The 56056-nt window shown below is 67.7% G+C and carries 57 protein-coding genes and 1 tRNA gene (1 of these 58 cut by a window edge); 22 read left to right on the forward strand and 36 right to left on the reverse strand.

The window, feature by feature from the left end:
- From RMO01_RS03215 to RMO01_RS03230, 4 genes are all read right to left on the reverse strand, one after another.
- Positions 1-547: glycosyltransferase N-terminal domain-containing protein (locus tag RMO01_RS03215; RefSeq protein ID WP_309627607.1), on the reverse strand; the 547-nt coding region annotated here is incomplete at its 3' end.
- Positions 544-1230, reverse strand: a complete 687-nt coding sequence (locus RMO01_RS03220) for a lysophospholipid acyltransferase family protein (RefSeq protein WP_309627608.1) — start codon at positions 1228-1230, stop codon at positions 544-546. The genes RMO01_RS03220 and RMO01_RS03215, both read right to left, overlap by 4 nt.
- 1 nt (position 1231) lies before the next feature.
- Positions 1232-3061 (reverse strand): ABC transporter ATP-binding protein, encoded by a 1830-nt coding sequence (locus RMO01_RS03225; protein WP_309627609.1) that lies wholly within the window; start codon positions 3059-3061, stop codon positions 1232-1234.
- A 54-nt stretch (positions 3062-3115) separates the two neighbouring features.
- A complete protein-coding gene (locus tag RMO01_RS03230; protein WP_309627610.1) occupies positions 3116-3679 on the reverse strand; it encodes a hypothetical protein in 564 nt (187 codons plus the stop codon).
- An 85-nt stretch (positions 3680-3764) separates the two neighbouring features.
- On the opposite strand from RMO01_RS03230, the gene RMO01_RS03235 reads away from it, so the two are divergent.
- Positions 3765-4430: a fused DSP-PTPase phosphatase/NAD kinase-like protein gene (locus RMO01_RS03235; RefSeq protein ID WP_309627666.1), complete on the forward strand. Its 666-nt coding sequence runs from the start codon at positions 3765-3767 to the stop codon at positions 4428-4430.
- Between the two features lie 3 nt (positions 4431-4433).
- On the opposite strand, the gene RMO01_RS03240 is transcribed toward RMO01_RS03235, so the two are convergent.
- From RMO01_RS03240 to RMO01_RS03285, 10 genes are all read right to left on the reverse strand, one after another.
- Positions 4434-4646: a hypothetical protein gene (locus RMO01_RS03240; protein ID WP_309627611.1), complete on the reverse strand. Its 213-nt coding sequence runs from the start codon at positions 4644-4646 to the stop codon at positions 4434-4436.
- Positions 4643-4891: a hypothetical protein gene (locus tag RMO01_RS03245; protein WP_309627612.1), complete on the reverse strand. Its 249-nt coding sequence runs from the start codon at positions 4889-4891 to the stop codon at positions 4643-4645. The genes RMO01_RS03240 and RMO01_RS03245 overlap by 4 nt, the downstream gene beginning before the upstream one ends.
- A 75-nt stretch (positions 4892-4966) precedes the next feature.
- Positions 4967-5212: a DUF4170 domain-containing protein gene (locus RMO01_RS03250; protein WP_309627613.1), complete on the reverse strand. Its 246-nt coding sequence runs from the start codon at positions 5210-5212 to the stop codon at positions 4967-4969.
- Positions 5213-5235: 23 nt separating this feature from the next.
- Positions 5236-6030 (reverse strand): 3'(2'),5'-bisphosphate nucleotidase CysQ, encoded by a 795-nt coding sequence (locus tag RMO01_RS03255; protein ID WP_309627614.1) that lies wholly within the window; start codon positions 6028-6030, stop codon positions 5236-5238.
- Positions 6027-7373, reverse strand: coding sequence for a TldD/PmbA family protein (locus tag RMO01_RS03260; protein WP_309627615.1), 1347 nt, complete (start codon positions 7371-7373; stop codon positions 6027-6029). The genes RMO01_RS03255 and RMO01_RS03260 overlap by 4 nt, the downstream gene beginning before the upstream one ends.
- Before the next feature lie 39 nt (positions 7374-7412).
- Positions 7413-7835, reverse strand: coding sequence for an MAPEG family protein (locus RMO01_RS03265; protein ID WP_309627616.1), 423 nt, complete (start codon positions 7833-7835; stop codon positions 7413-7415).
- Between the two features lie 2 nt (positions 7836-7837).
- Entirely contained in the window at positions 7838-9676 is a 1839-nt protein-coding gene (locus tag RMO01_RS03270; RefSeq protein ID WP_409013037.1) for a M14 family metallopeptidase, read from the reverse strand.
- 39 nt (positions 9677-9715) lie between these two features.
- The gene (locus RMO01_RS03275) at positions 9716-10336 is read right to left on the reverse strand and encodes a hypothetical protein (protein ID WP_309627617.1); all 621 of its coding nucleotides are present in this window, start codon (positions 10334-10336) and stop codon (positions 9716-9718) included.
- A gap of 69 nt (positions 10337-10405) precedes the next feature.
- Positions 10406-10741 carry a hypothetical protein gene (locus RMO01_RS03280; RefSeq protein WP_309627618.1) on the reverse strand — a complete coding sequence of 112 codons (336 nt, stop codon included), beginning with the start codon at positions 10739-10741 and terminating at the stop codon, positions 10406-10408.
- Positions 10742-10898: 157 nt separating this feature from the next.
- The gene (locus tag RMO01_RS03285) at positions 10899-11378 is read right to left on the reverse strand and encodes a DUF1579 domain-containing protein (RefSeq protein WP_309627619.1); all 480 of its coding nucleotides are present in this window, start codon (positions 11376-11378) and stop codon (positions 10899-10901) included.
- Positions 11379-11479: 101 nt separating this feature from the next.
- Here RMO01_RS03285 and RMO01_RS03290 point away from each other — a divergent pair, with 101 nt between their 5' ends.
- Positions 11480-12436: a WYL domain-containing protein gene (locus tag RMO01_RS03290; protein ID WP_309627620.1), complete on the forward strand. Its 957-nt coding sequence runs from the start codon at positions 11480-11482 to the stop codon at positions 12434-12436.
- A 4-nt stretch (positions 12437-12440) separates the two neighbouring features.
- Here RMO01_RS03290 and RMO01_RS03295 read toward each other — a convergent pair whose 3' ends face one another.
- From RMO01_RS03295 to folE, 10 genes are all read right to left on the reverse strand, one after another.
- Positions 12441-12992 carry a hypothetical protein gene (locus RMO01_RS03295; protein ID WP_309627621.1) on the reverse strand — a complete coding sequence of 184 codons (552 nt, stop codon included), beginning with the start codon at positions 12990-12992 and terminating at the stop codon, positions 12441-12443.
- Positions 12993-13022: 30 nt separating this feature from the next.
- Positions 13023-14549, reverse strand: coding sequence for a UbiD family decarboxylase (locus RMO01_RS03300; protein ID WP_309627622.1), 1527 nt, complete (start codon positions 14547-14549; stop codon positions 13023-13025).
- Positions 14550-14599: 50 nt separating this feature from the next.
- Positions 14600-15289 (reverse strand): helix-turn-helix domain-containing protein, encoded by a 690-nt coding sequence (locus RMO01_RS03305; RefSeq protein WP_309627623.1) that lies wholly within the window; start codon positions 15287-15289, stop codon positions 14600-14602.
- Positions 15290-15643: 354 nt separating this feature from the next.
- Complete coding sequence (locus RMO01_RS03310; RefSeq protein ID WP_309627624.1) at positions 15644-16297, reverse strand: Pr6Pr family membrane protein; 654 nt, start codon at positions 16295-16297, stop codon at positions 15644-15646.
- Between the two features lie 11 nt (positions 16298-16308).
- Positions 16309-16557, reverse strand: a complete 249-nt coding sequence (locus RMO01_RS03315) for a helix-turn-helix domain-containing protein (RefSeq protein WP_309627625.1) — start codon at positions 16555-16557, stop codon at positions 16309-16311.
- Positions 16558-16595: 38 nt separating this feature from the next.
- Complete coding sequence (locus tag RMO01_RS03320; RefSeq protein WP_309627626.1) at positions 16596-17441, reverse strand: aldo/keto reductase; 846 nt, start codon at positions 17439-17441, stop codon at positions 16596-16598.
- 62 nt (positions 17442-17503) lie between these two features.
- On the reverse strand, positions 17504-18370 hold the full coding sequence (locus tag RMO01_RS03325; protein WP_309627627.1) for a serine aminopeptidase domain-containing protein: 867 nt from the start codon (positions 18368-18370) through the stop codon (positions 17504-17506).
- A 52-nt stretch (positions 18371-18422) separates the two neighbouring features.
- Positions 18423-18764, reverse strand: a complete 342-nt coding sequence (locus tag RMO01_RS03330) for an MmcQ/YjbR family DNA-binding protein (protein ID WP_309627628.1) — start codon at positions 18762-18764, stop codon at positions 18423-18425.
- Between the two features lie 88 nt (positions 18765-18852).
- Positions 18853-19293 carry a biopolymer transporter ExbD gene (locus RMO01_RS03335; RefSeq protein WP_309627629.1) on the reverse strand — a complete coding sequence of 147 codons (441 nt, stop codon included), beginning with the start codon at positions 19291-19293 and terminating at the stop codon, positions 18853-18855.
- A gap of 184 nt (positions 19294-19477) precedes the next feature.
- The gene (gene folE, locus RMO01_RS03340) at positions 19478-20092 is read right to left on the reverse strand and encodes a GTP cyclohydrolase I FolE (protein ID WP_309627630.1); all 615 of its coding nucleotides are present in this window, start codon (positions 20090-20092) and stop codon (positions 19478-19480) included.
- A gap of 155 nt (positions 20093-20247) precedes the next feature.
- Between folE and cysS the strand changes: the two genes are divergently transcribed.
- Positions 20248-21657: a cysteine--tRNA ligase gene (cysS, locus tag RMO01_RS03345; RefSeq protein ID WP_309627631.1), complete on the forward strand. Its 1410-nt coding sequence runs from the start codon at positions 20248-20250 to the stop codon at positions 21655-21657.
- An 8-nt stretch (positions 21658-21665) separates the two neighbouring features.
- Here the strand turns inward: cysS and RMO01_RS03350 are convergent, their stop codons facing one another.
- From RMO01_RS03350 to RMO01_RS03360, 3 genes are all read right to left on the reverse strand, one after another.
- A complete protein-coding gene (locus RMO01_RS03350; RefSeq protein ID WP_309627632.1) occupies positions 21666-22754 on the reverse strand; it encodes a sn-glycerol-3-phosphate ABC transporter ATP-binding protein UgpC in 1089 nt (362 codons plus the stop codon).
- A gap of 79 nt (positions 22755-22833) precedes the next feature.
- A complete protein-coding gene (locus RMO01_RS03355; RefSeq protein ID WP_309627633.1) occupies positions 22834-23535 on the reverse strand; it encodes a class I SAM-dependent methyltransferase in 702 nt (233 codons plus the stop codon).
- Between the two features lie 53 nt (positions 23536-23588).
- Positions 23589-25724 (reverse strand): DEAD/DEAH box helicase, encoded by a 2136-nt coding sequence (locus tag RMO01_RS03360; RefSeq protein WP_309627634.1) that lies wholly within the window; start codon positions 25722-25724, stop codon positions 23589-23591.
- Between the two features lie 219 nt (positions 25725-25943).
- Between RMO01_RS03360 and RMO01_RS03365 the strand changes: the two genes are divergently transcribed.
- From RMO01_RS03365 to RMO01_RS03375, 3 genes are read left to right on the forward strand one after another with little or no spacing between them, the layout of a single operon-like run.
- The gene (locus tag RMO01_RS03365) at positions 25944-28346 is read left to right on the forward strand and encodes a pre-peptidase C-terminal domain-containing protein (protein WP_309627635.1); all 2403 of its coding nucleotides are present in this window, start codon (positions 25944-25946) and stop codon (positions 28344-28346) included.
- 30 nt (positions 28347-28376) lie between these two features.
- A complete protein-coding gene (locus tag RMO01_RS03370; protein WP_309627636.1) occupies positions 28377-28757 on the forward strand; it encodes a hypothetical protein in 381 nt (126 codons plus the stop codon).
- A gap of 46 nt (positions 28758-28803) precedes the next feature.
- Positions 28804-30348 (forward strand): class I SAM-dependent methyltransferase, encoded by a 1545-nt coding sequence (locus tag RMO01_RS03375; protein WP_309627637.1) that lies wholly within the window; start codon positions 28804-28806, stop codon positions 30346-30348.
- An 88-nt stretch (positions 30349-30436) separates the two neighbouring features.
- Here RMO01_RS03375 and RMO01_RS03380 read toward each other — a convergent pair whose 3' ends face one another.
- Both RMO01_RS03380 and RMO01_RS03385 read right to left on the reverse strand, forming a co-directional pair.
- Positions 30437-31810, reverse strand: a complete 1374-nt coding sequence (locus tag RMO01_RS03380; RefSeq protein WP_309627638.1) for an FAD-containing oxidoreductase — start codon at positions 31808-31810, stop codon at positions 30437-30439.
- Positions 31810-32271, reverse strand: a complete 462-nt coding sequence (locus RMO01_RS03385; RefSeq protein ID WP_309627639.1) for a DUF4126 domain-containing protein — start codon at positions 32269-32271, stop codon at positions 31810-31812. Before RMO01_RS03385 ends, RMO01_RS03380 begins: the two co-directional genes overlap by 1 nt.
- 133 nt (positions 32272-32404) lie before the next feature.
- Here RMO01_RS03385 and RMO01_RS03390 point away from each other — a divergent pair, with 133 nt between their 5' ends.
- Complete coding sequence (locus RMO01_RS03390) at positions 32405-34042, forward strand: M28 family peptidase (RefSeq protein WP_309627640.1); 1638 nt, start codon at positions 32405-32407, stop codon at positions 34040-34042.
- Between the two features lie 8 nt (positions 34043-34050).
- On the opposite strand, the gene RMO01_RS03395 is transcribed toward RMO01_RS03390, so the two are convergent.
- The 4 genes from RMO01_RS03395 to RMO01_RS03410 all read right to left on the reverse strand — a co-directional run bounded on the left by RMO01_RS03395 (position 34051) and on the right by RMO01_RS03410 (position 37649).
- Positions 34051-34125, reverse strand: a tRNA-Val gene (locus RMO01_RS03395).
- Between the two features lie 74 nt (positions 34126-34199).
- Positions 34200-35489, reverse strand: a complete 1290-nt coding sequence (locus tag RMO01_RS03400; RefSeq protein ID WP_309627641.1) for a dicarboxylate/amino acid:cation symporter — start codon at positions 35487-35489, stop codon at positions 34200-34202.
- A gap of 472 nt (positions 35490-35961) precedes the next feature.
- Positions 35962-36678 carry an HAD-IA family hydrolase gene (locus tag RMO01_RS03405; protein ID WP_309627642.1) on the reverse strand — a complete coding sequence of 239 codons (717 nt, stop codon included), beginning with the start codon at positions 36676-36678 and terminating at the stop codon, positions 35962-35964.
- Positions 36675-37649, reverse strand: a complete 975-nt coding sequence (locus RMO01_RS03410) for an alpha/beta fold hydrolase (RefSeq protein WP_309627643.1) — start codon at positions 37647-37649, stop codon at positions 36675-36677. Before RMO01_RS03410 ends, RMO01_RS03405 begins: the two co-directional genes overlap by 4 nt.
- A gap of 88 nt (positions 37650-37737) precedes the next feature.
- Here RMO01_RS03410 and glmU point away from each other — a divergent pair, with 88 nt between their 5' ends.
- Entirely contained in the window at positions 37738-39090 is a 1353-nt protein-coding gene (gene glmU, locus RMO01_RS03415; protein WP_309627644.1) for a bifunctional UDP-N-acetylglucosamine diphosphorylase/glucosamine-1-phosphate N-acetyltransferase GlmU, read from the forward strand.
- Positions 39087-39770 carry a ribose-5-phosphate isomerase RpiA gene (rpiA, locus tag RMO01_RS03420; protein ID WP_309627645.1) on the forward strand — a complete coding sequence of 228 codons (684 nt, stop codon included), beginning with the start codon at positions 39087-39089 and terminating at the stop codon, positions 39768-39770. Before glmU ends, rpiA begins: the two co-directional genes overlap by 4 nt.
- A 24-nt stretch (positions 39771-39794) precedes the next feature.
- Here the strand turns inward: rpiA and RMO01_RS03425 are convergent, their stop codons facing one another.
- Entirely contained in the window at positions 39795-40751 is a 957-nt protein-coding gene (locus tag RMO01_RS03425; protein ID WP_309627646.1) for a hypothetical protein, read from the reverse strand.
- A gap of 338 nt (positions 40752-41089) precedes the next feature.
- Here RMO01_RS03425 and gor point away from each other — a divergent pair, with 338 nt between their 5' ends.
- From gor to RMO01_RS03445, 4 genes are all read left to right on the forward strand, one after another.
- Complete coding sequence (gene gor / locus RMO01_RS03430; RefSeq protein WP_309627668.1) at positions 41090-42469, forward strand: glutathione-disulfide reductase; 1380 nt, start codon at positions 41090-41092, stop codon at positions 42467-42469.
- A 40-nt stretch (positions 42470-42509) separates the two neighbouring features.
- Positions 42510-43880 carry a class II 3-deoxy-7-phosphoheptulonate synthase gene (locus RMO01_RS03435; protein WP_309627647.1) on the forward strand — a complete coding sequence of 457 codons (1371 nt, stop codon included), beginning with the start codon at positions 42510-42512 and terminating at the stop codon, positions 43878-43880.
- The gene (locus tag RMO01_RS03440) at positions 43877-44464 is read left to right on the forward strand and encodes a prephenate dehydratase domain-containing protein (protein WP_309627648.1); all 588 of its coding nucleotides are present in this window, start codon (positions 43877-43879) and stop codon (positions 44462-44464) included. The genes RMO01_RS03435 and RMO01_RS03440 overlap by 4 nt, the downstream gene beginning before the upstream one ends.
- Before the next feature lie 282 nt (positions 44465-44746).
- Positions 44747-45517, forward strand: a complete 771-nt coding sequence (locus RMO01_RS03445) for a chorismate mutase (RefSeq protein ID WP_309627649.1) — start codon at positions 44747-44749, stop codon at positions 45515-45517.
- A 1-nt stretch (position 45518) separates the two neighbouring features.
- On the opposite strand, the gene RMO01_RS03450 is transcribed toward RMO01_RS03445, so the two are convergent.
- A complete protein-coding gene (locus RMO01_RS03450) occupies positions 45519-46028 on the reverse strand; it encodes a cytochrome C (RefSeq protein WP_309627650.1) in 510 nt (169 codons plus the stop codon).
- Between the two features lie 69 nt (positions 46029-46097).
- Complete coding sequence (gene panC / locus RMO01_RS03455) at positions 46098-46961, reverse strand: pantoate--beta-alanine ligase (protein ID WP_309627651.1); 864 nt, start codon at positions 46959-46961, stop codon at positions 46098-46100.
- A gap of 90 nt (positions 46962-47051) precedes the next feature.
- Here panC and RMO01_RS03460 point away from each other — a divergent pair, with 90 nt between their 5' ends.
- The 9 genes from RMO01_RS03460 to RMO01_RS03500 all read left to right on the forward strand — a co-directional run.
- Positions 47052-47723 (forward strand): SPOR domain-containing protein, encoded by a 672-nt coding sequence (locus RMO01_RS03460; protein WP_309627652.1) that lies wholly within the window; start codon positions 47052-47054, stop codon positions 47721-47723.
- 226 nt (positions 47724-47949) lie between these two features.
- Positions 47950-48783 (forward strand): division plane positioning ATPase MipZ, encoded by an 834-nt coding sequence (locus RMO01_RS03465; protein ID WP_309627653.1) that lies wholly within the window; start codon positions 47950-47952, stop codon positions 48781-48783.
- A 13-nt stretch (positions 48784-48796) separates the two neighbouring features.
- Entirely contained in the window at positions 48797-49216 is a 420-nt protein-coding gene (locus RMO01_RS03470) for a molecular chaperone DnaJ (protein WP_309627654.1), read from the forward strand.
- Between the two features lie 66 nt (positions 49217-49282).
- A complete protein-coding gene (locus tag RMO01_RS03475) occupies positions 49283-50875 on the forward strand; it encodes a carboxyl transferase domain-containing protein (RefSeq protein ID WP_309627655.1) in 1593 nt (530 codons plus the stop codon).
- A 14-nt stretch (positions 50876-50889) separates the two neighbouring features.
- Positions 50890-51789: an enoyl-CoA hydratase-related protein gene (locus tag RMO01_RS03480; RefSeq protein WP_309627656.1), complete on the forward strand. Its 900-nt coding sequence runs from the start codon at positions 50890-50892 to the stop codon at positions 51787-51789.
- 22 nt (positions 51790-51811) lie between these two features.
- Positions 51812-52708 carry a DUF3667 domain-containing protein gene (locus tag RMO01_RS03485; RefSeq protein WP_309627657.1) on the forward strand — a complete coding sequence of 299 codons (897 nt, stop codon included), beginning with the start codon at positions 51812-51814 and terminating at the stop codon, positions 52706-52708.
- 8 nt (positions 52709-52716) lie between these two features.
- Positions 52717-54615: an acetyl/propionyl/methylcrotonyl-CoA carboxylase subunit alpha gene (locus RMO01_RS03490; protein WP_309627658.1), complete on the forward strand. Its 1899-nt coding sequence runs from the start codon at positions 52717-52719 to the stop codon at positions 54613-54615.
- A gap of 7 nt (positions 54616-54622) precedes the next feature.
- Positions 54623-55021, forward strand: a complete 399-nt coding sequence (locus RMO01_RS03495; protein ID WP_309627659.1) for a DUF1489 domain-containing protein — start codon at positions 54623-54625, stop codon at positions 55019-55021.
- 117 nt (positions 55022-55138) lie between these two features.
- Positions 55139-56056, forward strand: partial view of an MATE family efflux transporter gene (locus RMO01_RS03500; RefSeq protein WP_309627660.1) — the 5' portion only. 426 nt of this gene lie beyond the right edge of the window; only the first 918 of its 1344 coding nucleotides appear in the window; the start codon lies at positions 55139-55141; the stop codon falls past the right edge of the window.

Raw genomic sequence — 56056 nt, forward strand, 5'->3', positions numbered from 1 at the left:
CCAGGTCGAAGGCCGCGAGGAGGGCGCGGGCGGAGGCAGGGAGGCGCGCCCAGCCACGGGCGCTCTCCTCGGTCATGCGCGCCGAGACCAGGGCCATGCGCGCCCCGCGCTCGTTGGCGCCCAGCACCAGGTTCGGCCAGATCTCGCTTTCGGCGAAGATCGCCAGGTCCGGCCGCCAGTGGTCGAGGAAGCCACGCACGGCCCCCGGCGCGTCCACCGGCGCGAACTGGTGGATCACGCCGTCCGGCAGGCGGGCGGCGAGCAGCTCCGCCGAAGTGACCGTGCCGGACGTGACCAGGACCCCGAGATCGGGCCGCCGCGAGCGCAGGGCCGAGACCAGCGGCAGCAGCGAGGTCGTCTCGCCGACGCTGACGCCGTGCAGCCAGATCAGATCGCTGTCCGGGCGGGCGACGCCTGCGACGCCGAGGCGTTCATCGACGCGGACTGGATCCTCCTTGCCCTGTTTGACGCGGGCGTCCAGCAGACGCGGAGTCAGGGGCTCGATCGCGCGCGTGATCAGACGGTAGGCGAGGAGGGGGAGGGTCACAGGCGTTCCAGCCCGGTGATCGCATCGGCGCGCGCTTCCACGGCGGTGAGCCTGTCCGCCCAGAGGTCAGCGACCTCTGCCAGTTCCGGGCCCTCGGGATAGCGAACCAGGTCATACACCACCGCACCGCGGCCGAAGGGCAGGGGCAGGATGGCCCTGTCCCAGCTGTTGAGGCGGATGGCCGGATTGCAGCTCATGCCGATGATCAGGACCGGGGCGTCGGACATCCGGGCCATCAGCGGCAGGCCTTCGCCCATGACGCGCGCCGGCCCACGCGGGCCGTCAGGGGTGATGGCCAGACCGCCGATCTTCAGCTGTTTGAGACCGTCCCTGAGCGCCCGCGATCCGCCCTTGGCGGCGTCGGCCTTGTCCTTGTTGGCCGAGGAACCCCGCACGGCGGGGAAGCCGATAAGGGCCAGGGCGCGGGCGATGAATTGACCATCGGTGCTGAGCGAAACCAATGCCTTGGTCGGCTGACCTCGTTTCAGATCCCAACACGCTGGGCACAGGGCGATGCGAGAATGCCAGAAGGTGCAGATGACCCCGCCTCCATCGTCCCACACCTGTTCGACGTGTTCGCGCCCTTCGTAGGTCCAGCGGCTGGTGGCCACGCAGAACTGCATCCAGCCTGCGAGCACATGCGACAGGACGGTCTGAACCAGCGGATTGCGGAGCGGCCGCACGTCAGGCGACCGTGGCGACGGCGGGCGTTCCGTCCAGCGACTGCTGCTTCGCCAGCCGGCTGTAGAGTCCGCCCTTGCGGACCAGCTGCGCGTGACTGCCGCTCTCGACGATGCATCCGGCCTCCAGCACCACGATGCGCGTCGCATGCCGGACGGTGGACAACCTGTGGGCGATCATCAACGTTGATCGCCCGGCCATCAAACGCTCCAGCGCGGCCTGAACCATGGCTTCGCTCTCGGTATCGAGGGCCGAGGTGGCCTCGTCGAGCAGCAGGATGGGCGCGTCCTTCAGGAAGGCTCGGGCGATGGCGATGCGCTGACGCTGGCCGCCCGACAGACGCATGCCGCCCTCGCCGGCGCGGGTCTGATAGCCTTCGGGCAGGGCGGTGATGAAGTCGTGGGCGGCGGCCGACCGGGCGGCCTCGGCGATCTGCTCCGGAGTGGCGCCCGGGCGGGCGTAGGCGATGTTGGCGGCGATCGTGTCGTCGAACAGGAACGGCTCCTGGGTCACCAGGGCGATGCGGGCGCGCAGGTCCGACAGGCTGAGCTCGCGCAGGTCGACGCCGTTGATGGTCACCTTGCCCGAGGTCACGTCATAGAAGCGCGGCAGGAGGCTGAGCAGGGTCGACTTGCCGCCGCCTGACGGGCCGACGAGGGCCACAGTCTCTCCGGGCGCAACGGTCAGGGAGACGTCCGAGATGGTGGGGGCCGCTGCGCCATAGGCGAACGACACGTTATCGAAAACGATCGTGGCCGGGCCGGCCCGGAGGGCCTGTGGCGCGGCCGTCTCGCGGATCTCCGGTGCGATATCGAGCGCGCCGAACAGGCGGCGGGCGGCGGTCAGGCCCTCGGCCATCGTCGTCTGCAGATTGGTGACCTGACGCAGCGACTGGCCCGCCGACATCAGCAGGGCGACATAGGCGGTGAAGGCGCCGATGGTCATCTGGTCGTTGCGCGCCTGCCAGCCGGCATAGGCCATGACGGCCGCGACGATCAGCATGGCGACGAGATTGGAGAAGGGCCCGGCGAAGGCTCTGGAGTCGGCGGACTTGATGACGTGACGCTGGCGGCGGCCAATGACCTCGGCGACGCGCGCCTGCTCGGCCGCCTCGCGGTTCTCGATCTTGATCAGGCGGACGCCGTCGAGGTTTTCCATCAGGGCGGTGGAGAGGTTTTCGGTCTCGACCATAGCCCCGGTCGTGGCCTTTCTCATCCGTTTGCCGAAACGGCGGATGACGAAGGCGATGATCGGCGCGCCGAGCAGGACGATCATGGTCAGCCGCCAGTCCGACCACGCCATGTAGAGGATGACCGCGATCAGGGTCAGGCCATGCTGGGTGTAGCCGACGAGGCCGTTAGTGAAGGCCTCGCGCACGAGGTTGGCGTCGAACAGGACGCTGGAGACAAAGGCGCCGGAATGCTGGCTGCGCAGGCGGGCGAGGTCGGCGCGGATCATGGCGCCGAACAGCCGCACCTGGATGTCGCCGACGATGCCGTGGCCGATCCGGTTGACCAGGGCAGCCTGTCCCAGCGCCGCGATAGTCCAGATCAGGCCGACGCCGACGATGACGGCGGGAATGGTGACCAGAGCCTGCTCCGGTGGAACGAGGAACAGGCCCGTGAGCTTGACGGGCTTGCCGAGGAACATGCCGTCGACGGCCGCCTGGAGCAGTTGCAGTATGGTGGCGTTGCTGATGCCGGCGACAGCCGCGCACACCAGCGACACGATAAGGGCCGCCTTCCTGTGGGACAGGTAGTCGCGCCAGATGCGGCCGACCAAGGGGCGCGAGGCTGCGTCCTCCTGCGAGGCTGGCGGGGCGGGCGAAGTCATCCGCCCGAGGTCGGACGCTCCGCCCCGCAAGTCAAGGGATCACTCGGCCAACCTTCACTCGGAGGGGGGCGGGATGTCGGCGTCGGTGATCACCACGGATCCCTCGGCCCCGACCAGCGGCTCGTCGGACGGGAAGCGGGGATAGGTCGTGCCGTCGAACGAGACCCTGGCCTCATAGGCGGGCGGTCCGCCGCCGCCCGAGACGGTCACGCCGATGTCGGGAAGCCCGTTGGTCGAGGTGGTCAGAAGCCGCACGGGATTGCTGACGCGCGAGACATTGCCGACCTGTTCCCAGCCGGCCGGGCCGGGCCGGAGGATCAGCAGGTTGCAGCCGCCAGACCCGCACCAGTTCATACCCACCAGATAGACGAGGGCGATGCGGCCCGGGCCTTCGCCGACGATGCGGACGACGCTGCGGGTGTTTTCGGCGTCATCGCCGAGGACTGTCGCAATGGCGGTTCCGAGGGCCGGATCGCTGGTCTGGGCGGCCGGGACCGCCGGCGCCGCAGGAGCGACAGAAGCCGCGACCTCGGCCGGGGCTGAGGCCGGCTCCTCGGCCGCGGAACAGGCCGCCATGGCGAGGGGAGCGAGGACCAGGGCGAGAGGGATCAGGCGCATCAGGAGACTCCACAATGACACAGCATCGGTCGCTGCGATCCTGCACGGGATGACGGCGGCTGGCGACCCCACTATGTCTGACGTGATGGCGCGATTTGATGTGAGCACGGAGGCCGGTCGCAAGGCGGCGGAACGGGACTTCTTCTGGAAAGACCACGCCTTCCTGCGTCTGGCGTTCTCGAACGCCCACTGGCTGGGCCCGGATCTCGTGCGGACCAACCAGCCGTCGCCGCGTCAGCTCGACGGCTGGGCGAAGCGGGGCATCAAGACCGTCATCAACCTGCGCGGCGAGCGGGACGAGGGCTATTACTGGCTGGAAAAGGCGGCGTGCGAGCGACTGGGCCTGACGTTGATCGACGCCCCGCTCGATTCGCGCGATCCGCCGGGCAAGGACCGGGTGCGCCGCGCGCGGGACCTGTTCCAGTCGATCGAATATCCTGTGCTGATCCACTGCAAGTCGGGGGCGGACCGGGCCGGGCTGATGGCGGTCTTCTACCGCCACTTCCATCTCGGCGAGCCGATCTCGAAGGCGATGAGCGAGTTGTCGAAGAAATACCTGCACAGCCGCGAGGGGCTCACGGGGGTCCTCGACCACTTCCTCGAGACCTATGTCAACGAGGTTGAGCCGACAGGAGTTGGGTTCATGCAGTGGGTCGAGTCGGACGCCTACGATCCGCAAGCGATGCGCAAGGAGTTTCGCGCCAACTGGTGGGGGACCCTGCTGACCGAGAAGCTGCTGAAGCGGGAGTAGGCTTCAGCCCCAGGGACCGGTCGGGTCGCGTTTCTGTTCCGGGGTGACGCCGGTCTCGGCCTCGAGGCGCGCCTTGCGATCGGCCTCCCATTGCCGGAACCATTTCGCATAGCCGCGCTCGCGACCCAGAACGATCAGCCACAGGGCGAGCGTGGCCAGCAGGCCGACGAGACCTGCGATCTGGGCGCCGTCGAGGGTTGTGCCGAACAGGTTCACGATGGGCGCTCCACAGGAATGGCGTCGGTCGGGATCGGATCGATGCTCACCGCTGGCGTCAGCACCGGGGCATTGGCGAAGGGATCGGCCTCGACCGGGGCGGTGTTGGCCGGGGTGACCGGGTCGTTCCAGGCGGTGTCCTGGTCGACGACAACGTCCTGTCGGGTCTCGGTACGACGGGTGGCGAAGGCGACGATACCGACACCCAGCGCCAGCAGGCCCAGAACGATCAGGGTCGGGATCATGTGAGCGCTCCTCAGTTGACGACAGACTAGACTGATAGAGCGCCTGCGTCGCGGCCGGGGTTCCGCGTGCGACGATCAGGCCTCGCCGCGCGGATCGATCATGCGGTGGGCGTGAAGGATGAAGAAGCGCATGTGGGCGTTGTCGACGGTGGCCTGGGCGCGAGCCTTCCAGGCGGCCTTGGCCTCGGCATAGTTGGGGAAGGCGCCGACGAACTCGACCTTGGACAGGTCGCGGAAGACCGGGGCGTCGAGATGGCGCAGCTCACCGCCGATCACGAGGTGAAGCAACTGGGGATCGGAGGCGTTCGGGGCGTCGGTCATGGAGCGGGTCCGCAGATGGGGGATCAGGTCGCCAGCGGGATAGGCGCTGTACGCCTCAGGATCAACGGGTGCAGCGCGGGGGCCGAGCAGACGAGGCTGGCCTGACGCGGGTCCGGGCGGTTGAACAGCCAGGGATGGCCATGGTGATCGGAAACCTTCGCCCCGGCCTCGCCGGCGATCAGGGCCCCGGCGCAGACGTCCCAATCCCACTTCGGCATCAGGGCTATGGCCGCATCGAAGGCCCCCGAAGCGACGAGGGCCATGCGATAGGCGAGGGCGTTGCGCTTCTCGTAGCGCATCGACGGCCAAGGCTCTGGCCAGTGCGGTCCCTCCATCAGCCGGGCGTCGGCCAGGACGGCGGCGTCGTCGAGCGTATCGACGTCGGAGGCCGTGATGCGACGGCCATTCAGCCGGGCGCCGCCGCCCGGCGTCGCCTCATAGGTCTCTCCGGTGGCCGGGACGTGGATGACGGCGGCGACGGGCCTGCCGTCCTCGACCACGGCGATGGGCACGCACCACCACGGCTGGTTCTTCAGGAAGGCGACGGTGCCGTCGATGGGATCGACGACGAACAGGCGACGGCGCGACAGGCGGTCGGTCGTGTCGACCGTCTCCTCGGACAGCCAGCCGTAGTCCGGGCGCGCGGCCAGAAGCCGGTCTTTCAGCATGTTGTCGACAGCGATGTCGGCATTGGTGACGGGCGAACCGCCGTCCTTGTGGGTGATCTTCAGGCCGCGATCCCGCTCGGCCTCGGCCAGCGCGCCGCCCGCCAGGGCCGCGTCCCTGATCAGGGCGAGGTCGGCGGCGAGGTCGATCATTTGCCGGCGATGGCCACGCCATCGAACAGCAGTGACGGGCTGTTGAACCCGCCCCGGAATTCCAGGTCCGAGCCAGGCACGAGGCGCATCCACAGGTCGGCGAGGTTCCCGGCGACAGTGATCTCGCTGACCGGATACGCCCGCTCGCCGTTCTCGAACCAGTAGCCGGAGACCCCGGCGGACCAGTCGCCGGTGTTGGCGTTCAGCGAGGGGCCGAACATGGAGGTGATCACCAGGCCGGTCCCCGCCTGGGCCATCAGGCCGTTCAGGTCGGCCTCGCCGGGTGTCAGGTGCAGGTTATGGGTCGAGACGCTGGAGGGCCCGACGAGCCCGCGCGAGGCGTGGCCGGTCGTTTTCAGCCCCAGCTGGGCGGCGGCCGACAAGTTGAGCAACCAGGTGGTCAGGACGCCGTCATCGACCAGATTGCGGCGCTCGACCGGCGAGCCTTCATCGTCGAACGGGGTGGAGGCCATGCCCCGGACACGAAACGGATCGTCGATCAGGCAGAGGCCCTTGGGCAGGACCTGCTGGCCCATCCTGTTCTTCAAGAAGGACTGGCCGCGCGCGATCGACGGGCCGGCGATGGCCCCAAGCAGCGGCGACAGGACCTGGGCCGCGACGCGGCGCTCGAAGATCACCGGGGCCGTGGTCGAGGCGATCTTGCGGGGGCCGAGCTTCTCTACGGCGCGACGGCCGGCCTCGGCGCCGATGCTGTCGGGGCCGGGCAGGTCGGCGAGCCAGCGGGTCGAACGGCTCTCGCCGCCACGCTCCATGGCGCCGTCCTTTTCAGCGATGACGCCGACGCCGAGCGAGAAGCCAGTGGAGGTATAGGCGCCGTCGAACCCTTCGGAAGTAACCAGACGCCACCGGCTGGAGGCCGTGCTGGCGTGGCCGCCTTCGGACCTGGCGACGCCGGGCACGGCGAGGGCGTGGCCTTCCGCCTCGCGGGCGACCTCTTCCAGCTCTGCGGCGCTGCGCTCGGCCGTGTCGGACAGCTGCAGGTCGGGGAAGGGGCCGCGCGCCAGCTCGCCGGCGGGGACCAGCGCGGCGTAGGGATCTTCGGGGGCCAGCCGGGCCATGGCGACGGCGCGTTCGATCAACCGCTCCCGAGTGGCGGCCGAGAGGTCCGAGGCGGACACGGTGGCCTGACGCCGTCCTATGAAGACCCGCAGGCCGAGGTCACGGCTCTCCTCGCGCTCGACGTCTTCCAGGGCGCCGTTGCGGACGCCGACGGACAGGGAGGCGCGTTCGGCGGTGGCGGTCTCTGCGGCGTCGGCTCCGGCCCGGAGGGCGGCGGCGACAATATCGTTCAGAAGGTCGGAAGCGGGGAGGCTGTCAGGCATGGCCCGATATGGCGGACCCGGACCTCCCCCGCAACGCCCCTAACCGTGCGGGGTGCCGACGAAGGCGTGGACGATCAACATGGCCGCGGCCGCGGCCAGGGGCGTCCAGGTCAGGACCATGCCGAAGACCCGTCCGGCGGTGACCTTCTTGTTGCTAAGACCGAAGCCGTGAATCAGGCGGCCGAGAAACAGCAGGCCGCCGAGGACGTGCAGGACATAGGCCGGCATCCCCAGCAGGCTCAGGACGGCCAGGGCGCCGATCGCGATGGGCGTATATTCGGCGGCGTTGCCGAAGACGCGGCTGGCCAGCAGGACCGTCGGATTGGAGCCGTCGCCGAGCAGGACCTTGTTGCTGCGCCGGGCCAGGGCGACCTGTATGCCCAGATACACGAGCCACAGGATCATCAGGCCGCTCCAGAGAGCCGTCGCCTGTGCGGAAGTCATCTCGGTGAGCATGTTCATTTCTAGTCCTCCCGTCCGACCGGATAGAGTCGGTAGCGGTCATCATAGAACGGGGTTCGCTCGTAGAACCATGCCAGTCGCGCGTCGCCGTCGGCTGCGAAAGCCGGCTCTGCGGCCAGTTTCGCCTCGAACTCGGCCTTTAGGGTGGGGTCCGCGGCCATCATGGCCTCGGCCAGGGGCGCGATGGCGTAGCCCTCGATATACTCGACCCGGCTGAGGACCTCGGAGAACAGGCCCCAGGCGAAGAAACTCTCCGACGATTGCGGCTCCAGCAGGAGGACGGCGATGTCGCCGAGCGGTTGGTCCGTCGGCACGCGCACCGAGCCCAGAGCGTAAGTCCAGTCGCGACGCTCGGGCGTGACCTCGGTGACGCTCGCCTGGACATGACCCTCATTGGGCCGGGACGCGAGGGTCGGGTTGCCGAGACGGAGCATCTCGACCGAAACAGTGCGGGGCTGGTCGAGCGTCTCCATCGTCAGGCCGTGGATACGCAGGCGCTCGATCAGGTCGGTGCGATAGCCGGGGACCCAGTAGGCCGTCGGGCGCCGCAGACGGAGGCCAGCGCGCGAACCGTAATAGGGAAGCTGCCACAGTTCGGGATCGGGGCGACCCAGCCAGCGGATCTCTCGACGACCCGAAGCGGGGCTGTCATACGCTTCGTAAAGCACGCCCTTGAAGGCGCGGGTCTGGTGCGGAACCGGATCGGACCCGAAGTTGGCGAGCACCTCGGCAGGGCGCAGGGCGCGGTCGGCGGCGATGGCGGCGCGGAGAGGGGCTGCATTTTCGGCCAGGATCCGCAGCGACGCCTCAAGGAAGACGTAGGTCCCCAACACCCGCTGCTCGTAAGGCTTCAGGCTGTGGTTCTCGATCAGGATGGTCGGCACGTGGGCGGCGTCGCCCCAGCCGTTGGAGAAGCGTTCGCCGAGGCCGCCGTCGTTCAGCCCGGCGCGCGGATTCTGGTCGTCGATGCCGAACACGAGCGGGCCGGGAATGTGGCCCTCGGCTTCCAGCGCCTGGTTCATCGCAGGCTTGAAGACTGTATCGAGCCAGCGCGCGCTGGACGGCGAGCGGCTGAAGGCGTCGAACTCGCCATTGAAGCCGAAGGTTACGTCGTACTGGTAGTCCATCCCGTCGGTGACGTGGATGTCGAGGTAGAGGTCCGGTTTCAGGCCGTTGATGAAGGTGCGCAGGGCGCGCATCTCCGGCTGGTCCAGCTTCAGGAAGTCGCGGTTCAGATTCTGGTTGGTGCCGGTGTTGCGCCAGCCCTGGATGCGGGGGCCGCGCTGGTTCGGACGGCTGTAGGCTGAGGCGCGTTCGTGGCCGTCGACCGACAGAATGGGGATCAGGACCAGATTGGCGTGGTCCAGCAGGTCTCCCTTGTCGCCGAACGCCACGTCCCGCAGCAGCATCATGCCGGCGTCCTTGCCGTCGATCTCGCCGGGGTGGATGCCGGCCTGGGCCAGGAGGACGGGCTTCGTCGGATCCAGCGCCGCGCCGTCCTTCGACGCGATCACGGCGTAGATCGGACGACCTTCGGGAGAGACGCCGAACGGTTCGATGCGGATCAGGTCTGACGCCGCGTCCAGCCGGTCGAACCACGCCCGGGTGGCGGCGTAATCTGGGCTGAAGTCATGCGCCGGATCGCGCTCGAAATCGGTGATCCAGGGGTTGGACGCGTCGGCGAGCAGGGCGCGGCTGGCGCCGTTCCACTCCAGCGCCGGCGGCAGGAAAGGCTGATCCCAGGGGGCGGTGTTGGGGACGGCCCGTACTTCAGAATTTTGGGACATGGCGGGACTCGACGCGAGGACCGTGAGGACGGTCAGGATGAGGGCGGTGCGCATAGGCCGTTCATCCGCTCTGGGCCCGCCGCTGGCAAGCCGTCATCCGGTCGGTAGCGACCATCCGCCCGCCGCGAACAGCACGGCCGCCGACCGCGCGACATTGAAGATGCTGTAGGCGATCAGCACGATCAGGGCGCCGACAGCGACCCGCCGCCACGGCGCGAAGGCTGCGACCGCCGTACCCAGGCTGAACACTGCGAACCCGATCCATAGTCGTGGTGACGACAGGCTGGCGAATCCTGCGTCCGCCAGCATCAGGCCGATGAAGATCGATACGACGATCAGGTTGGCGGCGAGAATGCAGGTGAAGATCAGCCGCCGGTGGGCCCAGAAATGGTCGTCGAGGTCGATCTTCTGTTCCACGCCTTCCGCTGTCACGCGCGGGAAGGTGACGCTGGCGGCGACATAGAAGGTGGCGGCGACCACAAGGCCGACGAACAGCAGGGCGAGGTTGAACGGCGCGCCTCGGAAGATGGTCCAGGCCTGGCTCCAGAAGGTCGCCACGTCCATGGCCACGAACAGGGCCAGGAGCGGCGTGAGCCAGCCGAACCGCACCCTCTGGCGCTCGTGGAGCACGCGCGAGAAGCCGCCGACCAGCTCGGCGACCGAGAGACCGAGCAAGAGGCCATAGAAGCTGAAGAAGAACTCGAACGCGCTCACCGGGTCCCTCGACCTTTGCTCGAGCAGAGGCTGGCGAAGGCGCCGGGGGCGGTCACCCCGGTTCGACGATCAGCCGCGACGGTTGCGCTTGCGCGTCAGCCGGTCGACGGTGCCCTGTTCGTCCTCGAGCCGCTCGCGCAGATCTTCCAGGCTGGCGATCTGTTCCGGGGTCGGCGCGGCCACTTCCTCAAGCGTTTCGATCTGGGCCTGCAGTTCGAAGACGGCTTCCTCGGCCGCGAACAGACGGTCTTCCTCGCGGGGGGTCAGGGCCGCGCGGGGGGCCTCGCGCAGGCGGCGGGTGTCGCCCCCACGGCCGGCCAGAACCTGAGCCTCGGCCGTCGCGGGAAAGGAAGCGGCCACTGGCGCGGCGAGGACGATGGCGAGGGCGACGACGGCGAACTTCATGACGCTGCTCCAGAAGAGAAGTCCGGACGCTATCCGCAAGATTACGGCCCTGTCATGCGAAAATCGCAATCCAGACACATTTTGTGTGCGGCGCAGCAATCAGGTCGTCCCTGCGGCCGGGGCGGGTGTGCTGGCGAAGTTCGATAGGCGGCGTGGCTCATTGGGCCGCCCTCGTGAAGTCCATGATCCAGTTGGCTTCCCAGGTCGCGCCCTCGTCGTAGGAAAAGGCTTGGGTCCAGCGCGCGGTCCGGGGCTCGATGTCGGACCAGATGTAGCGGGCCAGGATCGGGCGGTCGCCGTCCAAGTCGGGACCTTCCAGCACGCAGCCGCCGTCCCGGAATCGCCCGCTTACCGGCGGTTGAAGCTGGCCATTGAGGCTGCTGATCCACCAGATCGACCAGACGCCGCGCTCCAGATCGAAGCTGCGCAACGACATGCCGGTCCAGCCGCGCTCGGGGCAGGCGATCTGTTCGACATTGGCGAGACCATCGAGGCGCGGCTCGCAGAATGCGGTGGAGGCGAAGACGTCCCAGTCCGCGGCGCTGACGCCCCGTGTCTTCAGCCGCCGGTTGGCGATGGTCCAGTGACCGTGGATGAAATCGAAGTCGTGAACCTCGGGCGGATAGGCGACGGTCATTGAAAGGCTCCTGCGGCGATGGCACAGGGATAGGCGGGGTAACCTGTCACTGGATGTCAGGATTTATTCGCTAGGCTCAAAAAATGCGCCAGAGCCGGTTGTTGTCCATCCTGCTGATCCTCCAGACCCGGGGGCGAACCACGGCGAGCGCCCTGGCCGCCGAATTCGAGGTCTCGGTGCGGACCATCTATCGCGACATAGACCAGCTCAGCGCCGCCGGCGCGCCCGTCTATGCCGACCGGGGGCGCGAGGGCGGGTTCCAGTTGCTGGACGGCTATCGCACCCGGTTGACGGGCCTGACTGATGCGGAGGCCGAGACGCTGTTCATGGGCGGACTGGCGGGCCCTGCGGCGGCCATGGGTCTCTCCGAGGCCCTGATGACGATGCAGCTGAAGCTGCTGGCTGCCTTGCCGCCCGAGCGTCAGGCGGCGGCCGAACGGATGGCCGCCCGGTTCCACCTCGATCCGTCAGGCTGGTACCAGGGCGAGACAGGCGGCGAACGCCTGCCGGAACTGGCCCAGGCTGTCTGGGGTCGGCGCCGAATCGCCGTGCGCTACGAGCGCTGGAGCGGACCGGTCGAGCGGACGCTGGAGCCGCTGGGCCTGATCCTGAAGGGCGGCGTCTGGTATCTGGCCGCGCTGCCGGCGGGCGAGGCGAAAGCAGCGCCCCGGACCTATCGCGTGTCGAACATCCTGACGCTGGACGTCGGCGATGAAGGTTTCGACCGGCCGGAGGGTTTCGATCTCGCAAGCTGGTGGGCGGCGACCTCGGCGCGGTTCGAGGCCGAACTGTTCACCGGCGAGGCGCAGCTGAGGCTGACGGCCGAGGGGCTGCGGCGGCTGCGACGGCTGGGCGCGGCCTATGCGGCGATCGTGGCGGCGACCGAGACGCCAGCCGCAGACGCATGGGTCGAGGTGACCATCCCGATCGAATCCATCGCCCACGCCGCCGTCGACTTCCTGCGACTGGGAGCCGAGGCCGAGGTGCTGGCTCCGTCTGAGCTGAGGTCGGCGATGCGCGGCACTATCCAACAGTTGGCGGCGCTCTATCCGGATTGACGGCTCACGAGGGGCTCCAGAGGGCGACGCGCCAAAGGGTGTGCGCCGCCAGCAGGGCAAGACCGATCTGGTGGGCTCGCAGGTTCCGCCAGAAGAACAGCACGATGAGGACCGCCCACTGGGGACCCAGGCTCGTCGTGAGGTCAAACAGGTCGGGCCGGTCGCCGTAGGAGAGATTCATCAGCAACGCCGTCAGCCGACTGACCATCACCGCGCCGATCAGCGAGCGGCAATGGGAGATGTAGTGCGCATCAAGCCGGCCCCCGCTCGCATCCCGCGGGAACATGGCCACGCTGATGAAGACGTAGGGCAGGGCGACGCCGAGGGCGGCGAACAGCTCGACCTGGTTGATGACCTGCGTTTCTGCCCCGCTCCAGGCGGCCAGCCAGACTCCGACGGCGCTGAACAGGATCAGCGCGCTGAGCAGGGGCACGCACCATCCGATCCGCAGATCGTGCCGGTCGCGCCACATGGCCCCGAACCCGCCGGCGGCGTTGGCTACGGCCAGACCCATGATCAGGCCGTAGAAGGTGAAGAAAAACTCGAACGCGTTCATCCGCCCCCCGGCGATCGGTGAGCGGCCAACCTATTTCCAGATCGGCGTTCCGTCACCCGGCAATCCGAGCGTGTCCCACATCGCTGACACCCGCTCGACGACCCCGGCGTCCATGCGGATTTCCTCGCCCCATTCGCGCTTCGTCTCGGGCGGCCATTTGTCGGTGGCGTCGAGGCCGATCTTGGAGCCCAGGCCGCTCTCCGGCGAGGCGAAGTCCAGATAGTCGATCGGGGTGTTCTCGATCAGGGTGATGTCACGGGCCGGGTCCATCTTGGTGGCCATGGCCCACATGACCTGTTTCCAGTCGCGGGCGTCGATGTCGTCATCCACGACGATGACCCATTTGGTGTACATGAACTGGCGCAGATAGCTCCACACGCCCAGCATCACCCGCTTGGCGTGGCCGGGATAGGCCTTCTTCATCGACACCACGGCGATGCGGTAGCTGCACCCCTCCGGCGGCAGCCAGAAGTCGGTGATCTCCGGGAACTGGGCCCGCAACAGCGGAATGAAGACCTCGTTCAGCGCCTCGCCCAGCACCGACGGTTCGTCCGGCGGGCGGCCGGTGAAGGTGGTCAGATAGACGGGGTCACGGCGCATGGTGATGGCGCTGACCTGAAACACCGGGAAGGTCTCGACCGAGTTGTAATAGCCGGTGTGGTCGCCGTAGGGGCCCTCGGGCGCGTGCTCGTCCAGCAGGACGTGGCCTTCGAGGACGATCTCGGCCTGGGCCGGGACCATCAGGGGCACGGTCTTGCAGGCGACCAGCTCGGCCTTCGCTCCGCGCATCAGGCCGGCGAATTGGTATTCGCTGAGGGTGTCGGGGACGGGCGTGACGGCGGCGAGGATGGTGCCGGGGTCGGCCCCCAGGACGACGGCGCAGGGCAGGGGCCCGGTCTTCTTCTTTTTGTGGCGGGCATAGTGCTGGGCCCCGCCGCGGTGGGCCAGCCAGCGCATGATGGCGCGGTCCTTGCCCAGCACCTGCATGCGGTAGATGCCGAGGTTGAAGTCGTCCTCGCGATCGTCGGACGGGCCCTTTGTGACCACGAGGCCCCAGGTGATCAGGGGCGCGGGCTCGCCGGGCCAGCAGGTCTGGATCGGCAGTTTGCCGAGGTCGATCTGGTCGCCCTTGAGCACGACCTCCTGGACCGGTGCGGACTTGACCACCTTCGGCCGCATGGCGAGCACCGACTGGGCCAGCGGCAGCATGTCCATGGCGTCGGACAGGCCGCGCGGCGGGGTGGGGTTCTTGAGGAAGGCCAGCAGCTCGCCGACCTCGCGCAGCTCGGCGGCGGTGGTGCGCGACTTTTTATCGAGGGTCACGCCCATGGCGACGCGTTTGACCGTGCCGAACAGGTTGGCGAGGGCCGGGATCGGGCTGATCGAGCCGTCGGGCATGACGGGCTTTTCGAACAGGACGGCCGGGCCGCCGTTCCTCAGCAGCCGGGTCTGTATCTCGGTCATCTCCAGCACGGTGGAGACGGGCTCCGACACGCGCACCAGTTCGCCCGAGGCCTCCAGTTGGGCCATGAAGTCGCGCAGGGATTTGTAGGCCATCGGTCGCTCCGGTCTGGGCGACGCCTAGAGCAGATTCCGCTGGTTGAACATCACCGGCCGGTCGATACGAGCGACAGGGTTTTGGGCTCCGTGCCCTTGTGTTCGCGCTTCATGGCGGCGGTCGGGCGATAGGGAACGTCAGCGGCGCCGTGGACCCCGACCTGGGTGATGGTCGCGCAGGCCGAAACGGCCGCGTCGTAGACCTCGGCTTCCGTGCTCTTCCGCTCCGCATAGGCCACGAGCAGCCCGCAGAGTTCGAACACCGGCTCCATCAGGTCCTTCCACTGGGGCAGGTCCCGTCGCGCCTCGACCTCGGCGACGACGTGAGCGCCGAATCGATTCAGCCGCTTGGCCGGAAACTCGTTGGGGCTCAGCGATGACGAGGGCGCGTCGCCGGGATTCGCCCCACGCGCGACATCAATGGCGCGTTGTGCATTGCGCCACCGAGGGTCCGGATCGGACGCCTTGCGGTCGTGCTGTTCGACCAGGGCTTCCAGCGTCTCCAGCAAAAGCGGGGCGGCGCGGGTGAGCGCGCTGTCGACCGGAGGTGGTGTTCCCATCGCGGCGCGCCAGAGGCTTTCCTTGTCAGGGAAGTGGGCGAATACGAGGCCCGTGCTTCGACCCATGGACTCTGCAATGCTTCTTATGGTTGTCGATTCATAGGGAACCGATTCGAACAACGCACGTGCCGCCGCCACCAGTTGCTCACGCGATTTTAGTTTAGCCTGCGAGCGCTGCACCGCACAAATCTTTCATATCGATGGTATTCGCAATCCAGACTGCTCAAATCGCGATCTGGATATTCAGGATCAATTGCACCAGAATAAAAGGCAGTGCACGGAAAAGCCACCGTTGCTGAACCGAGAACTTTTGAGTGAGCGATTCAAAGTTGAACAACCAATGGTTTGGAAGGCCGCGGCTGTTCGGATTGCTGCTCGCCATCGGATTTTCGGCGCTCGTCTGGTGCCTGGTCTACCTGGCCGTCAGCGGCCAGCGGGCAGTCCCGGAGGCGCCGGGCGCGTCAAGCCAGTATGGGGTCAAGCCTCAACCGCAGGACGCCGACGAACGGGCCCCAAGGCCGGCGCCCGACGCTATCAGGAGGGAATAAGAGAGCTGTCGCCCTTGCCAAAAGCGGCCAGGCCGCGATCCAGGGCCACGACGATCAGACCGAGCACCAGGAAGACGGCGAGCAGGGCCGCAAAGTTCATTGCCGTTCGACCCCAGCCGAGCTCGTCGATGTCGATGAACCAGTAGGGATACCAGTCGATCAGCTGGCCGTGGATCACGGTCCAGACGCCGTAGAGCAGAGGCCAGGCCAGCCACTTCCCCGGATCGATCCAGCGGAGCAGACCCTTGGGCACGAACAGCAGCCAGTCCAGCACGAAGGCGATCGGCATGACGGTGTGCAGGACCTGATTGACGTAGAACAGCAGTCCCTGCGGGTTCCAGGTCGCATCCAGCAGCGTGTGATAGATCAAGCCGACGACCGCGATATACATGGCCACGGCGGCGCGGACGCCTTCGCTGGCGGTCCAGCGGCCGAGACGGCTGTCGGGAAACAGGGCCGGGGCGGTCAGGGCCAGGACGACGAGCACATTGGTCAGCACCGTGAAATAGCTGAAGAAGATCACCGTCGAGCCGAAGACGGACCTCGTGCCCGCTTCGAGCGACAGGGCGTACTGGGCGATCAGGCCGAGCCAGCCGACAATGGCGAACAGGATGCGCCAGCCGCGCGCGGCGCCGTGCATCCTCCGGATCATCAGTAGACCGGGCTGTCGGAGACCAGCGCCCACACCGGCAGGCGCAGGCGGTTGGTGGCCGCGGCGATCTGGAGCGTGGTCAGGTGGGCGCGGCCGGCCTCGGCGCGGCGTTCTTCTTCCGGGGTGATCTTCAGTGCGGCGGCGACGTCGTCGACATCGACCCCGCGCTGTTCCCGCCGGCGCTTCAAGCGGGCGCCGATGGCCGCGTCCTGCGGATCGATGCTCGGGAAACCGAGAACTGAACCCATGCGAAACCTCCGTGCGCGGCTTTCATGCCGCGTCTGGGTCAATCCTGGTCCCAGGTGAAGTCCTTGTCGAGCCAGTCGCCGAGGCGGCCGTCAGGACGGGCCAGGGCGTGGATGCGGGCCATCTCCTCGTCCGAGAGCTGGAAGTCCTGGATGTCGAAATTCTCGGCCGCACGTTCGACCTTCACTGTGCGAGGGATGGCGATGACGCCCTGCTGCAACAGCCAGCGCAGGGTGACCTGGCCGTTGGACTTGCCGTGGGCGCGGGCGATCTCGCCGATCGCGGCTTCGTCGGCGATCTTGCCTTGGGCGAGCGGCGACCAGGCGGTGATCGAGGAGCCGAGGTCGGCAGCTGTAGCGCGCAGTGTCTTCAGCGACAGATAGGGATGATATTCGACCTGGTTGGTGATCAGGCGCGCGGGAGACAGGCGCTGCGCCTCACGGAACTGACCGGAGGGGAAGTTCGACAGACCGATGGAACGGGTCAGGCCCCGGTCCTTGGCCTCGTTCAGGGCGCCGAGGGTCTCGGCGAAGGTCGGGGTCGCCTTGGGCCAATGCAGCAACAGGAGGTCGGGGGTGAACCCCAGGTTGGTCGCCGATTCCCCGGCCTGACGAAGCAGGGCGTCATGCTCGAAATGGGCGACCCAGATCTTGGTCGTCAGCCAGATGTCTTCGCGGGCGACCACCCCCGCCTCGATGGCGTCGCGGATGCCGTCGCCCACGGCGGCCTCGTTCTTGTAGATCCAGGCCGTGTCGATGTGCCGGTAGCCGATCCGCAGGGCCTCGGCGACCATCCGCCGCGCATCGGCCGGCTCCAGCTGCCAGGTGCCGAACCCGAGCTGGGGAATCGTCAGGCCGTCGACGGTCAGGGACAGTTGTTCGGACATAGGGCGGCTCCGGCCAGGGTTCGGGGGAGGCCGGATATGGGGGAGGAACGCGGCGGCGCCAGCTATCGGCCTCTCAGCGAGTCGGAAATCTCGTTCCAGAGCGGTTCCAGTCCGCGCCTGAACGCTCCCTCGTGCCCGATGCGGGGCACGCCATAGTCTGCCGGTTCGCGAACGACAAGTTCGTGGGGGGCGTTCGGATAGACTTCCAGCATTCGCGGCGCGGTTTTGCGATTGGCGATCGGGTCGTCGCTGAAAATCCACGACCGGATCGGCGCCGTGACTTCGGCGAAATGATTCGGCTTGAGTTCCGTGTCGAGCCGATCCGCGAAATAGCGCGGGTCGTGGCACCAGCGTCGCCAGGGCAGGAAGACGCCGCGCGGCAGATCGGCGCCGCGCCACAGGCCGCCGCCCTTGACGTAGCCGTGGCGGGCCAGGCTCCACGGACCGTAGATCCACCAGAAGAAGATCTCGGCCGGATTGTAGCTGCGGAAATGGTCGCCCCAGTAACCTGAGCCGACGGCGATGAAGGCGTGGCGTGTGATCCTGGCGTGGTTCGGCATGAAGCCGGCGAAATGTCCGCCGACACTATGGCCGACGTGGGAGACAGCAAGGTCCGGAAAGGCGGCGACCAGCGCCTCCAGAGCGGCGGGCATGTCGAGCCGGCCCCAGTCCTCGTAGGTCATCTGCATGGCGGCCAGATCGTCCGGCCGCGACGCGCCGATACCGCGCATGTCGTGAAGCAGGACTGCGGCGCCGCTCGCGGCAAGATGGCGGGCGAATCGTTCGTAGAACCCCATAGGAAAGCCGGTGCCCGAGGTGACGAGCACTGCGTGGGACGGCTTCACCGGAGCGATCAGCCGTAGCGTCAGCCGATAGCCGTCCGCAGCCTCGGTCGTCAGATCACGGGTGATGAATTCCGGGGTATCCAAGGCCAGTCCGTCCTGTTTGGAAACGAACGTGACAGGGTGACGTCGCGTCAGGTCAAGTGAGGGGTGTGTAGCCCTTCGATACCTTCTTCGGAACGATCTTCAGCCAGCGCCTTTCCAGGGTCTTACGGAGCCACGCCGGATCCACCGAGGCCAGACGGGCCAGGACGATCGGATAGCCGCGATAATGGTCGGTGATGTGGAAGGTCGCGGGTTCCGCGTCCAACAGCATGTCCCGATGGTCGAGGCTGTCGACATAGACGACGACACTGTCGTCCTCGGCACGGATGCGGGTGAAGAATTTCCCGTCCGCCTTGAAGGAGGGCTTTCCATAGGACATCCCGGCTTCCGTTGCCGGGAAGGTCAGGACGAGGGCGTGAAGGTCGGCGGGTGTCATGGCTCCGACCCTAGGCCCGGATGATTCAAATGAAAAAGGCCGCGTCCCTTGCGAGACGCGGCCCTGATCGTTGCGAAAGGCGGAAAGCCTATTCGATGTCTTCGTTCAGCAGGCCGACCTTGTAGAAGCCGTTCTTCTGCAGGTCGTTCATGACTTCCATGAAGGCGTTGTAGCGGACTTCCGGCTGGGCGCGGACAAAGACGCGCTCTTCCTGGCAGGCCGGCGAACCGCCGCCCAGGGCGGCGCAGACGTCCACGGCCAGGGTTTCGATCGTGGTCTGCTGCTCGGCGATGAAGATAGAGCCCGTGTCCTGGATGGTGATGTACACCGGCTCCTTCGGCTCTTCGCCGGTCGGTGGGGTGGCCGGCGGCAGGTCGAGGCGGATGGAGACGGTGGCCAGCGGCGCCGCGACCATGAAGATGATCAGCAGCACCAGCATGATGTCGACGAACGGCGTGACGTTGATGTCCGCGTTCTGGGCGATGGTCTTGCCACCCTGGCCGGCGGGACCTGCGAGCTTGGAGCCCATGCGTTGATTCTCCATGGAGGCTCGGCCAGCGGGGCGCGAGCGACGCGTTACGGTTCGGACGGTTTCTTGGCGTTTGCCGCGAGGCTTGTAAAGCGGTCTCGCAAGGAAGTCGGTTCCCCGGGTGCGGTTTTCGCCCGAACGGGGAGAATTCCTCCTCCGCCACCGGCGAAGGAGGATTTATCGATCAGCCCTTGGCCAGCTTCAGGAAGCGTTCGATCAGCGCCGGGTCCGACTTGAAGGCCCCGGTGAAACGGGTCGTGATGGTTGAGACATGACGGTGGTGCACGCCCCTGGTCGTCATGCACTGGTGCTCGGCGTCGATCAGGACGGCGACGCCGGCCGGGTTGAGATTGTCCTCCAGCGCCTTGGCGATTTCCTGGGTGAGGGTCTCCTGCGTCTGCAGACGCTTGGAGAAGATCTCGACCACGCGGGCGATCTTGGAGATGCCGACGACCTTCTCGGTCGGCAGATAGGCGACATAGGCCTTGCCGAGGAAGGGGGCCATGTGGTGTTCGCAGTGACTTTCGACCTCGATGTCGCGCAGCAGCACCATGTCGTCATAGCCCTGCACGTCCTCGAACGTGCGGCTCAGTTCCTTGGCTGGATCGGCCGCATAGCCTTCGAACCATTCGCCGTAGGCGTCGACGACCCGTTTGGGCGTGTCCAGAAGGCCTTCGCGATCCGGATTGTCACCCGACCATGCGATCAGGGTGCGAACGGCGGCCAGGGCCTCTTCGCGGGTCGGACGGGACAGATGATCGTTGCCGACGAGCGTCGGTCTGGAGGCGTTGGCGTCCATGAAGTGTTTTCTAAGCGACTAGTAGCGCCGGAACGAAGGTCCCGGATTGACGCGCGCCGCTCTCCCTTTTCGTCGCCACGGCTGGTCGCCGGGCCAGCACGGCTATATGGGACGCATCGCCCGTCCCGCAAGAAAACTGACTGCACCGCTTCCAAATGACGCTTTTTATTCACGACACCCTGCGCCGCGAGAAGCGCGCCTTCGTCCCCCGGGACCCGGAACGGGTGACGCTCTATGTCTGCGGTCCGACGGTCTATGACTATGCTCACATCGGCAATGCGCGCCCGCCGGTGGTGTTCGATGTGCTCGTCCGGCTGCTCCGCCGCGAGTACGGCGCCGAGAGCGTCATCTACGCCCGCAACGTCACGGACGTAGACGACAAGATCAATGCGAAGGCGCATCGGGAAGGCGTGCCGATCGGCGAGGTCACGGCCCGCTACGAGGCCGCCTATCTCGCCGACATGGGGCTGCTGAACGTGTCGCCGCCGGACATCGCGCCCCACGTCACCGACCATATGGACGCGATCATCCGGCAGATCGGCGAGATCGTGGACCAGGGCTGCGCCTACGCCGCCGAGGGCCATGTCCTGTTCGACGTCTCCTCCTATCCGTCCTACGGCGCGCTGTCGGGCCGGAACCTGGACGACATGATCGCGGGCGCCCGCGTCGAGGTCGCGCCCTACAAGAAGAACCCGCACGACTTCGTCCTGTGGAAGCCGTCAAAGGCGGACGAGCCTTCGTGGCCCTCGCCGTGGGGCGACGGCCGGCCCGGTTGGCATATCGAATGCTCGGCCATGATCGAGAAGACCCTGGGCCTGCCGATCGACATCCACGGCGGCGGCATCGACCTGGTGTTCCCGCACCATGAGAACGAGATCGCCCAGGGCGTCTGCGCTCACGGCCATGCGCACGGCGAGGCCTCGCACGACGAATACAGCCGCTACTGGATGCACAACGGCTTCCTGACCGTCGATGCGGAGAAGATGTCCAAGTCGATCGGCAACGTCCTGTTGCTGCACGATCTGGTTCAGGCGATCCCGGGCGAGGTGGTGCGCTGGGCGCTTCTGTCGGCCCACTATCGCCAGCCGCTGGACTGGAACCAGTCGCTGCTGGACCAGTCGCGCAAGAATCTGGACCGTCTGTATGGCGCCCTGCGTCGCGCGGACGATGTCGAGCCGCTGGGCGACATGCCGTCGCCGGAGTTCCTGGAAGCCATCTCGGACGACCTGAACACCCCGGGAGCCATGGCGACGATGTTCGCCCTGTCCAGCGAGATCGAGCGGGCGATGACGGCCGGCGATCACAAGGCGGTGGGCATCGCCAAGGCGGAGCTGATCGCCTGCGGCAAGATCATGGGCGTGCTGTTGTCCAGCCCGGACCAGTGGTTCGAGGGCGGCGCCGACGACGCCCTGAAGGCCGAGGTCGAGACCCTGCTGGCCCAACGCGTCACGGCGCGGGCGGAGAAGAACTGGCCAGAGGCGGACCGCATCCGCGACCGGCTGACGGCGCTGAACGTTGTGGTGATGGACGGCCCGACAGGCGCGACCTGGCGGCTGAAGGAGTAGGTGCGCCCTCAGAGCCGCCTGAACGCGGCTCCGTCAGCGTCGAACAGGTGCGCCCGGGCCGGGTCGATGTGCAGGGTCAGGGCCTCGCCGACTGTCGGACGTATGTCGCCGGCCAGTTGCACGGTCAGGGTCTCGGTCGAGCCGTCCTGCGCGACATAGGCATAGGTCGCGTTGCCCAGGGTCTCGACGAAGGCCGCCTTCACCCGGATCGCGTCGCCGGGGCCCGTGAGTGTCAGGTGCTCGGGGCGGACGCCCAGCATCACCGACTGGCCCGCCCTGGCCGCGGCGGCGTCGACGCCGACATGCACTGTCTCTGCAGCCGCCGTTCGGACCACGGCGCCGGTCGCGGAGGCCTCGACGACCTCGGCCGGGATCAGGTTCATCTTCGGGCTGCCGATGAATTCGGCGACGAAGCGGGTCCGGGGGTGTTCGTAGAGCTCCATCGGCGCCCCGACCTGTTCGACTACCCCGCCGTTCAAGACCACGATCCGGTCGGCCAGGGTCATGGCCTCGACCTGGTCGTGGGTGACGTAGACCATGGTCGTCTTCAGCCGTTCGTGCAGCGAGGCGAACTCGTAGCGCATGCGCACGCGCAGCGCGGCGTCGAGGTTCGACAGCGGCTCGTCGAACAGGAAGACCTCGGGCTCGCGCACGATGGCGCGGCCGATGGCGACGCGTTGCCGCTGGCCGCCCGACAGGGCCTTGGGCTTGCGATCGAGCAGATCGACGATGTTCAGGGTTTCGGCGGCCGCCATGACGCGGCGCTCGATCTCGGCCTTGTCGGTCTTCGCCAGGGTCAGGCCGAAGGCCATGTTCTGGCGCACGCTCATGTGCGGGTAGAGGGCGTAGGACTGGAACACCATGGCGATGCCCCGGTCGGACGGCGACAGGGCGTTCACGACGCGGCCTCCGATCGAGACCTCGCCCGTATCGGCCTCTTCCAGACCGGCGATGACCCGCAACAGGGTGGACTTGCCGCAGCCGGACGGTCCCACGAACACCACGAACTCGCCGTCGGCGATGGTCAGATCGACACCCTTCAGAACCTCGGTCGCGCCGAAGCTCTTGCGAATGCCGCTGAGTGCGACGTCGGCCATCCTGTCTCCTGTCCCTGAACGCGTGTTCTTTTGCACGCGTTGTAAGCGGTTACGAGGAGGGGGAGAAGGTGTTTCGCGATCATCCCCTTGTCGCGTGCCAACCCCGGATCATGAAGGCCTGGAAGAAGGGGACGGGCAGGGCGAAACCTGCTTTGCGCCACAGGGCTTCTGTTTCCGCGGCCGGCAAGACGCCGAGAACGTCGCGCAGGCCGTCTTCCAGCTTCGCCAGCGAGTCCGGCGTCGCGCCCATGAGAGTCTGGACCTGTTTCCAGTCCGCCAGCATGGCCGGGAACTCCTGCGCGTCGAGGTCGCCGCTGATCTCGGCGCTGACGAACCGGCCTCCGGCTTTCAGCCGATCGGCGATGGCGGCATAGAAGGCGGGACGGGCCTCGCGCCGGATGAAGTGGGCGACGAGCAGGCTGACCACGACGTCGAAGCCGGTCTCGACCACGTCCTCGACATAGCCCTCGATCAGGTCGCACCGGTCCATCACCCCGGCCTCCGTCAGTCGATGCGCGCCGACGCCCAGCATCTCTGCCGAGGGATCGACGCCGACAAAGGTCCAGCGCGGAAAGGCCTCGGCCAAGGACAGGATCTCGGCCCCGGTGCCGACGCCGACACACAGGACGCGGGCCTCGGCGGGCAGGTCGGCGAGCACCAGCCGCATGAGGAAATGCAGGCTGTCGGAGATGGGCTTGAGCCCGCTGTTCCGCCGATCATAGGCGTCGGCGATCTCTTGATTGAAGAAGCCGGAGGTGCTGAAGGCGGCGTGCTGGGTCATTGTTATACTATAACAATGAAGCCGCCGTCCGTCGATGGGCGTCTACGGTCAGCCTAGCCGTTCGGCTTCTTCTTGCCCTTGAAGGGCTTCTTCTCGCCGGCCGGCTTGCCGTGGGCGTCCTTGGCGGCCCAGGGCCGGTCGCCGCCCTTGGGCTTGCCCTTCCAGGGCTTTTCGCCGGCTGCGGCCGGGGCGGCGTCGGAAGCGGGCGCCCAGGGCTTCTTCTCGGTGAAGGGCTTCTTGACCCAGGGCTTCTTGCCTTCGGGCGTGGGGGCGTCGGAGGTGCGCTTGACCCATTTGGGCCGTTCGCCGTCGGCGGCGGCGGCCGGAGCCGTCTCGCGCTTGACCCACGGCTTCTTCTCACCTGCGGGCTTGTCCTCGCGCGGCTTCCAGGCGGGCTTGTCGCCGTCCTCGCGCGGCTTCCACGCCGGCTTGTCGGCGCGAGGCGCGCGGTCGCCTTCGGTCTTGTTCGCCCAAGGCTTGCGCTCCGGACGATCCCCGCCGTCGCCTGCGGGCTTCTTGTCCCAGCGGCTGGCGGGGCGTTCCTTCGGTCCCGGGGCCACGGCGTCGTTGACGGTCACGCCGTCCTCGGTCCCGGCCGCGATGGCGGCGCGGAATTTGGCTTCGGCGGCCGTGGTGATCTCAAACTTGGTCTCGCGGTCGAAGATCTTGATCGAGCCGATGTCGCCCTTGGTGACATGGCCGAGGCGGCACAGCGTCGGCAGCAGCCATTTCGGGTCGGCGTTCTTGTCGCGGCCGATGTTGATGCGGAACCACACCATGTCGCCGCCACGGGCGAAGTCGCGCAGCGGGCCGTCGGCCTGACCGCGGTCGTTCACGCCGCTGACCTGGGCGCGTTTCATCCGCTCGTCGTCATAGACCTCTTCCGGGGCCGGCAGCTTCTGGCGATACAGGCGAATCAGGGAGGCGGCGACCTGTTCGGGCGTGGTCCGCTCCAGCAGCAGGCGGCCCAGCTCCAGGGCCTCCTCGTCCTCGACCAGGGCGGTCAGGGCGGGATCGGCCAGCAGGCGCTCGCGGTCCTTCTCAAGGATCATTTCGGCGCTGGGAGGTCCCGACCATTCGGCGGTGATCGAGGCCGATTGCAGCATCAGCTCGACCTTGCGGCGGCGGGTGTAGGAGACCAGCAGGACGGAGACGCCCTTCTTGCCCGCGCGGCCGGTCCGGCCCGAACGGTGCAGAAGACCGGCCTTGTTGACCGGGATCTCTGCGTGAATGACCAGCCCGAGGTCAGGCAGGTCGAGGCCGCGCGCAGCGACGTCGGTGGCGACGCAGACGCGGGCGTGGCCGTCGCGCAGGGCCTGCAGGGCCTCGGAGCGCTGGCTCTGGGTCAGTTCGCCCGACAGGCCGACGACGGAGAAGCCGCGCTCGCGCAGCGACGACGTCAGGTGCTTCACCCGCTCGCGGGTGTTGGCGAACACAAGGGCGCCTGGGGCCTCGAAATAGCGCAGCACATTGACGACGCCGAGTTCGATCTCGTTCGGGGCGACGCGGATGGCCTTGTACTCGATGTCGGCGTGCGACTTGTTGCCGGCGACCGTGTCGATGCGGACGGCGTCGCGCTGATAGGTCTTGGCCAGCTGGACGATGTCGCGGGCCAGGGTGGCCGAGAACAGCAGGGTCCGGCGCTCGGGCGGGGCGGCGTCGAGGATGAAGGTCAGGTCTTCCTGAAAGCCCATGTCCAGCATCTCGTCGGCTTCGTCGAGCACGACGGCGCGGGCTTCGGACAGGTCCAGCGCGCCGCGCTCCAGGTGGTCGCGCAGACGGCCTGGGGTGCCGACGACGATGTGAGCGCCGCGCTCCAGCGCCCGGCGCTCGACCTTCGGGTCCATGCCGCCGACGCAGGAGACGATTCGCGCCCCCGTCTGGGCGTAGAGCCACTGCAGCTCGTTCGAGACCTGCTGGGCCAACTCGCGGGTCGGGGCGATGACGAGGGCCAGCGGATTGCCAAAGTCAGTAAACTTCTCGGCGTCGCCCAGCAGCGTGGGGGCCAGGGCCAGGCCGAAGGCGACCGTCTTGCCCGATCCGGTCTGGGCCGAGACCAGCAGGTCGCGCCCGGTTCCGTCTTCGGCCTGGGACGCCTCCAGAACGGCCGCCTGGACGGGGGTAGGTTCGGCATAGCCGCGTTCGGACAGGGCGCGGTCGAGCGCGGGATGACTGGCGGGGAAGGGCATGGCGGTTCCGTAGGGCGCCGGGCCCGAATTGGCGAGCGGCGCGGGGCGTTCGTTGGGGGAGGTCGCGCGATTTCGCGGGGCCGGGCTTTTGCTCCGGGATCAAGGCCGAATGAGGGTGATGCGGCGGGATCGTGTCGGAATCTGACCCTCGTTCCGCGAACTCGTGACAACAGGCTGGACTGTAGGCAATGTCCGGCCGTGTTTCGGGGGAAGAGTCGTATGCGCAAGATCCTGTTTTCAACGGCGCTTTCATTGTCGCTGGCGTCCGCGCCGCTGCTGACGGGGCCTGCGATCGCGCAAGCGCGGCTGCAGCCCGGCGGATCGGTCCAGGGCGACCTGTCGCGTGGCGACAGTCAACTGGATTCGGGCGAGTTCATCGACGTCTACGAGGTTCAGGGCCGCGCGGGCCAGCCGCTCTCGGTGGTCATGCGCTCGGACGACTTCGACGCCTATCTCATGATCCGGGGGCCGGGCGACTTCGAGGAAGACAACGACGACTCGGGCGACGACGGCACCAACGCCGGCCTCGATGTGCGCCTGCCCGCCGACGGGACCTATCGCATCACAGCCACCAGCTATGAGCCCGGCGAAAGCGGTCGCTACAGCCTGTCGATGAGTGGCGGCGCCGGCGCGGGTCGTGGGGGCGCCGGGGCCTATGCCCAGGCGTCAGGCGCCGGACGCGGACCGCAGAACGGCGGCGGCGGCACGTTGCAGCCCGGTCGTTCGGCCTCGGGCGCCCTCGCCCAGGGCGACCGAACGCTGGCCGCCGGAGAGTTCGTCGACGACTGGGAACTGCAGGTCCGGCGCGGCCAGACCTATACGGTCAGCCTCGATGCCAGCGACTTCGATGCCTATCTGATGGTGCGCGGTCCGGGCGGCCTCAGCGAGGACAACGACGATGATCCGGGCCAGCGCGGCGGCCGCAACAGCCGCCTGACCTTCACCGCCGCCACCGACGGCGTCGTGACCGTCGCGGCGACCAGCTTCGGCTCGAACGAGACCGGCCGCTACCAGATCCTGGCCGAGCAGGGCGGTCGCGCGCCCTACGCCGGCAACGGCCGTCCGCCGCAACAGGCCTATCAGCGGCCGCCGCGCCAGGCCGAAGGCTCGATCCAGGTTGGTCAGACCGTCAATGGCGCCCTGGGGGATGGCGACCGCCAGCTGGACAGCGGCGAATACATCAATACCTACACCCTGCGCGGGCGTCGCGGTCAGCAACTGGACCTTCGCCTGTCGTCCTCAGCGTTCGACCCCTATGTCGCCATCCAGGGCCCCGGATTGTCGGAGTTCAACGATGACGATCCCGACGGCGACGGCGCCCTGGACAGCCGGCTGTTCGTCACCCTGCCGCAGGACGGCGACTACCAGATCACAGCCACCAGCTATGCGTCGGGTGAGGCCGGAGCCTATCGCCTCGGCGTCTTCCCGGCCGACGGTCGCGCCTCCCAGGGCCGGCCGCGGCAGGACTCCTATGTCGAGGAGCGCGGTCAGCGTCAGGATGTGCGTGGCGGAAGCATCTCGATCGGCGACACCGTCGGCGGCGCGCTGCAGTCTGGCGACGAGCAGCTCGATAGCGGCGAATACGTCGACACCTTCACCTTCACCGGTCGACGCGGCGAGCGGGTGGCGGCGGAGCTGACCTCATCCGCCTTCGACGCCTATATCATCCTGACCACCCCCTCGGGCGAACAGCTCGACAACGACGACGGCGAGGATGGCACCAACAGCCGCCTGGACACCGTTCTCCAGGAGGAGGGCGAGTATCAGGTCATGGTCACGTCCTACGCCGCCGGCGAGACGGGGTCCTACCGCTTCTCGGTCGTTCCCAGTCAGGGTTCTCAGCGTCAGGCGTCGGTCCAGGGCGGTCCGCGCGTCTTCGCCATCATGGTCGGCATCTCGGAGTATGGCGATGTCGCCAGCGACCTTCCGTATACGGACGAAGACGCGGAGAAGCTGGCCGAAACCCTCCAGCGCGGCGGAGTCCTTAACCCTTCCAGCGTTGTCCTGACCAATGCCGAGGCCACAGTCGGCGGCGTGCGTCGCGCCTTCGAGCAGGTGTCGCGCCAGGCCGGGCCGGACGACATGTTCCTGTTCTTCTTCTCCGGTCACGGCAGCCAGGAAGATGCCCAGACCAGCGCCCAGGAGCCCGACGGCCGCACGGAGTCCATCGTCCTGCGCGACGGAGAAATCACCGACCAGGAGATGGCCCGGCTGTTCAACGGCCTGAACACCCGCCTGTCCCTGCTGGTGCTCGACAGCTGCTTCTCCGGCGGCTTCGCGCGCAACGTCGTGGATCGCCCGGGCGTCATGGGCCTGTTCTCGTCCGAAGAAGATCTAACCAGCGCCGTGGCCGACAAGTTCGAGGCCGGCGGCTACCTGTCCCACTTCTTGCGGGCAGGCCTGGCCGGGGCGGGCGACGTCGACGGCGATGGTATGGTCACCGCAGGCGAACTGGCCACCTATCTGCGTCGCCAGTTCGTGGCCGAGGTCGAGAACGTCGAGGCCGAAACCCAGGAAGGCCAACGCAACTACCAGAACCTGGTCATCGACCGGGGCGGGGTGCAGGTCGATGACGTGGTATTGCGTCTGGCGTCCAGAGGTTCGAACGCCGGCTCGCACTGAGCCAGTCCTGTATCCGGTAGGAGTAGAGTTATGACCATCCTTCGCACGACGGCTTTCGCCGCCGCCGTCCTTGCGCTCGCCGCCTGCCAGCAGAAGGCCGAAGCCCCCGCCGACCCGGCCACGCCCGTCGCCGAGGTGGTCAGCGGCGCAACCGGCGTCGATCAGGCGGTCGCCTGCATGGCCTATCTGGCGCTGAAGCAGACGGCGCTGGAGGCGCAGACGCCTCCCGGCGACGTCACCGCCGTCCGCGCGGCGATGAACGACTGGGAAGGCCTCGCGCTGCAATCCATGACCCCGGACGAAGTGAACCAGTACTACGCCAGCTCGCTCGCGGTTGAGGACGACGCTTCGCCCTCGAAGATGGACGTCACCTCGGCCTGGTGCCTGGCCAACAAGCCCGCCGCCTCCTGACGAAGGGGCCTCGCCTCCCGGGGCCCGATTGGTGCATGAGGTCGGGATGAGCGCGCCCACGGCACAACAGCCCCGCCACTACGCCGAGCTGGAATACACGGCCGGCTACTACCACGAGCTCGGCCCGGCCCACCTGCGGTTCTGCGGCCTGATCGCGGGCGTCGATGTCGCCGTGCCCGAGGCGCCGACCTATCTCGAACTCGGCATGGGGCAGGGGGTGTCGGTGGCGGTCCATGCGGCCGCCAACGACGGCGACTTTTGGGGAGTCGACATCAACCCGGCCCATGTCGAGAACGCCACCTCGCTGGCGGCCTCGTTCGACAGCGCGCTCCACCTCGACGCCCAGGGCTTCGAGACGTTCGCAGCGCGAGACGACCTGCCCCTGTTCGACGCCATCACCCTGCACGGGGTGTGGAGCTGGGTCTCGGACGCCAGCCGGCGGACCATCGTCGATCTGATCCGGCACCGGCTGAAACCGGGCGGCGTGGTCTATCTTAGCTACAACTGCCAGCCCGGCTGGGCCTCGCGTTCGCCGGTTCGCCACCTGCTGAAACTCGGCCATGACGCGCGACCGGGACAGGACGCCGAGGCCCGGATCGAGGCGGCGCTGGAGTTCATGGAGGATGTCGCCGCCGCCGACGGCCGCTTCTTCGCAGAGAACCGCCCCGCCGCCAGCCACGCGGCCTCCCTGCGCAAGGTCGGGGCTCAGTATCTCGGCCACGAATATCTGAACGCCGACTGGCACGTGCCTTATTTCTCGGACGTCGCGGAAGCCCTGTCCGCAGCCGATCTGGGCTTCGTCACTTCGGCCCGGTTGCTGGACCGCGTGAACGCCATCCACCTCCCGCCGGCCGGTGTCGCCCTGATGGACCGCCATAAGAATCCTGTCCTGCGCGAGTCTGTTCGCGACTTCCTCGTCAACCAGCAGTTCCGGCCCGACGTCTTCGCGAAGGGCGCGCGGATGCTGTCATCCTCCGAACAGGCGGCCCGCCTCGACGCCCGGGCTTTCGTCCTCGTTTGCGGCCTCGATGAGATCGACTTCCAGCTGACCGGCGTCCAGGGCGAGATGATCCTCTCCGAGGCGACCTACGGGCCTCTGGCGGTCGCCTTGGCGTCCGGCGACTTCCACCCCAAGACCGCGACCGACCTGATGACCGCGCCCGGCGTCTCCGCCCTCCGGCGCAGCGATGTGATCGCCGCCCTGATCACTCTCGTCGGCATGGGCGTCCTCAGACCGGCCAGGACCTTCAGCCCCCACATCCGCGCCCGGTGCGGGGCCTTCAACCGCCTCGTGCTCGACCGCGCCGTGACCGGGCCGCACCTGAAGCATATGGCCTCGCCCGTGACCGGCGGGGGCATCCTGACGCCGCGCTCGGCCCAGCTGTTCCTTCGCGCCTGGCTGGCCGGCGCCCGCACCCCCGACGCGATCGCCCTGTCGGTCTGGGAGGTGTTCCAGGCGACCCACGAGCGTGCAGCCCGAAACGGCAAGGACATGATCACCCGCGACGACAATCTGTCCGCGCTCGGCGACATGGCCCGCCGCTTCCTCGACCAGACCGTACCTCTCTACCGGGCGCTGGCGATCGTCTAGATCAGTCCCACAATGCCGTCGGCGGCGCATAGGCGTCCATCGACTGAAGCGGGGTCGGATGAGGTCGACAGGCGCCTGCGGTCTTCGGTCATGACCTCGGCATCCTCTCGCCGACGAGGGTGGGGATCAGCTCCGAGACGGTCGGGTGAATATGCACCGTGTGCTGCAGGGTGGAAGCCGAGGCCCCGGACGCCATGGCGTCGACGACGGCATGGATCGCCTCGTCCCCGCCCGGACCCAGGACGGCCGCGCCGAGGATGGCCTGGGTATCCGCATCGACGACGATCTTCGTCAAACCCAGCGTTTCGCCCTTCTCGATGGCGCGGCCCACGCGGGTCATGGGTCGTGTCCCGACCTCGATCCGATGCCCGGCCGCCACCGCCTGCGCCTCCGTCATCCCGACCCGCCCCAGCGGGGGATCGACATAGAGGGCGTAGCAGTCGATCCGGTCGGTGATCTTCCGGTCCGCCCCGGCCAGCAGGTTGTCGGCCAGGATCTCGAAATCGTTATAGGCCGTGTGCGTGAAGGCCCCGCGCCCGTTGCAGTCGCCCAGCGCCCAGATGCCCGGGACATCGGTCTGAAGCCTGTCGTCGACCGTGATCGAGCCCCGCGCATCGACCGGGATCCCGGCCTTGTCGAGCTCCAGATCGTCGGTGTTCGGCCGCCGTCCTACGGCCAGCAAGGCGTGCGTCCCGGACACTTCCGGCTCGCCCTCGGTGCAGTCGACGCCCACGCCGATCCGGTCGCCGCGCTTGGCGAAGGTGATACACTTGGCCTTCAGCCGGAATCGCACGCCTTCCGCCTCCAGCGCCTTCTGGATGGCGTCGGAGATTTCCGGATCCTCGCGCTGGATGATCCGTTCGCCTTTCTCGACGACGGTCACCTCGCTGCCGAAGCGGCGGAACATCTGGGCGAACTCCAGCCCGATATAGCTGCCACCGACGACCACCAGATGCTCGGGCAGGTCGGTCAGCTCCAGGATCGTCGTATTGGTCAGGACCGGCACGTCGTGGATGCCGGGCATGTCCGGAATGACCGCCCGCCCGCCGACGTTGAGGAAGATCTTCTGCGCCGTGATCCGCCTCTCGCCGACCTGCATCTCCGTCGACGACAGGAACCGCGCGTGGCCCTCCAGCACCGTACAGCCCTTCATCCCGACCAGCCATGTGCGGACATTGCCGCTGGCCGTGTCGACGACCTTGTCCTTGCGCGCCATGACCCTGCCGAAGTCGACCGAGACCGGGCCGGTCACGACCCCGAAATCCTCCGAACGACGCGCGAGGTGGGCGGCGTAGGCGCTGGCGACCAAGGTCTTGGTCGGCATGCAGCCGGTGTTGACGCAGGTGCCGCCGAACCGTTTCCGCTCGACCAGACAGACCGTCCAGCCCGCCTCCGTCAGCCGCCCGGCCAGAGGCGGTCCGGCCTGACCCGCGCCGACGATGATGGCGTCGTAAGCCTGCATCAGATCATCGCGACGATCAGGAGCGCGCCGCCGACAGCGACCGCATCCTCAATCAGGGCGGCGGGCAGATCGCGGCCGAAGGTCTTCGCCAGTCGCGCCCGTCCCTCGGCCCCGCCATAGGTTCCGATCACCGCGCCGACGACGCCCGCGACCAGTCCGCCGATCCACGAGCCCCAAACGAGGCCAATGGCTGCGCCGCCCAGACCGCCCATAAGGATGCGGGTGATGAACTGCACGGGGACCTTGCGGCTCGGCGTCTTCGGCAACTGGTCGGCGATCAGCTCCGCGATCGCTGCGATAGTCAGGATGATCGGCGCTGCGATATGGGCGAGAAAGCCCAGCGGCGTCCCCGCCAGCGGCAGGATCCCCAGCCAGGCGGCCCAGGCGATGGCGGCGGGCGCCGTCATGGCGCGCAGACCGGCGATGACGCCGATGGCCAGGGCAAGGAGGTAGAGCGTCATGGCCGGTCCCCGTCTCAGGCTTGAACGACCAGACAGTGACTCGATCCGCCGATGGACGCGAGTCCTTCGCTCGACAGCACCGACCCTCTGGGTCAGGGTCGATCTCCCCGCCGTCCGTGAATGAGTGTCGCCCGTGTCCCGTGTCAGCCTAGCCGTCCTCGCCGCCTGCCTCGTCTCGGCTTCCGGAGCCGTCGCCCAGGAGGGCCGTATCGACCCGGACCGCCTGAACGCCGCCGTCGCCGTCCTGGCCGGCGACGATTTCGAAGGCCGCGCCCCGACCACGCCGGGCGAGGAGCGGTCCGTGACCTGGATCGCCGAACAGTTCCGGGCACTCGGCCTCGAACCCGCCGGCGACGACGGAACGTATTTCCAGACCGTCCCCATCAACCGCTTCGTCCAGGACGGACCGGCGGTGATCACGGCCCGGGCGGGCGGCGAGACGATCACGCTCCAGCGCGGCGCCGACATCATCGCCAACAGCCACCGGCCCCGGGACCACATCACCATCACCGACGCCCCGGTGATCTTCGTCGGCTACGGCGTCTCGGCGCCCGAGCGCGACTGGGACGACTTCAAAGGTGTCGATGTGCGCGGCAAGGTCGTGCTGATGCTGGTCAACGATCCGGATTTCGAGGTCGCCGCCGACAGCCCGACGGCGAACCGTTTCGACGGCCAGGGCATGACCTGGTACGGCCGCTGGGTCTACAAGTTCGAGGAGGCGGCCCGGCGCGGGGCGGCGGCGGTCTTCGTGATCCATGAGACGGCCGGCGCCGGTTATCCGTGGAACACCCTGCAGAACTCCTCCACCGCCCCCGGCCTCGACATCGTCCGCGCCGATCCCGAGCGCGAGCGGGTCCAGGCCCAGGGCTGGATCCAGCAGGAACAGGCGGCGCGGCTCATGGCGGCGGCGGGCCTCGACTACGCCACGCTGAAGACGGCGGCCCAGTCGTCGGACTTCCGCCCTGTGGCGCTGGACGGAGTGACCCTGTCGCTCGACTTCGGCCAGACCTTCAGCCGCCTGACCACCCGCAACGTCGCCGCCCGCCTGCCGGGACGGCGTCATCCGGACGAGACCGTCCTGTACGGCGCCCACTGGGACGCCTACGGCCGCGCCGTGGCCAATGCGGCGGGCGACGACATCTATAACGGCGCCGTGGACAACGCGACGGGCGTGGCGGCCATTCTGGAGCTGGCCCGCCTCCATGCCGAGGCGCCGCGCACCGACCGCTCGGTCCTGTTCGTGTCCTGGGCGGCGGAGGAGGCGGGCTTGCTGGGCGCCTACCACTACGCGGCGCATCCGCTGGTTCCGCTGGCGACCACGGTGGTCAACATCAACCTCGACAGTCTGCTGCCCGGCCCCGCGTCGTCCGAGATCGTGGTCATCGGTTTCGGCAAGACCGACGCCCAGAACCGGCTTGCCGATCTGGCGTCGGAGGAAGGGCGGTCCCTGATCCCCGATCCCGCGCCCCAGGTCGGGGCCTTCTATCGCTCGGACCACTTCCCCCTGGCCAAGATGGGCGTGCCGGCCCTGTTCGCCGCCGCCGGCTTCACCGGCGCGTCCGACGCCAGCCGCACCTACGTCCGCGACCGCTATCACCAGCCCACCGACGAATGGTCTTCCGACTGGTCGATGGAGGGCGCGGCCCAGGATCTGCAACTCCTCTATCGCGTGGGCCGCGATCTTGCGAACGGCCGCGACTGGCCGGCCTGGACCCCCGGCAACGAGTTCGAGGCCGTGCGTCAGGCGAGTGCGGCGGCACGGCAGGAATGAGAGAGAAATGGTGGATGCTGCAGGGATTGAACCTGCGACCCCCTCGGTGTGAACGAGGTGCTCTCCCGCTGAGCTAAGCATCCATCTCGGGCCCCGCAGGCAAGGCGCCAAAGCGGGGAGGCGCGGACATAGCCCGGTCACCCGGACCGTGCAAGCCTCAGATGCCCGCCGCCCGCACGCCTTCGGGTGTCTCCGCATCCGGGTCGCCCGGCAGCCAGGCGACATGGCCGTCATAGATGCCCTCGTTGAGGATGCCCTCTTCCCTCGCCACCAGCACGGGGACCAACATCTGGCCCGTGACGTTGGTCGCCGTGCGCATCATGTCGATGATCCGGTCGATGGCGACGATATAGCCGATCCCCTCCAGCGGCAGGCCCGCCGTCGACAGGGTCAGGGTCAGCATGACGATCGAGGTGCCGGGTACGCCCGCCGTGCCGAGCGACCCCAGAACCGCCGTCAGGCCGATCAGGACGTACTGGGTGAGGCTCAGCTCGATCTGGAAATACTGGGCGATGAAGATGGCCGCGATGGCCGGATAGATGGCGCCGCAGCCATCCATCTTGACGTTGGCGCCCAGAGGGACGGCGAAGGCGGCATAGGCCTGGGGCACGCCCAGCCGCTCGACCGTCTGGCGCAGGGTGATCGGCAATGTGCCCAGCGACGACGAGGTGGCGAAGGCCGTCTGCTGGGCTGCGAACGCGCCCCGGAAGAAGCTGGTCGCCTTCAGTCCGTGCAGCTTCAGCAGGCCCGAATAGACGATCAGGATGTGGAACAGGCAGGCCGCATAGATGGCGAGGATGAACTTGCCGAGCGGCAGCAGCGCCTCCCATCCGTAGCCGCCGACGACCGAGCCGATCAGGCCGAACACGCCGAAGGGGGTCAATTGGATCACCCAGCGGGTGATGCGGAAGACGATGGCCGCGCCCTCGTCGACGAACCGCCGCGCCGTCTGGGCCCGGTCGCCCAGCGCCACCAGCGCCGCCCCGACGAGCGCCGAGAAGAAGATGATCTGCAACACCTTGCCCTCGGCCAGGGCCGCGAACGGATTGGTCGGGACGATGCCGATCAGCACCTCCAGCGGAGTCGGAATCTCCCGCTCGCGCACCTCGCCCAACGGCAGGTTGGCGAGGCCCACGCCCGGGTTGATCAGATGCCCGAAGGCGAACCCGACCAGCACGGCCAGCAGGGACGTGATCGCGAACCACAGGATGGTCCGCGCCCCCAGCCGGATCGCCCCCGCGCCTTCGCCCAGCCTGGCGATCGACGAGGCGATGGTGAACAGCACCAGCGGCGCCACCACCATGCGGATCAGGTTCAGATAGACGTCGCCGATCGGCTGGAGCCAGACGGTCGCCTGTTCCCTGAGGATCAGACCGGCGACAATGCCCAGGGCGAACCCCGCAGCGGTGCGTTGCCACAGCGGGATGGCGAAGAATCTGGCGAACATGCAGGCGGCTTTCGGGGAGGAGTCCCGCAACATGTTTGCCGCCCGCCCGGATCGCAACGGTCTGGGCTGCGCAGGAATTCTGCGATGGTGTTTAGCTTTTCTTCCCGGAATGGCCGCCCCTCGTTCAGCCTCCCGTACACCGCCCCGCTGAGGAACTTGACCCGCCCAGGGTCAATAGGCCCGAACGACCTCGGCTCCAGCTTCGCCGAGGTCTTCTGTGCCGTCTGGATGTGGCACGAGAAGACCCTGGGGCGGATCGGGACCTCGCGCACGGCCTTCAACGCGGCGAAGACCCGGCTAGCGCAGGAGTTGGACCACGCCGACAACCGAGAGGATGATCGTGCTGGTCAGCGCCACGCGGTTGTGGCGATGCAGGTAAGCGAGGGTCTCTCCGAACACAGGTTTCTCCTTTTTCGGGAGATGAAGCCTGGCAGAAAGGTCTGAAGATCGGGTTAGACCGACGTTCGGCGGTTCAAACCCCCGCCAGCGCCCGCGTCACATAGTGTTCGACCACGATCATATCGACGGCTTCCTCTATGTCCTCGAAGGCGTCGACGATGACGTCGGGCTCAAGGTCTTCCATCGGGACCGGGGTGTAGCCGAAGGTTACGCCGATCGACGGCACGCCGGCGTCCTTCGCGCAGCCGATGTCGGGCGCCGCGTCGCCGATCATGATGGTGCGCCCGGGATCACCGCCGACTGACGTCACCGCCTCGACCAGATGACAGCCGGAAGGTTTCCTCGCCGAGACCCGGTCCGGGCCGACGATGGCGGCGAAATTCCTGGTCAGGTCGATCTTGCCCAGCAACAGTTCCGACAGGTCCGAGCGCTTGTTGGTCACGACGATCAGGATCGCCCCGCGCTCGGCCAGGGTCTCCAGCGTCTCGACCACCCCCTCGAACGGGGCGGAATGGTCGGCGATATGCTCGATGTAGTCGGCGATGAAGGCGTCGAACAGCTCGGCGGAGGCGGCGCGCTCGGACAGGGCTCCGGCCAGCTCGAACCCGTGCTTCAGCAGGGCGCGAGCCCCGCCGCCGATCAGCTCGCGCGCGCTCTCCATCGGCGCGGGCGGCAGGCCTTCGAGGACAAGCATCCGGTTCAGGGTGCCGACCAGATCCTCGTGCGTCTCGACAAGGGTGCCGTCGAGGTCGAAGGCCAGGGTCCAGCCTTCAAGGTCGCGTTCGATCATTCTGGCTCCGCGGTCGCGATGAAGTCGCGCACCGCTCGGCGCCACGCGTCTGGCTGGTCGAACTGGGCCATATGGCCCGCATCGGCAAGCACCAATGCGGAGCCCTTCTCCAGACGAGGCAGCAAGGCCCGGTTCGTCGCAGGAGTGATCACGTCGTGCTGGCCGCTCAGCAACAGGGTCGGGACGTCGATGCGGTCCAGCAGCGGCTCCTCGTCGAAGTTCGCCAGAAAGCCCGTCATTCTTGGAATACCCTCACCCATGGCCGCCGCCGCCAGGGCGTCGCCGCGATCGAGCGCCAGATCCCGCATATAGGCGCGGGCGTAGGGAGGCGACGGCGATCGGCCGAGGTGAGTCTGCATGAAGGCTCCGAAGGCGGCCTGGACCGCCTCAGGGTCTGCGTCCGCGCCGGGATTGGCGATCCGCTGGCCTTGGCTATCCGGCATGACCGCCAGCAGTTCGTCCATACTGCTGGCCCAGCCTCGTGACGACATCGGCGCGCCCTGCAGGATCAGGCTGATCAGACCCGGCGGCCGCGCGGAGGCGTGGCGGGCTGCCAGGATGCCGCCCCAGCTGTGTCCCAGCAGATGAAATCGCTCCAGGCCCAGGGTGTCGCGAACGGCGGCGATTTCGGACGCATACCGCTCGATCGTCCAGTTGGCCGGATCGCCGGGATAGGCCGATCGACCGCTGTCCAGTTGATCATAAAGGACGATGGCGCGGTCTGTTGCCAGCGGCAATGCCGGGAACATCTGCCAGCAGGCGCCGCCGGGTCCTCCATGCAGCATTAACAACGGGGCATTTTCAGACCTCAGGTTGCCGTTCACCCGGACATAGAGGTCACCCCCTTCGACCGGCACGCGGCGCTCGAGGTCGGGCCGGGGCACGATGGCATCCGCGCCAAAGGCCGGGAGCGCAGGGAGGGTCAGGGTCGCCGTGGCCGCCGAAAGAAGCGATCGTCTTGAAAGAGCCATGCCGTCCCCCTGTGCCCCGTCAGGCAGGATGGCGGTTCTCGCACCGCGTCCGAGCCTGTAGATGACAGGAAACAGCACAGACCGATTCATGACCAGTACTTCCCACCCCAGAGCCGCCATCATCCTCGCCGCCGGCCAGGGCACGCGGATGAAGTCGCCCCTGCCCAAGGTGCTGCACCCGGTCGGCCACCGCGCCATGCTGGATCACGCCATTGACGCGGCCGAGGCCCTGCACTGCGAGCGGATCGTCGTCGTGGTCGGGGCGCATTCCCCTGAGGTCCGGGCCCATGTCGTGGCGCGTCTGGGCGAAGACGCTGTCGCGGTTCAGGACCCGCCCATGGGCACAGGTCACGCCGTCCGCGCCGCCGAGGCCGTGCTGGGCGACTTCATCGGCCAGGTCGTGGTCACATACGGCGACGTGCCCCTGCTGCGCGCGCAGGACATCGAGGCGGTGTTCGAGACGCATGAGGGCGTGACCGTCATCGGCTTCGAGGCCGCCGATCCCGGAGCCTACGGCCGCCTCGTCATGGACGGCGAGACCCTCGTCGCCATCACCGAAGCCAAGGAGGCCTCGCCTGAGGTTCTGTCCATAACCACTTGTAATTCGGGCGTGATGGCTGCTCCCGTCGGCCTGTTGTTCTCGCTGCTGGCCGAGGTGACCAACGCCAACGCCAATGGCGAATACTACCTGACCGACGTGGTCGAACTGGCCCGCAAGCGCGGCGAACCCACCCGCGTGACCATGGCGTCCGAGGACGCGGTGATGGGGGTCAACGCCCAGGGCGAGCTGGCCCAGGCCGAGGCCCTGTTCCAGAAGGTCCAGCGCGAAACCTTCCTCGCCGCCGGGGTCACCATGTCGGCGCCCGAGACCGTCCACTTCGCCTGGGACACGGAAGTCGGGGCCGGATCAATCATTGAACCCTTCGTCGTCTTCGGCCCCGGCGCGCGCATTGCGGAGCGCGCTCGCATCAAGAGCTTCAGTCACATCGAGGGTGCGACGATCGCGTCCGGCGCCGAGGTCGGGCCCTACGCCCGCCTTCGTCCGGGCGCTCATCTGGGCGAGGACGTGAAGGTCGGAAACTTCGTCGAAGTGAAGAACGTGCGCATGGAGAAGGGCGCCAAGGCCAGCCACCTGTCCTATCTTGGCGACGGCTCGGTCGGGGCCGGCGCCAACATCGGCGCGGGCACGATCTTCTGCAACTACGATGGCTACAACAAAGCCCTGACGACGGTAGGCGAGGGGGCTTTCGTCGGCTCCAACGCGTCTCTGGTCGCTCCGGTCACGATCGGCGCGGGCGCGATCGTCGGCTCGGGTTCGGTCATCGTTGAGGACGTGGCCGCCGACGCGCTCGCATTGGCGCGCGGACGTCAGGTCAACAAGGATGGCGGCGGTGCGGCTTTCCGCGAAAAGGCGAAGGCGAAGAAGGCGGCGAAGACATGAGCGACCACCAGAAACAGATCGCCGGCGAAGCGGCCGCCCTGCGCGTCGAGGCCGGCATGGTCGTGGGTCTGGGCACCGGCTCAACCGCCGCCTGGTTCGTCAAGGCTCTCGCGGCGCGGAACCTGACCGGCCTCCGCTGCGTCCCGACGTCCGAGAAGACCGCCGACCTGGCCCGCGAACTGGGCCTGCCACTGGTCACGCTGGAAGATGTGTCGCGCATCGACCTGACCGTCGACGGCGCCGATGAGGTCGGTCCCGGCCTCGCCCTGATCAAGGGCGGCGGCGCGGCCCTGCTGCGCGAGAAACTGGTGTGGGAGGCGTCGAGCCGCTGCATCGTCATCGCTGATGCGGCCAAGGTCGTGCCGGTCCTGGGCGCCTTCCCCCTGCCGATCGAGGTCGTCGCCTTCGGCCACAAGGCGACGGCGAACCGGATCATGGACGTCCTCATCGACCATGAGATCCAGATGCCTGCCCGCCTGCGCCAGGCGGATCGCGGCGTGGTCCGCACCGACGGCGGCAACGTCATCTACGACGCGAAATGCGTGGTCATCCACGACCCGGTCCGCCTCGCCAACGACCTGAAGCTGATCACCGGCGTGGTCGAGCACGGCCTGTTCCTCGACCTCGCCGACGAGGCGATCATCGGCACGGACACGGGCCTGGAGATCCAGCTGCCCTGACCCTGAACCACGTCCGGACGGTCGTTACTCCTCGACGCTGCTCAACCTCCTATGGGCGCGATGAATGGAGGCGGCGATCTCATCGCGGGCCGCCCCCGGGCCGCGCTGGGTGCGTTGCGCCTGGTACAGGCCTTCGAGATAGGCCCGGTCCCACTGTGTGAGGCCAGCAGCAGCGTCGGGCGCTTCAAATACGTTCAGGACCGAGGCGTAGGCGCTGGTGTCGGCCTCCGGATCGACCTGGGCGAAGACAATCATAGAGACATAGTCGGCCAATTGTTGCGGTGTCACGGAGGCGACCTGGTCGATGTCCAGAATGACGACCGTCTTGACGATCTCATCGACGATCTGGGTCGTGACCCGGGACGCCAGCATGTAGATGTTGGGGGCGAACTGACCGATAACGCTGCAGTTTCCGCTGCATTCACCGGGGATGCGAACCGCGCGCTGTCCGGTCATGGAGTCGATCGGCATGCTCACGGTCCACCAGCGGACCGCGTCATCCGAACGCCTGAACCGCTCCAGAGCCGCACCCCCTCGATCCATACCCGGCCCCCCGGGTCGGAACGCGCGCGGCAACTCGGCGGTCACGGTCTGGGCCAGTGCGTCCGGCTCTCCTGAGGCGACGATGACTACATTGGGCTGGCAGCCGGGCTGCCCCGGCCGCAAGCCGATATCCTCCGCCACGCTGTAAACGCGATCGGTGACGTATCGGGCAGGTGCTTCCCGAAGGTTCAAAACGGCGACGCAGACAGACTGGTCCCATCGCGCCAGATTTCGGCGGCCGGCGGGCGCCGCGACTTCCGCAACGAAATGGTCGATCAAGCTGGTCAGCGGTCGCCCGGTGACCTCGATGTCTTCAAGGCGGACGGCTTCGCCCGTCTGGTTGGCTTGCGGTGCGGCCTGGATCGGCCGGATTGACGTGTCGGCGTCACCCTCGATCGAAAGGGTGGCCATGACGGCCAGGGCGGCGAGCGAAAGCATGACGGCGTCTCTCCTGAACAGGTCCCGGAGATGACGCTAACACCGATCTGCGGTTGTTCAACGGGGGCCGATTCAACGCAGTCCCCGTGGCCGGAAAGCGACATTCCTGATGCTGCAATGATCGCTCGAGGAGGATATGACGCCCGCTCTGTTCCGGTCGTTCCGTCAGGGCGGGAAGGGCAGAGGCAGTCGCGACAACCGAAGGCTCATGCGCTTCAGACGCTTGTCCCGACTGTCAGCGGCGCCTAAGTCCACCCGCCGACGCCGCCAGCGACGACCGGCCTCTCCGGACGCTTCGGACGCTTCGGACTGTGTTTTCCGTCCGCTTCGAGATCGCCATGGCCGACTATGACTACGACCTCTTCGTCATTGGCGCCGGCTCGGGCGGGGTCCGTGCAGCGCGCCTGACGGGGCTAGGCGGCAAGAAGGTCGCCATCGCCGAGGAGTTCCGCGTCGGCGGGACCTGCGTCGTCCGGGGCTGCGTGCCCAAGAAGTTCATGGTCATGGCCTCGGACTTCGCCCACCAGTTCAACACCGCCGAGGGCTACGGCTGGACGGTGGAAGCCAGCTTCGACTGGCCCAAATTCATCCAGGCCAAGGACGTCGAGATCGCCCGTCTGTCAGGCATCTACGCCGCCAACCTCGGCAAGGCCGGGGTCGAGCTGATCCACGGTCGCGCGGTCCTGAAGGACGCCCACACCGTCGAGATCATCGGCAAGAACCAGACGATCACCGCCGAACGCATTCTGATCGCCACCGGCGGACGGCCCTGGATGCCGGACGAGCTGCCAGGCATCGAGCACGCCATCACGTCCGAAGAAGCCTTCCACCTGCCGGAACTGCCGAAGCGCATCCTGATCGCGGGCGGCGGCTATATCGCGGTGGAGTTCGCCGGCATCTTCGCCGGCCTCGGCGTCGAGACGACCCTGATCTATCGCGGCCCGAACATCCTGCGCGGCTTCGACGACGATGTGCGTGCGCACCTCGCCGGAGAGATCGAGAAGCGCGGCATCAAGGTCATCCTCGGCTGCCAGCACTCGGAGATCAGGAAGACCGCGACGGGCCTCCTGAACGTGCTTGAGAACGGCATGGAGCTGGAAACCGATGTCGTCATGTTCGCCACCGGCCGCGTCCCGCACGTCAAGGGCCTGGGTCTGGAGGTCGCCGGCGTCGAGCTGGACGAGAAGGGCGCGATCAAGGTGGATGCGCTGTCCAGGACCACCGTCGACAATATCTGGTCCATCGGCGACGTCACCGACCGGATGAACCTGACCCCCGTCGCCATCCGCGAGGCGGTCGCCTTCCACGAGACCGTCTATCGCGACAACCCCCAGCATTTCGACTATGAGGCCGTCGCCACGGCGGTCTTCTCCCAGCCGCCGGTCGGTGTCGTAGGCCTGACCGAGAGCGAGGCCCGCCACACCTGCGCCAGGGGCGTCGACGTCTACGTCACGCGCTTCCGGCCGATGAAATACGCCTTCACCGGCTCTGACGAACGGGTGCTGATGAAGCTGGTGGTCGATGCCGACACCGACCGCGTCGTGGGCGTCCATATCGTCGGTCCCGAGGCTCCGGAGATGATCCAGCTGGCCGCCATCGCCGTGAAGGCCGGCCTGACCAAGGCTCAGTGGGACGCCACCTGCGCTGTCCACCCGACCATGGCCGAGGAACTGGTGACCCTGAAGGTCAAACAGTCGCAAGACGTCAGCGCGGGTTAGATTTGTTGTTTCGCAACCGCGAGAGGCCTATTCTTCGACAATGACAAAGCGCTGGACCCCCGAATCCTGGAGAAACAAACCCATCGTGCACATGCCGATGGACTATCCGGACGCGCGTGCGCTTACGGCCGTGGAAGACGAGCTGCGCGCCATGCCGCCGCTGGTGTTCGCGGGCGAGGCCCGCAGCCTGACCGCCAAACTGGCCCAGGTCGAACGCGGCGACGCCTTCCTCCTGCAGGGAGGCGACTGCGCCGAGAGCTTCAAGGAGTTCTCGACCGACAACATCCGCGACACCTTCCGCCTGATCCTGCAGATGGCCGTGGTCCTGACCTTCGCGGGCCGCAAGCCCGTGGTGAAGGTCGGCCGGATCGCCGGCCAGTTCGCCAAACCGCGCTCCTCGCCCGTGGAAGAGATCGACGGCGTCGAACTGCCGTCCTACCGCGGCGACAACATCAACGGCTCGGCCTTTACGCCGGAAGAGCGGATCCCCGATCCCCAGCGTCTGATCAAGGCCTACAACCAGTCAGCCTCGACCCTGAACCTGCTGCGCGCCTTCGCCGGCGGCGGCTATGCCGATCTCTACAATATCCACCGCTGGACCCAGGGCTTCGCCGACGGCGGCGTCGGGGCCCAGTACCGCGAACTGGCCGAAAAGATCGCCGAGGCCCTGGCCTTCATGGAGGCCGTCGGCGTCACGCCGGAGACCCACCCGGACCTGTCGCGCGTCGAGGTCTTCACCTCGCACGAGGCCCTGCTGCTGAACGTCGAGAGCGCCCTGACGCGGCTGGACGGCGGTTCGGGCGAATGGTTCGACACCTCGGCCCACATGCTTTGGATCGGCGAGCGCACGCGTCAGCTGGACGGCGCCCATGTCGAGTTCATGCGCGGCATCAGGAATCCGATCGGCGTGAAGTGCGGCCCGACCATGGAGCCGGACGACCTGCTGCCCCTGATCGACGCCCTCAACCCGGAGAACATCCCGGGCCGTCTGACCGTCATCGGCCGTTTCGGCCACGACAAGGTCCATGACCGCCTGCCGCGCCTGATGAAGGCCGCCAAGGCCCACGGCAAGAAGGTCATCTGGTCGATCGACCCGATGCACGGCAACACGCTGAAAGCCTCCAACGGCTACAAGACCCGGCCGTTCGACCGGATCCTGGGCGAGGTGAAGGGCTTCATCGAGGTGGCCGAGCACGAGGGCGTCCACCCCGGTGGCGTGCACCTGGAGATGACCGGCCAGAATGTCACCGAATGCCTGGGCGGAGCCCAGGCGGTGTCCGAGGACGACCTGTCGAGCCGCTACCACACCCACTGCGACCCGCGCCTCAACGCCGATCAGGCGCTGGAGCTGGCCTTCCTCGTGGCCGAACGGCTCAAGACCGGCCGCCTGAACAAATCGAAGGCGGCGTGACGGTCGCGTCGATCGGCAGACCGGCGGGCGACGACCGGGGCGGGCGCACCGCCTTCCAGGGCGCGCCCGGCGCCTTCAGCCACGAGGCCTGCGTCGAACTGCGCCCCTGGGACGTGCATGTGCCGTTCGAGACCTTCGCCGGAGCCATCACGGCCGTGAAATCGGGCGACTGCGACTGCGCCCTGATCCCGGTCGAGAACTCGACCATCGGCGTCGTGGAGCCCGCCGCGACCCTGGTGGCCGAAGCCGGCCTGCCCATCGTCGGCGACGCCTGGCGGCCCATCCGCATGGCGCTGATGGCCATCGACGGCGCGGTGATCGAGCAGATCCGCACTGTGGCCAGTCATCCCATGGCGTTGCGCCAGTGCGCGAAGACCCTGGCTGAGATGGACGTCGAGATCGTCGAGGCCTTCGACACCGCCGGCGCCGCTCGCGAGGTCGCGGAACGGGGAGACCGGACCCGCGCCGCCCTCGCTCCCGCCGCCGCCGCCGAGGTCTATGGACTGACGGTTTTGCGCAACGACCTTCAGGATTCCGACGACAACCGCACGCGATTTGTTCTTCTGGCCCGCGAACCGGGTTGACGCCGCACGATCGTTGCGTGTCTTAAGAGCCGACGGATCGCCACCGATCCGAACAACCGGTTCGACCCATGTCCCCGCTGCGCGCTTCGCTTTCGACCCTTTCGCTCCGTTCGCGCGCGGCTGCCTGCTATTTTGGCTCCTATTTTTACGGCTTTCGATACGCCGGCTGAGGCCTCGAGCGACCCCCGCTCCTGACAGCCTCGCCGGCGACCGCCCTCAACCAGGGCGGCGGCGCACCCCTTCGCCCATCATCGAAATGCATCCCGTGAAAGCCCTAATTCCATGCCCAGTTCGAACCTCCAGCAAGTCTGGCCCGAAATGAATCCCGAAGAGATGTCGCCCGAGCAGATGGCGCTCGCCGCCCTGCGTCACGAGATCGACCTCGTCGACGACGAACTCCTGGCCCTGTTCCAGCGTCGCCTCGCCATCGCCGCCAAGGTCGGTCTGGCCAAGGACGCCCCGCACGGCCCCCATACCAAGCTCCGCCCCGACCGCGAACAGACCGTCCTCAGCCGCGTCATGGCGAAGGCCGATCCCGAGAACGCCGTCGCCGTCGAGGGCCTGTGGCGCGAGATCGTCGGCTGGGGTCTGGCGCGTCAGGGCCAGCTTCAGGTCCAGGTCTGGGCTCCGACCGATCCCACCCGCGCCTTCGACGGCGCCCGGCACCGCTTCGGCGCCGCCGCCGCCATCCGCATGGTTCGCGATCCGCAGGGCGCGCTGGCCTTCGCCGCCGAGGGCAAGGGCGTGGCCGTGCTGGCGGTCAATACCGACGATTCCTGGTGGGTCGGCCTGCGGCGCGACTGGTCGAGCCTGAGCGTCTTCGACGGCTTCGGCTCGGCGGGCGGTCAGCCGACCTCGCTGGCCGTCGGCAAGATCGATCCTGCGGCCCTGCCAAAGGGACGTCGCGTGGTGGTCTCGGCGGGCGGAGACGCCGGCGACGGCGGCGGCGCGCGTCGCTGGGGCCTGAACACCCACCACGGCTGGACCCTGGCCCTGACCGACGCCGACCTCACCCCCGGCGACGCCGAGGGCTGTGTCGGCGCGATCGGCTAGATCAAGCGTTCGGCCTTGCCGGCCCCGCCGTGCCCAGCGGATCGTCAGCGGGCGCGGGCACGCCGACCTCACCCGGTAAGGACTTGATGTAGCGATAAATGGCGCGCTTGTCGGTATCCGCCATGGCCCGCACGCTGGGCCAAGGCATGGGCGGCAGGCTGGTGCCGGTGGTCAGCTTTTCGACCCACTCGTCCTCGGTCATCCCGGCGACGGTCAGGCGCAGGTTCTTGCCGTAGCTGGTTCCCCACGGACCTGTGTGACCCTCGGTGCTGCCCTTCAGCCATTCGCTTTCGGGCGGTTCCGCTCCGCCCGTGCGGGCATAGGCAGGCGTGTGGCAGTCGTTGCAGCCGCCGACCAGAACCATGTAGCGCCCGGCCGCGATGTCGGTGGCGGCGACCACATGCGGACCGCTGTCAGATTGAGCCGAATCTTCGGCTTCGGCCGCCGGTTGGCAGGCGGCGAGCAAGGCCACGACGGACGCGGTGGCGACAGATGCGATGAAACGCGACATTCCAGATTTCCCCGTTCTCCGACCGGGAGGGAACATCAGCGGCCCGGGTGCGTCAAGCCGCCACAGGCGTCAAACGGCAAGGTTGTCGATCAGGCGTGTCTTGCCCAGCCAGGCGGCCCCCAGAATGCGCGCGGGTGCATCGACGACGCCGTTCGGAAAGGGAGCAAGATCGTCGGCGCGGCGCACGGCCACATAGTCGATCCTGTCGAAACCGGCCTTCAACAGGTCGGCATAGGCGTCGCGCTCCACCGCCGCCAACGGCCGCCGGTCCGCCGCCTTGATCGCGGCTTCGGCCAGCACGCCGTTCAGCCTGCGTGCGATCTCCAGCTCGGCCTCGGCCAAGTAGGCGTTGCGCGACGACAGGGCCAGACCGTGTCCGTCCCGCTCGGTGGCCGAACCGACGATCTCGGTGGGAATGTCCAGGTCGCGGGCCATCCGCTTCACGACCATCAGCTGCTGGTAGTCCTTCTCCCCGAATACCGCGACATCGGCCTGGACCTGGTTCAGCAGCTTGGCGACAACGACGGCCACACCGCCGAAGAAGTGCGGCCGGAAGTCTGTCTCAAGTCCCTTCGACGGCCCGCCGACGCTGACCCCGGTGACGAAGCCCTCCGGATACATCTCGTCGACCGTGGGCGCGAACAGCAGGTCACATCCGGCCCCGGCCAGCAGGCCGGCATCCTCGGCCTCGCGCCGGGGATAGGTGCCCAGATCCTCATGTGCGGCGAACTGGGTCGGATTGACGAAGACGCTGGCGACAACCTTGTCCGCCCGCCGCCCGGCCTCGCGCACCAGCGTCAGATGGCCCTCATGCAGGGCCCCCATCGTCGGCACGAATCCCACGGTGAATCCCTGTCGACGCCATTCGCGCATGGTCCCACGCAACGCTTCGACGGTTCGCGCGATCGGAAGGGGAGGAGAGTTGTCAGTCATGCTTACCGGGTTAACCGTTCGACTTAAGGCTGTTCGTGCACGGGGCGGAAAAACCTGCCGGGCTATGGGTGGCTTATGACGCCCAGCAGAATGCTTCGTCCAGTGCTCCTCGGTCTCGCCGGCCTCGCGACCTCGTCGTGCAGTCTGGTCGAGGGCGACCCGCACCGGTTTGAATCCATGGCTCAGGCCGTGGCCGGCATCCCTCTGGATGGCGGCCCCCGTTCAGGCGAGGCTCCCGCCGTGCGCACGGCGGCCGAGAGCGGCCTGCGTCCGGCGCTGGCCATGACCGAAACCGTCGTGAACCCGGGCGCGCTTCGCGTCGAAGTCATGGATCCGCACGACCTGTGGGACGCCCGTGACGCCGGCCTGCGCGGCGCGGTCGAACGCGCCGCCCCTGCCCTGATCGAGGCTGCTGCTCCCATGGTTGCCGAGGCGGTCGTCCAGCAGGTCTCGGACCGCATACAGGCGCCCCATGTCGAGCGCGCTGTGGTCCGCGCCACTCCGGCGGCCGTAACTGCGCCTGTGGCGCCTCGCACGACGCTGCAACTCGGCGCATTCTCAAGCCCGGGCGCCGCCCGCGCCGCCTGGACCCGCATCGCCTCCGCCGGCCATGCTGTGGCCGACCTGTCGCCGACATTCGAAGCCGTCGAGGTCGACGGTCGCAACCTGACCCGCCTGAAGGTCATCGCGCCTGTTGACGCCGCCCGCGCCATTTGCCGCGCCGCCGATGCCGCGCAACTCGGGTGCCTGCGGAGGGGCTGATCCCCCATCGCGCTCAAACAATGGGACGCCGCGGGGCGAGCGTTAGCGCCCCCATCCGCGCTCAAGCAGCGAGACGCCGCGCGCGTCGAGTGATAGCGCCCTGAAGGAAAGCCTCCACAGGCGTCGCTTAACCTTTCGTTGACGGAAGGGGCGGCTCCCCCGATTCTGGCGAACCATGACGACCGGCGAGTGAGTCGGTCGTCGCCAGCTTTCGGACTATCGGATCATGACGCAGCCTCAGGTCATCGTCGTCGGCAATGAAAAGGGCGGGGCGGGCAAGTCCACCCTGGCCATCCACATCGTCTGCGGCCTGCTGCACGCCGGTCGGCGCGTGGCCATCCTCGACCTGGACCTGCGCCAGCGGTCGATGTCGCACTTCTTCTCCCATCGCGCCGCCTGGACCGCCGCCAACGGCGTCTCCCTGCCCATGCCGCTCGAGCCCGACCTCGGCGAGGGCAAGGCCCTGGCCAAGGCCGACGAGGCCGAACAGATCGCCCGCTTCGAAGCCGCCTTTGCCGAGGCGCAATCGGCCGATGTCATTCTGATCGACACCCCTGGCGGCGACACTGCGCTGTCCCGCGCAGCCCACGCCCGGGCTGACCAGATCGTCACCCCGATGAACGACAGCTTCGTCGACTTCGACATGCTGGGCACGGTCGATCCGGTGACGCTCGACCTGCTCAAGCCCTCGACCTATTCCGAGAGCGTCTGGGAGGCCCGCAAGCACCGCGCGATCAACGAGGGCCGTCACGCCGCCATCGACTGGGTCATCATCACCAACCGCCTTGCCGTCGCCGAGGCCCGCAACCGCCGCCGCCTCGAAGACAAGATGCAGAAACTGGCCAAGCGTGTCGGCTTCCGCGTCGGTCCCGGGCTTCGCGACCGGGTCATCTATCGCGAGCTTTTCCCTTTCGGTCTGACCGTCGCCGACCTGTCCAACGAGGTGCGCCCCGTGGCCGTATCCCTGGCCCACGTCGCCGCGCGTCAGGAAATGCGTAACCTCATGCAGTCGCTGGGCCTCGACGCGGTCGCCCTGCCGGCCCTGGACGCAGCGGCCTGACCCGAGCTCTCTCATGGGCCTGATCTGGCTCGTGCTGGTCGGCGTCGGCGTCTGGGCCCTGGCCAGGCTGGGCCGCCAGACCGAGGGTCCGCGCCGCGGCCAGTGGCGCGTCGCCGCCACCCTGATCTCCGCCGTGATGCTTGCCGGCGGCGCCCTGGCCCTGTCGAAGGGCGCATGGATCAGCGGTTCGGCCCTCGTCGGCGCGGCCCTGTGGCTGACGGTCTCGTCGCGCATCCGGTCCATTCCGGCGAAGCGCGAAAGCCTTGGCGACGCCGAGGCCCGCTCCATCCTCGGCGTCCCGATCGACGCGACGCCTGAGACTGTCAACGCCGCCTGGCGCCGCCTGATGGGCCGCGCCCACCCCGATCAGGGCGGCACCGAAGGGCTGGCCGCCCGCCTGAATGCGGCAAGAGACCGGTTGCTCAGAAAATAGCCTTCTCTCGCAAGGGGATAGTGTCCGCCTTTGCCTTCCGCCGCGACCACTCGTAAACCTCGCCCCATGCCGAAGCTGACCTCCGCCATCGACCCGCACTCGCCGAGCTTCAAGGCGCTGCACGCCCACAACACCGCCCTGAACGCCGAGCTGCGCGAGCGGGTGGCGAAGGCGGCCAGGGGAGGCTCGGACGCCAGCCGCGACCGTCACGTGTCGCGCGGCAAGCTGCTTCCGCGCGACCGCGTCGAACGCCTGCTCGACCCCGGCTCCCCCTTCCTCGAGATCGGCCAGCTCGCCGCCAACGGCATGTACAATGACGAGGCCGCCGGCGCCGGGATGATCTGCGGCGTCGGCCGGGTCTCGGGCCGCGAGGTCATGATCGTCGTCAACGACCCGACGGTGAAGGGCGGCGCCTATTTCCCCATGACCGTGAAGAAGCACCTGCGGGCCCAGGAGATCGCCGAACAGAACAACCTGCCCTGCGTCTATCTGGTCGATTCCGGCGGGGCCAACCTGCCGCACCAGGCCGAGGTCTTCCCCGACCGCGACCACTTTGGCCGCATCTTCTTCAACCAGGCCCAGATGTCGGCGAAAGGCATCCCCCAGATCGCCTGCGTCATGGGCTCCTGCACCGCCGGTGGCGCCTATGTCCCGGCCATGTCGGATGAGACGGTCATCGTCCGCAACCAGGGCACCATCTTCCTCGCCGGCCCGCCGCTGGTGAAGGCCGCCACCGGGGAGGTCATCTCGGCCGAGGAACTGGGCGGGGCGGAGACCCACGGCCGCAAGTCCGGCGTCGTCGACTATGTCGCCGAGAACGACGAGCACGCCTTGGAGATCGTGCGGGACATCGTCGGGCACCTGAACACCGTCAAACGCGTCGACATGGACGTCCGCGAGCCGAGGGAACCGGCGCTGGATCCGCAGGAACTCTACGGCCTCATCCCCGACGACGTCCGCGCCCCCTATGACGTCCGCGAGGTCATCGGCCGCATCGTCGACGGCTCGGAGTTCGAGGAGTTCAAGGCCCTGTACGGCCAGACCCTGGTCTGCGGTTTCGCCCGCATCTGGGGCTATCCGGTCGCCATCCTGGCCAACAACGGCGTGCTGTTCAGTGAGAGCGCGCTGAAGGGCGCCCATTTCATCGAACTGGCCTGCAAGCGGAAGATCCCCCTGGTCTTCCTGCAGAACATCTCCGGCTTCATGGTCGGCGGAAAATACGAGGCCGGCGGCATCGCCAAGGACGGGGCCAAGCTGGTCACCGCCGTCGCCTCGGCCTCCGTACCCAAGTTCACCATCCTGATCGGCGGCTCCTTCGGCGCGGGCAACTACGGCATGTGCGGCCGCGCCTTCGGCCCGCGTTTCCTGTTCACCTGGCCCAACAGCCGGATCAGCGTCATGGGCGGCGAACAGGCCGCGGCCGTCCTCGCCACCGTGCATAGGGATGCCGACAGCTGGACCCCGGAACAGGCCGAGGCCTTCAAGGCGCCGGTCCGCCAGAAATACGAGGACGAGGGCAATCCTTACCACGCCACCGCCCGCCTGTGGGACGACGGCGTCATCGACCCGACCCAGACCCGCGACGTGCTCGGCCTGGCCATCTCGGCCAGTTTGAACGCACCGATACCCGACACGACCTTTGGCGTGTTCAGGATGTGATTGAGGACTTTTCCATGACCGACCAACCCACCGAATCCGACCTGAACGCCCTGGACATCACCGATGCCGAGGCCGCCGAGATCAACGCGATCGCCCAGCCCCTGGTGCCCGATCCGGCGCCGGACGCCAACGACGACCTGATCCAGGTCGACGGCACCGCCGACGGCGTGGTCTTCGTCACCATCAACCGCCCGCACAAGAAGAACGCCTTCGACGCCGCCACCGTCGCGGCCCTGTACGAGACGTTCGAGACCCTGAACGGGGCCGACAACGTCCGCGTCGTCTTCATCCGCGGCGCGGGCGGGACCTTCAGCGCCGGTGGCGATCTGAACTGGATGCGCGACGCCATCGACTGGTCCGAGAGCGACAACCGCGAAGACGCCATGATGCTGGCGAAGATGCTCAAGGCCCTGCACGACATCCCGGCCCTGACGGTCGCCTTGGTCGAGGGCGCGGCCATGGGCGGCGGGGCGGGGATCGTCTGCGCCTGCGACATGGCCGTGGCGGTCGAGGGCAGCCGTTTCGCCTTCTCCGAGGTCAAGCTGGGCCTGATCCCCGGCACCATCGCCCCCTATGTGATCGAGGCCGTCGGCGCGCGCCGGGCCAAACAGCTGTTCCTGACCGCCAACATCTTCGACGCCGACTACGCGGCCCACGCCGGAATCATCGACATGGTCCTGCCCGAGGGCTCGATCGACGAGTTCGTCTCCATGCTGACCGACAGCCTGACCCAGAACGCGCCCGGCGCCATGGGCGAGGCCAAGCGTCTGGTCCGCGACGTCGCCGGCCGCCACATCGATCACGGCCTGATGGAGGAGACCGCCAAACGCATCGCCCGCGCCCGCGTCTCGCCCGAGGGCCAGGAAGGCGTCCGCGCCTTCCTCGAAAAGCGTGCGGCGCGCTGGGCGGAATAGGACTATGGCGGCGGGGGCGGCGGTGGCTACGAAATCGAAACGGGTGCGTGCGGCAAGGCCCCAGGCCCGGCCCTGCTCCAATTGTGAGACCCCGCTCGCCGGCGCCTATTGCCATGGCTGTGGGCAGAAAGCCCACCTGCACGACAAGCTGAAACATCTGGTCGAGGAGTTCGCCGAGGGCATCGCCCATTTCGACGGCCGGCTGTGGCGGACCCTGCCCCTGCTGGCGCTGCAGCCCGGACGTTTGAGCCGGGAGTGGATGGCCGGCCGACGGGTCCGCTATATGGCTCCGCTGCACCTGTTCCTGCTGGCGGTCTTCCTGCTGTTCCTGATCCCGAACTTTACCGGCCGGCATCTGTTCGATTTCGGGGATACCCCGGGCGAGGTCGCAGACAACACCGCCCTGTGGGTCGATAATCCGGACGGCACCCGAACGGCCGTTGGGCCCGGCGAGCTGGAGGCCTTCAAGAGGGATGAGGGGCTGCAAGGGTCCGCGGCGATGGCGGTCGATCTGGTGAGCAAGCTTGCCAAAAACCCGCAGTACTATGGCTACAAGATGGAGGCCCTGGCCTACAAGCTGTCGTTCATGACGGTGCCCATCTCCGTCGTGATTCTGTGGTTGCTCTACGCGTGGCGACGTGGGTTCAGCCTGTATCACCATACGGTGGTCTCACTGTACGGCCTCGGGTTTCTGGCCCTGCTGTTCGCCTTCTCAAGCGTGTTTTCCGGCGGTTTGGCGACGGCGTTGAACCTGCTCATTCTTTTGGCCGCCCCCGTCCATGTGGCCGTTCACCTGCGGGGTGCCTATGGCAGCGGCTGGGTCCAGACGATCGCCCGGACCCTCATGCTCAGCGTGCTGACGGTGCTCGCCTTCGCCAGCTTCCTCCTGGGCGTCGCCTTCCTCGGCCTGACAGGCTAGGAAACGCCATGTTCAAGTCCGTCCTGGTCGCCAATCGCGGCGAGATCGCCTGTCGTGTCTTCCGCACCGCCAAGCGGATGGGGATCCGCACCGTCGCCGTCTATTCCGAGGCGGACGCCGACGCCTTGCACGTGCGCGAGGCCGATGAGGCGGTCCTGATCGGCCCGGCCGCGGCCCGGGAGTCCTATCTGGTCGCCGACAAGGTCCTGGCCGCCGCCCGGGCCACGGGTTCCGAGGCCATCCATCCCGGCTACGGCTTCCTGTCGGAGAACGCCGAGTTCGCCGAGGCCGTGATGGCGGCCGGGATCGTCTGGATCGGCGCCCCGCCGGCCTCGATCCGGGCCATGGGCCTCAAGGACGCGGCCAAGAAACTGATGGTCGAGGCGGGCGTGCCCGTCACCCCCGGCTATATGGGCGAGGACCAGTCGCCGGAGCGGCTGAAATCCGAGGCCGACGCCATCGGCTATCCGGTCCTGATCAAGGCGGTCGCGGGCGGCGGCGGCAAGGGCATGCGGCGCGTCGATGCGAGCGAAGCCTTCCTCGACGGCCTCGCCTCCTGCCAGCGCGAGGCGGCCTCCAGCTTCGGCGACGACCGTGTCCTGATCGAGAAATACATCCTCTCGCCCCGCCACATCGAGGTTCAGGTGTTCGGCGACAGCCACGGCGAGGTGGTCCACCTGTACGAGCGCGACTGCTCTCTCCAGCGCCGCCACCAGAAGGTCATCGAGGAGGCCCCGGCCCCGGGCATGGACGCGGCGACCCGCGAGGCCGTGACCTCGGCGGCCGTGAAGGCGGCCAAGGCCGTGAACTACGTCGGCGCCGGCACCATCGAGTTCATCGCCGACGCCTCTGACGGGCTGAAGGCCGACCGCATCTGGTTCATGGAGATGAACACCAGGCTGCAGGTCGAACACCCTGTCACCGAGAGCATCACCGGCGTCGACCTGGTCGAATGGCAGTTCCGCGCCGCCGCCGGTGAGCCTGTGCCGCTGAAACAGGCCGACATCCCCATGAACGGCTGGGCCATGGAGGCCCGCCTCTACGCCGAGGACCCGGCCAACGGCTTCCTCCCCTCGATCGGCAAGCTGGATCACTTCGTCCTGCCTGACGACATCCGCATCGACACCGGCGTCGAACAGGGCGGCGAGGTCAGCCAGTTCTACGACCCCATGATCGCCAAGCTGATCGTGCACGAGACGAGCCGGGAGGCCGCCGCTGCTCGACTGGCCGACGCCTGCGGCGAGGTCGAGGTCTGGCCGGTGATGACGAATGCCGGGTTCCTGGTGCGTTGTCTGGAGCATTCCCGGTTTATCGCGGGGGACGTGGATACGGGTTTCATCGCCTCGGAAGAGGAGGCGTTGCTGAAAGCGCCGGGGCCTTCGGAGCGAGCCAGCACCGTAGCCGCCATGAGGTTGGGAGCTCCTGACTTTGACGACGACGGCTGGTCCCCTTGGGCCATCTATCGCAACGCCGGCTTCCGGTTGAACGGCGCCAGACGCCGGGAAATCCGCCTGTCTTTGAACGGTTCGCCGTTTTCCGCTGTCTATCCTGAGAACGCGGACGAGATTCCGGACTGGACTGATCTGGTGGACGAAGGCCGCTGGGTCTTTTTCGAAGGCGGAGATGTCTATGCCTTCGAGCGGCCAAACTATTCAGTCTCCGGCGCCGGAGCCGGCGGCCTCTCCTCCGACGGTTCCCTACGCGCCCCCATGCCCGGCAAGATCGTCGCCGTGCCCGCAAAGCCCGGCGACACGGTGACCAAGGGCCAGCCGATCATCGTGCTGGAAGCCATGAAGATGGAGCACGCCCTGACCGCGCCCTTCGAGGGCGTCGTGGGCGAGATCGGGTTCGCGGTCGGCGATCAGGTGACGGCGGATGCGGTGCTGGCGCGGGTCGAGGCCGCCTGAACCGCCCATGCCTCTCCATATGATCAAGCTGTGCGTCGGCGTCGCCCATGTGGAAACGCTGGAGCGCCGCGCGGCCAAGGGCCAGTGGCTGACGGTCAACACCCGGATGACCCCGAAACGCGCCGCCGAACTCGAAGACGGCGGCTCCCTGTTCTGGGTCATGAAGGGCTCGGTGACCTGCCGCATGCCCATTCTGGACGTCTCGACCAAGGGGGAAGGCAAGGCGTCCATGTGCCTGATCAAGCTGTCGCCCGAAGTCATCCGCACCGCGCCTCAGGCCCGCCGCCCCTTCCAGGGCTGGCGCTACCTCGAACCGAAAGACGCGCCGCCGGACCTGTCCTCGCTCGACGCCGGCGACATGCCCGAGGACCTGGCCAAACAGCTGCGCGAGATGGGGGCCTGGTAGGGATAAGGGAATACCGGTCAGGGATAAGGGAATAGGGACTAGGGGGCAGGGCGCCGAAGCGGCTATAGCCACCGGCCCGCCCGAACGCTTCGGCCTCATCTCTCCAGTCCCCCCGCGATGTTTCCTCCAAGCCCCGCCACACGCTCCGCGACGAAAGAGCTTCTGACCCTGGCCTGGCCGGTGGTGCTGGCGCGAATCGGCATCATGACCATGGGGCTGACCGACGCGATCGTGGTCGGCAACTACGCCTCGCGCGAACTGGCCTTCCATTCGCTGGCCTGGGCGCCCCATTCGATCATCGTCGTGACGGCGGTCGGCCTGCTGTTCGGCGTGCAGGTCATGACCGCCCGGATGCTGGGCGAGGGACGCCGCGCCGAGGTCGGGGCGGTGCTCCGGCGCGGATTCGTCTATGCGCTCCAGCTCGGCGTCGCCGCCTGTATCGCCCTCATCTTCCTCGGCCCCTGGCTCCTGCGCCAGATGAACCTTGAGGCGGGTCTGGCCGAGGGTGCGGGTCCTGCCCTGATCGTGCTCGCCCTGTCCATGCCCGCCTATCTGGTGTCGGTCGCGGCCCAGTTCTTCCTCGAGGCGCTCGGCAAGCCCAAGCCCGGCATGGTCGCCATGTGGGTGGCCAACGGCGTCAACCTGGCGCTCAACCTGCTGCTGGTGCCCGATCTGCTCGGCCTCGGCATCAATGGCGCCGAGGCGTCCTGCTGGGCGACCTTCGCGGCGCGGGCGGCCCTGGCCATCTTCCTCGTCATCTACATCGTCCGCCTGCCGGAGGCGCGGGCGCTGGGAGTCTTCACCCGGCCGAAGCCCGACCCCGTGGCCGCCGCCGAACAGCGCCGCATCGGCTATGGCGGCGGCTCGTCCTATTTCATCGAGGTCGCGGCCTTTGCCGCCATGACCTTCATCGCCGGTCAGCTGGGCGCCAACGAAACGGCGGCCTGGGCCGTGGTGCTGAACGTTTCCGCGATCGTCTTCATGGTCCCCATGGGTCTCTCGTCGGCCACCGCGGTCCTGGTCGGCCGGGCCTAT

It is taken from the genome of Brevundimonas sp., from assembly GCF_031412435.1.
Lineage (GTDB): Bacteria > Pseudomonadota > Alphaproteobacteria > Caulobacterales > Caulobacteraceae > Brevundimonas.

Bases quoted from the DNA above. Each gene is read 5' to 3' on its own strand.
- RMO01_RS03450 (WP_309627650.1), bottom strand. From the start codon at position 46,028: ATGTCGCGTTTCATCGCATCTGTCGCCACCGCGTCCGTCGTGGCCTTG.
- RMO01_RS03490 (WP_309627658.1), top strand. From the start codon at position 52,717: ATGTTCAAGTCCGTCCTGGTCGCCAATCGCGGCGAGATCGCCTGTCGT.
- RMO01_RS03295 (WP_309627621.1), bottom strand. From the start codon at position 12,992: ATGAACGCGTTCGAGTTTTTCTTCACCTTCTACGGCCTGATCATGGGT.
- RMO01_RS03270 (WP_409013037.1), bottom strand. From the start codon at position 9,676: ATGCGCACCGCCCTCATCCTGACCGTCCTCACGGTCCTCGCGTCGAGT.
- RMO01_RS03315 (WP_309627625.1), bottom strand. From the start codon at position 16,557: ATGGGTTCAGTTCTCGGTTTCCCGAGCATCGATCCGCAGGACGCGGCC.
- RMO01_RS03435 (WP_309627647.1), top strand. From the start codon at position 42,510: ATGACAAAGCGCTGGACCCCCGAATCCTGGAGAAACAAACCCATCGTG.
- RMO01_RS03300 (WP_309627622.1), bottom strand. From the start codon at position 14,549: ATGGCCTACAAATCCCTGCGCGACTTCATGGCCCAACTGGAGGCCTCG.
- RMO01_RS03405 (WP_309627642.1), bottom strand. From the start codon at position 36,678: ATGATCGAACGCGACCTTGAAGGCTGGACCCTGGCCTTCGACCTCGAC.
- RMO01_RS03445 (WP_309627649.1), top strand. From the start codon at position 44,747: ATGCCCAGTTCGAACCTCCAGCAAGTCTGGCCCGAAATGAATCCCGAA.
- RMO01_RS03475 (WP_309627655.1), top strand. From the start codon at position 49,283: ATGCCGAAGCTGACCTCCGCCATCGACCCGCACTCGCCGAGCTTCAAG.
- RMO01_RS03235 (WP_309627666.1), top strand. From the start codon at position 3,765: ATGGCGCGATTTGATGTGAGCACGGAGGCCGGTCGCAAGGCGGCGGAA.
- RMO01_RS03350 (WP_309627632.1), bottom strand. From the start codon at position 22,754: ATGGCCGACGTCGCACTCAGCGGCATTCGCAAGAGCTTCGGCGCGACC.
- RMO01_RS03225 (WP_309627609.1), bottom strand. From the start codon at position 3,061: ATGACTTCGCCCGCCCCGCCAGCCTCGCAGGAGGACGCAGCCTCGCGC.
- RMO01_RS03385 (WP_309627639.1), bottom strand. From the start codon at position 32,271: ATGACGCTCTACCTCCTTGCCCTGGCCATCGGCGTCATCGCCGGTCTG.
- RMO01_RS03330 (WP_309627628.1), bottom strand. From the start codon at position 18,764: ATGACACCCGCCGACCTTCACGCCCTCGTCCTGACCTTCCCGGCAACG.
- RMO01_RS03280 (WP_309627618.1), bottom strand. From the start codon at position 10,741: ATGAAGTTCGCCGTCGTCGCCCTCGCCATCGTCCTCGCCGCGCCAGTG.
- rpiA (WP_309627645.1), top strand. From the start codon at position 39,087: ATGAGCGACCACCAGAAACAGATCGCCGGCGAAGCGGCCGCCCTGCGC.
- RMO01_RS03470 (WP_309627654.1), top strand. From the start codon at position 48,797: ATGGGCCTGATCTGGCTCGTGCTGGTCGGCGTCGGCGTCTGGGCCCTG.
- panC (WP_309627651.1), bottom strand. From the start codon at position 46,961: ATGACTGACAACTCTCCTCCCCTTCCGATCGCGCGAACCGTCGAAGCG.
- RMO01_RS03495 (WP_309627659.1), top strand. From the start codon at position 54,623: ATGCCTCTCCATATGATCAAGCTGTGCGTCGGCGTCGCCCATGTGGAA.
- folE (WP_309627630.1), bottom strand. From the start codon at position 20,092: ATGGACGCCAACGCCTCCAGACCGACGCTCGTCGGCAACGATCATCTG.
- cysS (WP_309627631.1), top strand. From the start codon at position 20,248: ATGACGCTTTTTATTCACGACACCCTGCGCCGCGAGAAGCGCGCCTTC.
- RMO01_RS03365 (WP_309627635.1), top strand. From the start codon at position 25,944: ATGCGCAAGATCCTGTTTTCAACGGCGCTTTCATTGTCGCTGGCGTCC.
- RMO01_RS03335 (WP_309627629.1), bottom strand. From the start codon at position 19,293: ATGGGCTCCAAGCTCGCAGGTCCCGCCGGCCAGGGTGGCAAGACCATC.
- glmU (WP_309627644.1), top strand. From the start codon at position 37,738: ATGACCAGTACTTCCCACCCCAGAGCCGCCATCATCCTCGCCGCCGGC.
- RMO01_RS03410 (WP_309627643.1), bottom strand. From the start codon at position 37,649: ATGGCTCTTTCAAGACGATCGCTTCTTTCGGCGGCCACGGCGACCCTG.
- RMO01_RS03425 (WP_309627646.1), bottom strand. From the start codon at position 40,751: ATGCTTTCGCTCGCCGCCCTGGCCGTCATGGCCACCCTTTCGATCGAG.
- RMO01_RS03355 (WP_309627633.1), bottom strand. From the start codon at position 23,535: ATGACCCAGCACGCCGCCTTCAGCACCTCCGGCTTCTTCAATCAAGAG.
- gor (WP_309627668.1), top strand. From the start codon at position 41,090: ATGGCCGACTATGACTACGACCTCTTCGTCATTGGCGCCGGCTCGGGC.
- RMO01_RS03230 (WP_309627610.1), bottom strand. From the start codon at position 3,679: ATGCGCCTGATCCCTCTCGCCCTGGTCCTCGCTCCCCTCGCCATGGCG.
- RMO01_RS03255 (WP_309627614.1), bottom strand. From the start codon at position 6,030: ATGATCGACCTCGCCGCCGACCTCGCCCTGATCAGGGACGCGGCCCTG.
- RMO01_RS03320 (WP_309627626.1), bottom strand. From the start codon at position 17,441: ATGTCCGAACAACTGTCCCTGACCGTCGACGGCCTGACGATTCCCCAG.
- RMO01_RS03400 (WP_309627641.1), bottom strand. From the start codon at position 35,489: ATGTTCGCCAGATTCTTCGCCATCCCGCTGTGGCAACGCACCGCTGCG.
- RMO01_RS03245 (WP_309627612.1), bottom strand. From the start codon at position 4,891: ATGATCCCGACCCTGATCGTTCTGGGCCTGCTGGCGCTGGGTGTCGGT.
- RMO01_RS03285 (WP_309627619.1), bottom strand. From the start codon at position 11,378: ATGACCGTCGCCTATCCGCCCGAGGTTCACGACTTCGATTTCATCCAC.
- RMO01_RS03380 (WP_309627638.1), bottom strand. From the start codon at position 31,810: ATGCAGGCTTACGACGCCATCATCGTCGGCGCGGGTCAGGCCGGACCG.
- RMO01_RS03375 (WP_309627637.1), top strand. From the start codon at position 28,804: ATGAGCGCGCCCACGGCACAACAGCCCCGCCACTACGCCGAGCTGGAA.
- RMO01_RS03250 (WP_309627613.1), bottom strand. From the start codon at position 5,212: ATGACCGACGCCCCGAACGCCTCCGATCCCCAGTTGCTTCACCTCGTG.
- RMO01_RS03480 (WP_309627656.1), top strand. From the start codon at position 50,890: ATGACCGACCAACCCACCGAATCCGACCTGAACGCCCTGGACATCACC.
- RMO01_RS03265 (WP_309627616.1), bottom strand. From the start codon at position 7,835: ATGAACATGCTCACCGAGATGACTTCCGCACAGGCGACGGCTCTCTGG.
- RMO01_RS03370 (WP_309627636.1), top strand. From the start codon at position 28,377: ATGACCATCCTTCGCACGACGGCTTTCGCCGCCGCCGTCCTTGCGCTC.
- RMO01_RS03465 (WP_309627653.1), top strand. From the start codon at position 47,950: ATGACGCAGCCTCAGGTCATCGTCGTCGGCAATGAAAAGGGCGGGGCG.
- RMO01_RS03310 (WP_309627624.1), bottom strand. From the start codon at position 16,297: ATGCACGGCGCCGCGCGCGGCTGGCGCATCCTGTTCGCCATTGTCGGC.
- RMO01_RS03360 (WP_309627634.1), bottom strand. From the start codon at position 25,724: ATGCCCTTCCCCGCCAGTCATCCCGCGCTCGACCGCGCCCTGTCCGAA.
- RMO01_RS03260 (WP_309627615.1), bottom strand. From the start codon at position 7,373: ATGCCTGACAGCCTCCCCGCTTCCGACCTTCTGAACGATATTGTCGCC.
- RMO01_RS03460 (WP_309627652.1), top strand. From the start codon at position 47,052: ATGCTTCGTCCAGTGCTCCTCGGTCTCGCCGGCCTCGCGACCTCGTCG.